This is a genomic window from Mycobacterium sp. 1245805.9 (assembly GCF_001672915.1).
In the GTDB taxonomy this organism is placed as follows: Bacteria; Actinomycetota; Actinomycetes; order Mycobacteriales; family Mycobacteriaceae; genus Mycobacterium.
The window spans coordinates 54545-112215 of the sequence record NZ_LZKR01000013.1; the positions used below are offsets into that span (position 1 = coordinate 54545).

A 57671-nucleotide genomic window follows, 5' to 3' on the forward strand; every position below is an offset into this window, starting at 1 on the left:
CCATTCAACGCTCTGCGCCAGCAGTGAGACCGCGAGCTGACTGTTCCCGAGGACCCCGCGCTCGAGGGAGAGCGCCACAACCATTACCTCCCAAGCCCGATTGGCCTCACCTACCCTCCACTGGTCGGAAACGACCACGTCGTCGAGGAAGACGGCGTTGACGCGTTCGCCGCCCATCATTCGGATCGGATCGATGCGGATTCCTTTCGTGTTCATGGGGATGAGAAACATCGTCATAGCACTGCGCCTAGCATCTACGTCGGGCTCGCCGCCCGATAAGTCGGTCCGTGTCAGGGTGAACATCCACTCCGCATCTTGGGCGAGTGTGGTCCAGATTTTCTGTCCGTTGAGAGTCCACTCGTCGCCGTCGCGGCGGCTGCGGGTGTTGATCCGAGTCAGGTCTGACCCGGCATCGGGCTCGGAGTAACCAAGGCAGATGTTCTTCGTGCCGCTCAGCAACGCGGCGACCACCTGCTGGCGGTGCATGTCCGTGCCGACCGATTGCAGTACCCCGGCAACCAGGAGGTTGACGGCGATGCCTTCGTAAGGCAGGCCGGCCTTTTCCATTTCGCTGAACAGTAGATGCACGAGAACCGGATCGCGGTCGGGGCCGGGCACCGCCTGAAGTAACAGACCTGCCTGCGCCAGCGCGCCGTTGAGCCCATTGTGATGGGCGACCCCGGTCTCGAGTACCGATCGCCGGATCTGTGTCGTATCAACCGCAGCCAGAGTGGCCTGGACCGCCGCGCGAAACGTCTCTTGCTCGGTGGTCAGCGTGAAGTCCACGTCGGCTCCAGGAGGAGGTCGGCAAGCAGACGGCGCTGCGTGTTAATCGGGCCGAGCAGCAAGGGAAGCGAGCGGACCATTCGATAGAAGCTATGGATGCCCGTGTCCGCCGCAGCGCCGATGGCGCCGTGGTAGTGAATTGCGCGATCGACAACCGCGTTGGCGGCATCGACGGCGAACAGGAGGGCCATCGACGCAAGTACGCGGGCATCGTTGATGTCGTTGCGGGCCAGATCGTTTGCCGGCGGCTGATCGGGTTGATCGACTGACCACGCTGCCTTGCCGACGAGTAGCCGGGCCCCACTGAGCATTCCCGGAAGATCAGCCAATCCGTGCTGAACCGCTTGATAGGCGCCAATCGGTCGGCCGAATTGGTGGCGGTCGGCAACATATGCCACTGTGCGCGCCAGGACACAGTCGCCGGCCCCAATCAGGTACGCCGCGGTGAGTACTCGCCAGGTATCCAAGACGGTCTGAAGCTGCGCTGCCGGCGCTAGATATTCAAACTGCTCCTCGTCGACGTCGAGATCGCAGACTCGAAGCGGGCCGAGGGTTGCGCCGATGTCGGATGCCGGGGACAGCCGCTGCACCCCCAGCGCGCCGAGATGAACACCGGCCACCAACGTGGGTGTGGCGCTGGTGAGCACGCTCGTCCAGCGGCCAGAACTGCTCGGTCGCAATGCCAGGGTCGAAATCCTCTCGAGGACAACGCCGCGAGCGGCATCGCAAGTACTTGTACCAAGGAATCGCGTTACCGCCAGGTGCTCAACCAAGCCCGCTGAGTGAAGGTTGGCGCCGGCCTCCTCGGCGACGACGCACAATTGCGCGAGCGTCGCACGACCATCACCGTCGCTGTCGGGAGCGGCCATCGTCAGCGCGCCCATCGCGGCCAGCTGGGACCATAGGGCGACTCTGTCGGGCGCGGAGGTATCAGATTCGGTTTGTTTATGTTTGGCGAAAACTCGGCCGAAGGCCGAGCGCAGCGCTGCTTCGTCCTCGGAATCCGCTAGCAGAATCATGACTCGCTGATAGTAGCGAGGCATCCTCGTTAGTCAATATATGGAGTTATTGCCAGGCCGGGTCGATAAGCCTGGACTGGGTGCCTGCTGCGGGCTACTCTTCGTGAGAAGGTCAACTATACGACTAATCTGGTAGTCAACAGATTCAACTGTGACCACTACTTACACATTTCAGGAGGCTCGATGTCGGATGAGTGCACTTGCGGAGACCTCCGCGCCATCCTCGCGTTGCAGGCGCAGTTCTGCCAGTTGTGCGATCTCGCCAAGTGGGCAGAGATGCGCGAGCTGTTCACCGAAGATGCGGTGCTTCATGTGTTCGGCAAGGACTACGTCGGCAAGGATGCGATCATGCGATTCATCTCGCGCCGTCACCTCGGCAAGCACATGTTGTCGGCGCCGGACATCGAGATCGACGGTGACGAGGCGCGGGTCGTTGTCGATCACACCTTCTACCGATACCCCGACCTGGTGCTGTTCGGGGCCGGTGTGTACAAGGACATCCTTCGTCGCACCGACACCGGCTGGAAGTTCGCCCGGCGCGAGATCGAGGTACATGGCCATCACGTCGAGATGACGGCGGCCGCCAAGCAGCGCACCAAGCCAATCGCCGACACCCTCGAAGAGGTTCCCAGTTAGTCAAGAATTTGAGTTTCTGACGTTGATGCTCTACCGTTGCAACGTAACTGGATGAAGAGAGGGTGACTGGCGTGCAGAAACTCGAGACCGGCGTTGTCGTCCATCCCATTGCCGAGGATTGGGATCGCTACTTCGAGCGGGACCTCGGTCGAGGGAATCCCTACCGAAGTGACGCGGAACTGATCAACGAAGTGGTCTCGTTGGCGCAGACTGCCGAGTCATTCGGGTACGACTTCATTTTCGCTCCCGAACATCACGTCTCACCGTACGGGTTGATGACCAACCCGCTGCAACTCATGACCTTCCTGGCGGGTCGCACACGCAAGATCAACTTCGGCACGTCCATCGTCGTCTTGCCGTGGCACCACCCACTCCGCGTGGCGGAGCAACTGGCACTGCTGAACAACTTTGCGCCCGAGAGGCGGTTGCTCATCGGTGTCGGACGAGGGGTGGCTCCATTCGAATACGAGGCGCTCGGGGTGCCTTACCACGATCGCCGTGAGCGAATGGACGAGTCGGTCGAGATCATTCGGCTGGCACTGTCGCAGGAGTCGTTCAGCTACCAGGGCAAAGTGTTCACGATTCCCGAAGTCACCCTCCGCCCGCGTCCGGTGTCGCCGGATCTGGCCGACTGCCTGCTGGTGGCCGCGACAAGTGATGAGACGCTGATCGAAGGCGGTCGTCGCGGATTGGGAATGATGTACTCCGGCCAGAAGTCGACGGGACTTACCAGGGCCGATGTCCAGCTGCTCAACCGAGAACGGGTTGCTGCAGGCTACGCGCCAAGCCAGCCGGTTTTGCACCCATGGCTCTACTGCGCGCGGTCAGAGCAGGAGGCTCACGAGCGGGTACTTGCGGCCTCGGCCTCGTTATTGCTTGATCTGACTAACAATTACGACCAGGGCAGTTGGGACAAGTTTGACCGGTCTCTCGGCTATGAGCACTTTGTCGCGGAAACGACGGCGGGGCTTTCTCTCGACCGGTACGCCAATATGCAGGTGTGGGGCACCCCGGAAATGTGCATGGAGCGGGTCCGAGCGCTCCAGATGGAAACCGGCGCGCGAAACATCTCGTTCCAGGTCCAGTGGGGCGACATCACCCATGACGAAGCGCTCGGCAGTCTGACGCTATTCGCGCGGGAATGCATGGACGACCTCCACTCGATTTCGGCACCGATGCCTGAGTGGCTGTCCCTCGACGAGCTCACCGCCGTTCCTGCCGTTAGCTGACAAAGGTACTGGCCGCTTTCTGTCCCGTGGCGTCGGCGGCCCGACCGTTGCTTACCGGGAATCGAATTGGGCGCGCAGCTGTCGACGCAGCAGCTTGCCGGTGGAACTCACCGGTAGTTCGTCGACCACGACGATGGCACGCGGCTTCTTCACAGAGGCCAAGTGATCGCGGCACCACGCCATGAGATCGTCGCCCCTCAAATCCGCGCCATCGCGCAGGATTACCGCTGCATGCACCGCCTCGCCGTAGGTGGGATCGCTGACCCCGCAGACACCCGCGGCGGCGACGGCCGGATGCGCCATCAGGACCTGCTCGATCTCCGATGGTGCGATATTGATCCCACCGCTGACGATGAGGTCCTTCTTGCGATCGACGATGTAGACGAAGCCATCCTCGTCGATCCGGGCCACGTCACCGGTGCGGAACCACTCACCGTCGCGCGCTTCCCGATTCGCCGCTTCGTCACCGAGATATCCGGGGCTCACCATCGGACCGCGCAGTTCTAGCTCACCTTCGGCGCCGGCTGCCGACCGTTCACCTCGGTCGTCGACAACGCGCACATCCAACCCCGCCAACGGTCGACCGGCCGAGCGGTGCCGCGGGTTGAGCGTCCCGTCGGCATCAAGGTATTCACGACCGAGCAGCACGGTGCCCGCTCCTAGCTCGGTCATGGACAGCTGGATCGCCACACGCTCACCTAGTGCCTTCGTCAGAGCGCACAGGCGGGACGGGTCGCACAATGATCCGCCCATCGACAAGTAGCGCAATCCGCTGAGCAGGTCGAGGTCGATTCCGGCGTCCATGATCATGTACACCGGCGTTGGGCCTAGGAATCCGTGCGTCGCGCCCGTTTCTCGCACCAGTTCCACCCACCCGCGGGGAGAATACGTCGGCATAATGGTGTGCTTGGCGCCGGCGATGAAGCTCGCTGTCCAACCCGCGTAGGCCGTCGCGAAGTACATCGCTAGCCCGGTGACGAAATGCGAGTCCTCATTGATCTCGAAACGCTCGATCAACGGTCCGTACGCCGACGCTGTGGTGCGCTGAGTGTGTTCGACGGCCTTCGGCTGCCCAGATGTGCCGCTGGTGGCCGAAATCATCGCGAGTTCGTCGACATCGCGCAGCGGATGTTCATTCGGGTCCGCCTTCGCAAGCAGCAGCTCGTAATCGAGCGGTAGTCCGTGGCCGGCTCCGATACCGATGAGGTGATGGATGGACGGGACCAATGTCTGCAGATCCCGGCCCCGAGCGGCGTATTCGGTTGTAACCAAGAGGATTTCCGGGTTGACGCGGCCCAGATACCGATGCTGTTCGGACAAGGTGAATCGGGCGTTGACCGGCACCCCGACAAACCCGGCTTCCGCGGCCGCGAAGTGCAATTCGAAATACCATGGCCCGTTACTTGCCAGGATCGCCACGCGAGTTTGCGGGCGCGCGTCGAGCATCTCGAGTGCCGAGGCGAGTCGCAGCGTCCGGTCGTAGGTCTGCGCGAAGGATTGCATGCGACCAGGAAGCCCCACGGCCGGGTGCGAGGCGAACTTCTCAGCTGAACGACGGAATGCGGCTTGCATAGAACAGCGTGGATCGCCTTCGGTGCCCGCCACAGCTGAAATCTACCCTGACGCCCCGGGAAGGTCAAAAATATGACTATTTGGGACCAATCGGGTAATCGGCGACTTGCGCGGAGGGGTGCTCCCAGTAAGTCCAGATCTTGAGTAATCGACTGCGCTCCCATACGGTGTAGCCGTGACTGAGGCTGGCATGGGGGAACTCCTGGCTGGGAAATCCGCGATCGTGACCGGCGCGGGTCGCGGTCTGGGAAAGGCGATCGCGTTGCGCCTATCGGCCGCCGGCGCGAACGTCGTCGTCAACGACATCGACCCGGACACCGCCGCGCGGACGGCAGAGGAAATCCGCTCACGGGGAGGCGTCGCCCGCGTCGCGGTTGCCGACATCGGAGATGAGGGCGCCGTGGAAACGATGGTGGCCACTGCCACGAATGAGTACGGGAGATTGGACCTAGCCTGCAACAACGCGTTGCCAGAGATTCAACTCTCAGAGCTAAGCGAGCTCGACGTCGAATACTCACGTTCATTGATGTCAGTCGCGCTTCTCGGCACTGCGATCTGTCTCAAACACGAGATCCTCGCGATGCAATCCCACGGCGGCGCGATCGTCAACATTTCCTCTACGGCCAGCGTGCGCGGACAGAAGAAGACCGGTTTCTACGCCGCTTGCAAAGCAGGAATCGAGGCCATGACCCGCGTTGCCGCTAATGAGAATGCCCGTAAAGGGTTGCGCGTCAACGCCATTCAGGCCGGAGGCATGCTGACACCGGCACTCACTGAGATGTTCCTGCAATCCGAGGAGCGTCGTCGGCAAATGAGTGAACGCGTACCCCTGGGGCGACTCGCCGACCCTGAAGACGTGGCGGATGTAGCGCTATTCCTGCTCAGCGACCTCGCTCGGTACGTCACCGGGACCGTGGTGACGGCCGACGGTGGTGGACTTCTCCACACCGATGGCGCGACAGGCTAGGGCGGCGACACGATGGACGCTCGGTTGACGGACGAGCAGCGAAGCGTGCGTGACACTGCAGCGCGCATGGCGCAGAAGAGCGCCACCACGACAGTCGATGGGCTGGGCAAGACGGGGAGCGCCGACCGGCTGGCGCGCGATCTCGTCGCGTCCGGCTTTACCGAGCTACGTGCGTCCGACGCCACGGGCGTCGAAGTCGCGCTCGTCGCCGAACAACTGGCATCGGCCGCGGCCGAAGCGTCGTTCGTGGGACCCACACTCGCCGCGGACCTATGCAGGCGGGCCGGTGTCGGCGCCCCTTCCTCATGCACTATCGCGCTGACGGGCGATCTGGCGCGCCTCGCCACACAACACGAGCTGCCCGCCGCCGTCGCCTTCGATAGCGCAACCGTGTCGCGCGCGCTCTACCTCACGCCGTCCGGCGAGAAGTTCGGCCTGGCATCCGTACCCGTGGGTGCGGGTGCAGGTGCCGTCGATCTGACCCGACCGCTCGCGCAGTTGTCGCAAGAGGACTCAGTCGAACTCGCCGGCGTAGCGTTGAGCGCTGACGACATCGCGGCTTGGCGAGCGTTCGGCCATGCGGTGCTGTCGGCCGATCTGCTGGGCTCGGCGCGGGCGGCGCACCTCGCCACCGTCGCCTATGCGAGCGGGCGCACTCAGTATGGACGCCCGGTCGCCAGCTTCCAGGCCGTTCAACACCTGCTCGCCGAATCGCTCGTGCTGTTAGAAGGTGCGCAAAGCGCCGTCAGTTACGCCTCGTGGGCCGTCGACGCCGAGCCCACCGCCACCGCCGCCGACACCGCTCTCGTGAGCAAGTTGTATTGCACGAGCGCAGCCCGCACGATCAGCGAGATCGCCATCCAGGTGCACGGCGGGATAGGCAACACATGGGAATGCATGGTGCACATTCATTTACGACGCGCCCTCCTGGCGGGCCAAGTCCTAGGAGACGAAGGGGCACTGATGGAAGAACTCATTGAGCACAGGCTGCGAGCGGCGTAGTGGATTACCGAGACGACGCGGCCGAGGCCGATTTCCGTGGACGGTTGCGGACCTGGCTGAGCACCAACGCCCTTAAGGGCGGGCTGCCCTCAACCGACGATGAGTACTGGGCGCACGCTTCCGAATGGCATACAGCCCTGTATAACGCGGGTTGGTTCGGCGTGAGCTTTCCCGCCCGGTACGGCGGACAAGGGCTGTCGCCGGTTTACGAGGCCATCGTCGACGACGAGTTGGCCTGGGCCGGAGCGCCTCCCAAGCCGTCCCTCGGGTACATCGTGCACGGCATGCTGCGCCACGCGTCCGTGGATATCTGCGAACGGTTTCTACCATCGATGATCGCCGGGACCGAGCGATGGTGTCAGGGCTTCAGCGAGCCGGAAGCAGGATCGGACCTGGCTGGGCTGCGGACCTCTGCGGTTCGTGACGGCGACGAGTACATCGTCAACGGGCACAAGGTCTGGACGAGCTATTCGGATGTGGCCGACTGGTGCATCTTGTTGGCTCGCACCGACAGCCAAGCTCCGAAACACAAGGGGCTGACCGCGTTTGCGATGCCGATGCATCAGCCAGGCGTCACGCAGCGGCCCTTGAAGATGATCAACGGTGTGTCCAACGAATTTGGTGAATTGCTGCTCGAGGATGCACGAATACCGGCCGCCAACCGGATAACCGAGCTCGGTGGCGGTTGGGCTATGGCGATGACTGTCCTAAACCACGAACGCAGCCCCGCCGATCTGGGCTATACCGCTCGCTATTCGCGAATCGTGCGGGAACTCGAACGACATGTTGCGGATCAACCTCGCGTCAGCTCGCTGGCTCGCCACGCGTTGGGCAACGCGTACGTTCACTCGGAAGTCCTTCGCATGCACGTGAAACGTCGTCTCTCGGAACGACTGTCCGATCATGAACCGGGTCCCGAGGGAGCGATCGACAAACTCTTGATGACCACGACCGAACAGACCGTGGGCAACGCGGCACGGCAGGGCGGCATTGCGCGTGCGTTCGACGGCAGCGATTCGTCGTGGCTGAACATCTACCTTTACAGCCGTGCAGCCACTGTGATGGGTGGTACGTCGCAGATCCAGAAGAACGTCATCGCGTCCCAGATCCTCAAGTTGCCGAACGGATGAACGCAGCTGCGTGTCGAAACGGTTAGCGCGGCGCCATCCGGATCGCACCGTCTAATCGCACCGTTTCACCGTTGACGTAGGAATTGCCGATCAACTCTAGAGCCATACGCGCGTACTCGGCTGGATCACCGAGTCGCTTGGGATGCGGAATGGTCGCCGCGAGGCTGTCGCGGATCTCCGGCCGCACCCGACCCAGCATCGGGGTGAGGAAAGTGCCCGGTGCGATGGTGTTCACGCGTATACCGACACTCGCCAAATCACGGGCGGCGACCAGCGTCATGGCGTGCACACCCGCCTTGGCGGCGGAATATGACGTCTGACCTATCTGTCCTTCGAAGGCCGCGACCGACGCCGTCAGCACAATCGCACCGCGGTCGCCGTCCCTTTCCTCATTGGCAGCCATACGTTCGGCCGAGAGGCGCAACACGTTGTAGGTGCCGACCAGGTTGACGCGTATCACCTCGGCGAAGTCCTCTACCGGACTGGCGTGGCCCTCCTTGTCCAGGATTCTGCGCCGATCGCCCCCGCGACCAGCGCAGTGCACGACGGCACGCACCGGACCCGCCGCCGTGGCGTTGTCCAACGCGTGGCGGAACTGCGTTTCATCAGTCACATCGGCTGCGACGTAATTCAATCCGAACTCCGCGGCGGTGCTCTCGGCGGTATCGGAGGGCAAGTCGACCGCCACCACGCTGGCGGCACCCGCCTGTCGCAGAGCCTTGGCCGTTGCAAGCCCCAGTCCCGAAATTCCACCGGTCACGAGCGCGGATATGCCCGCGATTTCCAACCCACCGCCCCCTGCCGTGTTCACCGCGGCCGTCGATCGGCGCCGGTCCTTCGCCACCACACCGTACCGGCAGACCGAAGCTAGTCAAAATCTTGAGCAAATGTTCTCATTGCATGATAATCGCGATCTTGACCAGTGGCCGCTCGATCACGCTGAGCTCCGATGAGCGGAAGATTGCGTTGGAACACACCGAATGGAGCGATGTGAAAGTCAACTTCTCGAAGTACACGGCGTTGCAGATCGAGCGTGACGGGCCGGTCTTGCGCGTGTGGTTCGACCGCCCCGACCAACTGAACGCGGTGAGTCGCGACGTCCACGGCGAACTGGAGACGCTGTTCTTCGATATCGACCGGGACGAAGCCACCAGAGTGGCCGTCATCAGCGGGCGCGGGCGGGCTTTCTCTGCCGGCGGCGATTTGGACTGGTTGGTTGAGCTGAATGCCGACCCAGAGGCATCTGCGCGCGCGATCAGGGCCGACCGGATCATCCAGACGGCGTTGCTGAACATGGAGACACCGCTGGTCGCTCGGGTCAACGGGCCTGCGGTCGGGCTCGGTTGTTCGATCGCTCTGTACTGCGACATCGTCGTCGCCCACCCGCGTGCGGTGTTTGCCGATCCGCATGTATCGGTGGGCCTGGTTGCGGGTGACGGGGGAGCGCTCATCTGGCCTCAATTGATCGGATACGCGCAGGCTCGCAGATACCTGCTGACGGGCGATCACATCACCGGTGAGGACGCCGCGCGGCTGGGCTTGATTACCGAGTGTGCCGTCGAAGAAGAGCTCGACAGCGCCGTGATGCATTGGGTGGACAAACTGCTCGCACAGCCTGACCGTGCTTTGCGGTGGACGAAACTGTCTATCAATGGCGGCCTGCGCGCCATCGCATCCTCGGTGCTCGACGCGGCGGCGGGATTCGAGAACCTGAGTCAGATCCTCCCCGAGCACCGCGATGCACTACAGCGAATGCGTGACCGGCGGTGAGCGTGGGTACGACGCCGTGCGGTCGCCTAGAGAAGGTGGCGGACGGCTTCGCCATGGCTGAGGGGCCGCGTTGGCGGGAGGGCGCCGTCGTTCTCACCGATATTCACGCCGATGCGATCAAGCAGATCGACGTACGTGGTGGTGTTGTGACGACTCTTGTTCAGCTCGACTCACCTCCGATTAGTACCGGCTTTTTGAGCGACGGCAGCATGCTGATCTCTTCGCTGACCGCCCAACGGATATGGCGTTACGACGATGGGGCGCTGGACACATACGCCGACCTCAGTGGTATCAGCGAATACGACTGGGGTGACATCGTTGTCGATACCCAAGACCGGGTTTACATCGCAAACCAGGGCATCAGCTATCCGCGAAAGATGCCCGAGCACATCGACTCACGCATCTACCTCCTCTCCGGCGCCGACGGGCCGCGAGAGGTGGCGCGTGGGTTCCTCTATGCGAATGGGCTCGCGATAACTCCGGACGGGAGTCACTTGATCGTCGCCGAGAGCTTCGGCCACCGGCTATGGCGACTGCCGATACATGACAACGGCAGCTTGGGTGCGCGAACGCTAACTGCCGCGTTTACGGACGCTGATCGGCCCGACGGCATCTGCTGCGACGCTGAGGGTGCGGTCTGGTCAGCCAACGCAACGGGGCGCGAAGTCGTGCGCTGTGCGATCGATGGCTCAGTGACCGACCGGATCTCGACCGGTACCGATCTGGCGATCGGGTGCATTCTCGGCGGTGCTGATGGTCGAGACTTGTACCTCACTACCGCCCCAACAGCCGCTCGTGACGCGGCCAGGGAGCTGCTCGGAAGCGCCCTGTGGCGGGTTCGTGTCCAGATTCCTGCTGGGGGCAGGCCGTAGCGCCGGTTTGCGAGTTAGCCTTCGCAAAGCGGTTGTTCGGCTATCGGCAATAGTCTAAAGTTTGAGTAATTGACAAAGTCCGCGACCCAGAATCGAGCAAGCCTTGAGCACTCCGGTGATCGACTCGGATACGCACGTCAGTGAACCGCCCGACCTGTGGAGCAGTCGGATGTCGTCTCAGAAGTGGGGCGAAATGGTCCCGGTTGTCCGTCCCGACCCACAAGCGGGTGGTCACTCCTGGTTCATCGGCGATCAGCGAATCGGCAGTTTCGGCGCTTCGGCGATGGTGAAGACGCCGGGTAGCGACTACCCGACCCGGTGGACTGAGGACTTCCCGCACATGCCTGCGCGGGACGACATTCACACGTCGTCGTGGGACGCCGCGGAGCGCGTGAGAATCATGGACCGTCACGGTATTTCGGTAGCCGCGCTGTTCGGCAACCTTGGTGTCAGCCGCAACTACTTCCGCAATCTCGACGACGAGTCGTTCAAGGTCGAGATCGTTCAGACGTACAACGACTTCTTGATCGACTGGATCGGCGTGGCGCCGGAGCGCTTCATAGCGCTGGCCAACGTCCCGTTTTGGAATCCGGATGCTGCGGCCAAGGAGGCCGAGCGAGCGGCGTCGATCGGCCACAAGGGGATCGTCATCACCGGAATCCCTGAGAAGCACGGTCTCAAGCCGTTTGCGGACAGATCGTGGGACGTTCTGTGGGAAACCTGCACAGAACACCGACTGCCTATCCATTTCCACGCCGGCGGTGGCGATATCAGTCAACACTTCAACCAGGTCCGCCAAGACGTGATGGGCGGTGGTGCGATGCAGACCGCCGGAACAACCAACATCACCCTCGACACCGCGCATTCGGTATCCGACCTTTTGGCTTCCGGTGTGCTGCCCCGTTATCCGGACACGCGGTGGGTGATCGTCGAGAGTGCGGTCGGCTACTTGCCATTCGTTCTGGAGTGCATGGACCACCACTTCGAGTTGTACATGAAGGACAACCCGCAGTACGCGATGTTCGATGCGCTGCCCAGTGCGTACTTCCATCGCCAAATGCTTGGCACCTACTGGTTCGAGAAGCTCGATCAACACCTCATTGACCGTGTCGGTCCGAACAACATCATGTTCGAAACTGACTATCCCCATCCGACGTGCTTGCTCGAAGAAGATATCCGCGGCGCGGCCAACGACGGTCTTGCGGGGATCGACCCGGAGCATCGTCAGCGCATTCTTTGGAAGAATGCGGCCGAGTTGTATCAGCTGACCGACATTCCCGAGGCTGCTAGCTTGGCCGCCTAAAGGTTCACGGGACAAGGGCTTTCTATGGTGCAGTGCGCCTCCGAGATCTCGTGGGATCCTGCTGATACAGACGGACTCTCGGAGGATTGGCTGGATCGACTGCTCGACGCGGTCGACGGAAACACGGTTGTTCGTACGCCCGTTGGGATGCTCTTCGCCGGCGTGAGCCAGATCGAACGACTGCTCGCACATCCGGCCCTCAAAGTCCCGGTGGTCGAGCAGTACGAGTTGATGGGTGTCTCCGAAGCGATTCTCGAACGCGCCCGACGGGTCATCCTCGGCCTCGATGGGGCACCGCACACGCGCCTTAGGCGTCTGGTGAGCCGCGCATTCACCCAGCGTGCTGTTGAAAGACTTGCGGAAACCATGCGCTCCTATCTAGTTCCACGCCTCGATGATGTCGACGGTGAAGTCGACTTCATCGACGAAATCGTGGGCGACTACCCCGCAGCAATCATCGGTGGCCTGCTTGGTCTGCCGGCCGCCGACCTGCCGCATCTGACTTCCATCGCCCAGGTGATCACCAGCTCCCAATTCAGCCTGGATGTCGATAGGGCGCATCAGTACCTAGCCGCCGCAGCCGAATGCGACGCCTACCTCGCCGACCTCGTCACATCAAAGCGGAAGGCCCCCGGTGACGACATCTTGACGCATTTGACCCAGGTTGGGGTCGAAGGTGACTCGCTGAGCGATGCGGAGATCGTGTCGTTGTGCGCCTCGTTGATGAACGCCGGGATCGACACCACGCGCAACCAGATTTCACTAGGAATGACCCTGTTCGCGAGACTCCCAGAACAGTGGAACCGGCTGCGCGACGAATCGGTTCTGGTAGGCAACGCCGTTGAGGAAATCCTTCGTTTCCTACCCGTGACGCCGCTACTGACTCGGCTCAACACCGAAGCCCTGACATTCGACGGTGTCGATGTTCCGGAACGGACGTACATCTCACTCGGCGTCGCGGCGGCCAACCGCGACTCGACACTCAACACCGGCGACGCGTTAACGTTTGATGTTTCGCGGCCTAATCCTCGCCACTTCACCTTCGGGCACGGTGCGCACTTCTGCGTTGGAGCAGCGCTCGCCCGCCTCGAGATGCGCGAACTACTGACGCAAATGGTTTCGCGTTTCGTAAGCGTCGAGGTCGTGGGACAAGCGCCGCGACGATCCGCGATGGGTGTCTACGGCGTGAAAAACCTTACGCTGAGGTTAGACCGGCAGCGCCAGAACGCGTCGTGACACGCTAATGGTCAAAATCTTGATTTTCGATTAGAGTCTGCCGGGGTGGCAGCTGTTTCCACGTCGGCACCGTTTTCTCACAGATGGCCACCGGGTACCGAGACGAAGGGGTCGGAGTGAGCGCATACGACTACGTTGTGGTCGGAGCCGGCTCGGCTGGTTGTGTGCTCGCTGATCGGCTCAGCGCGGACGGGTCGAGCACTGTCGCATTGGTGGAAGCGGGTGGTTCGGATCGGACACCGGCTGTGTCGATGCCCAAAGGATTCGCATTTCTGCTGACCAATCCACGGTACGTGTGGGACTACGACGTTAACCCCTTTGGCCCGTACCGGCAGGACGAGCACTGGGTCCGAGGAAAGGTCCTCGGGGGGTCCAGCGCCGTCAACGGCATGGTGTACAACCGTGGATCTCAGCCCGACTACGACGACATCGTCAACCGCGGCAACCCGGGCTGGGGATGGTCAGACATCCTGCGGATTTTCCGGACGATCGAGAACCATTCACTGGGCGCTTCTGATATGCGCGGAGCCGACGGCCCGTTATCGGTGGGTGTCGATCCCACGGGTGAAGAGGTGTCGGAGGCGTTGCTGGAGTCCGCCGCCGCGCTGGGTATCAAACGCATGGACGATGTCAACGCGTCCGACGACGAGCGCACCGGCTACGCCCCGGCCACGATTCACCGGGGGCGTCGGGTCAGCGCGGCCAAGGCGTTTCTTCACCCGGCCCGCAAACGCCCCAATCTCACTGTGCTGACCCATGTCACGGTCACCCGGGTGTTGTTTGAGGGCGACCGTGCGGTCGGGGTCCAACTCGCGTCGAAGAGCGGTTCTTCCGAGCTGAGGGTGACGCGCGACGTCATTTTGTCGGCCGGCAGTCTGGCTACGCCAAAATTGTTGCAGCTCTCCGGTATCGGTCCACGTGCGGTGCTCTCTGAGGCAGGCGTTGACGTGCGGGTCGATAGCCCACGGGTGGGGCAGCGTCTACGTGAACACCGTTGTCTGCCTCTGCAATATCGACTGTTGGAGAACAAAGGTTACAACAAGCGACTAGGCACGCCGCTGGGCCAGGCGATGACCGCTGCGCGTTACCTGCTGACCCACAAAGGCCCTATCGCAACACCCGCATACGACATGCTCACCTTCGTACGATCCGACCCAACGGCTGAGCGCCCCGATGGGCAGATCCTCATGACGCCTTTCTCGGTGGGCGCCGGGCCGAGCGACGGTAGGGTGGAGACACGCCCCGGGCTTTCATTGCTTGGATTCGTGTTGCGGCCGACCAGCGAGGGCTCGGTGATGATTCGCTCAGCGAACCCTGACGACCCGCCACGCGTCGAAGTGTCCTATTTTGGAACCGAATACGACCGAAAAGTATCGGCGGCCCTATTCCGCCGCATGCGCGATATTGCGGAGCAGGAGCCGATCGCGTCGATGATCTCGGCCGAGACTGTGCCCGGGCGGGCAGTCGAGGACGACGACGCAATACTGCGGGCCGGCTTGCTCTATGGGGGACCGGGCTATCACGCTTCTGGAGCTTGTGCGATGGGGCCCGATCCGTCGGATGCCATCGATGCGCGGCTTCGAGTGCGGGGTGTCGACGGACTGCGGGTAGTCGACGTGTCGATCCTGCCTGCGATGGTGTCGGGCAACCTCAACGGACCGATGATGGCGATGGCCTGGCGGGCAGCCGAAATGATTCTCGAGGACCGGTGAAGGTCCTCGCAAACGCGTGTAGGAGGTATCTGTCGTGACCGCGGTGATGCAGGGTGTTCGCGTCCTGGAGGTAGCTGAGCACACGTTTGTGCCTGCGGCGTCGGCGGTGCTTTCGGATTGGGGAGCCGACGTCATCAAGATTGAGCCGGTCGAGCGCGGAGACGCGATGCGCGGAATCATGTCATCCGGTCTGTCACATCTCGACGGAGGCAATTGGCATCCGCTGCTGCAACATTCCAACCGCGGCAAACGCAGCATCGGACTTGATCTCAGCTCGCCGGAGGGAATCGACATCCTGTACCGGATCGCTGCGACCGCCGATGTGTTCTTGACCAACAAGTTGCCCGCGGTACGCGCCAAGCTGCGCATCGATGTCGAGGACATTCGCAACGTCAACCCCAACATCGTGTATGTGCGCGGGACTGGCTACGGATCGCGTGGGCCCGATGCGGACAGGGGAGGCTACGACACTCTGGGTTACTGGTGCCGTAGTGGTGCAGCCTACGGCGCGAAACCTGTTGAGATAGACGGGATGACAGGCCAGCCTGCCCCGGCGTACGGGGACTCTATTGGAGCGATGACGATTGCAGGCGGCATCTCGGCGGCGTTGTTCCATCGCGAACGTACTGGAGAAGCCGCCCTGGTTGACGTGTCTTTGCTAGCGACGGGGATGTGGGCCATGGGCGCCGGTATCGCGCTTTCACACGAGGTGAACCATCCATGGGGCCAAATGCCGGTCGGCACGAACGTGGGCAATCCGCTGACTCGGTACTTCCGAACGAGCGACGGGCACTGGCTGCAGTTGTCCTGCTTGCAGGGATTTCATTATTGGGCCGAGACCTGCCGCGTGACGGGCCTCGACCACCTCGTCGGTGACGAACGCTTCGCCGACGCAGAATCGTTCTTCGCCAACAGCGATGCGGCGGTTGCCCTCCTCGACGAACGTTTCGCGAGTGAGACGATGGCCGAGTGGAAGGTTCGGCTGGCCGATTTCAAGGGGCAGTGGGCGCCCGTGCAGAACGCCCTCGAGGTGATGGACGATCCGCAGGTTGCCGCGAACGGTTACATCGTGGAGGCGGCGGCCGTCAACGGCGACAAACACCCGCTGGTCGCCACGCCGGTCCAGTTCGACGATGAGCCGTCACCAACACGTCGCGCGCCGGACTTCAACGAACATGGCGACGCCATCCTGACGGGCGATTTGGGCATCGACTGGGACACCGTCATCGACCTGAAGGTGAAAGGGGTCGTCGCGTGAGCAATCGGGACGATCCATTCGTCGAAGCTTTGCGCGTGCGCGCAGTGCTGGAACGCTACTGCGTGCTGCTCGACTCGGGTGCCGTCGACGATCTCCTCGGGCTGTTCGACGACAGTTGTGTATTCACCATGATGGACCGCACTTACGAGGGAAAATCAGAGTTCGCCGGCGTGTGGTCAGGTGCGCAACCCGTGGAGCGCCCAACCACACTTCACGCGCTAGTCAATCCCGATATTCAAGTCGACGGCGCGCGTGCAACGGCTCGGAGCAACTTCGTGCTGGTCAAACGCGGCTCGGACGGGGACACCCAGATCGCATTCGCCGGCTGCTACATCGATGAGTTGCGGCGCGGAAGCGGCGGTGCCTGGCGATTCACCCGGCGACGTGTGGAGACCTTGGCGCGGTCCGCGGCCTGAGTGTTTCAGCAGCTGAGAACACTGTTCTCTAGATTCGCTGATTATGTTCCTCTACAGTGAAACGCCATGGTGGTTCGGAGCCCAGCAACGTGACCGCCCGGCGTCAAGCCTCCGCGCCATCGCGGGCGACGAAGGCGGTGCGGCCGCGATGGCGTTCTCGCACCGCTGAACGCGCGACCCGCGATGTGCGCAAACGAGCCGAATTGCGCAGTGACCGATTCCTGGCGATCGCACTGGAGCTGCTTGGCGAGGGCGGAGCCGACAACTTGTCAGTCCGCAAAGTGGTCGAAATGTCCGGAATGTCCCTGCGTTCGTTCTACCAACTTTTCGGTGGTAAGGACGACCTGTTCCTGGCGATCTACGAAGAGGCGATACTCGGCGGGCTGGACCGGCAGATGGCGGCGGTGGCCGAAGCCGGCCCCGACCCGTTCGATCGGCTCAGAGCTTTCTTCGAGTCCGAGTGGTTTGAGACCGAACAGTCGTCGCCGAAATTGCGTCGCTCGCTGGTGATTTACCATCAACGGCTGATGGAGACCCGGCCCGCAGAGCTCGCCGCGGTGCTCGAACCGCAGCACAAGGCGCTTACCGAACTTGTTGCCGAATGTCGCGCTGCAGGGGCCGGCACGCTCGGTCTAGACGATTCGACGACTGCCGCGATCCTGATGCAGTTGGTCATCACCACGCTGCAAAACCGTGTCCTGGACTTTGGGATTCAGGACCAGAGAGTAGGCGTTGACCAGGTGATGGCCCTCCTCAAGCCGATTTTCGGCGGCGAAGGAGCCTAGGTGCTCCGAGGGCTCCGGACGGGGTCCACGAGGGCCCAGTAGCCGATCGCCCGGCGACAAATATGGTGTTGCCATTTTGTCATGATCTCGACTAACTTTGTGAGAACACCGTTCTTCTCTCATGCATACGGTGAATCAAGAACGCCTCGCGATGCGCCCGGCGAGGCGCCGCAGCACAAGATCGGAGCCACACATGGCCAGCACCGCAGAGCTGCCAAAGATCTCGGCCGACGCGCACGTCGACGAGCCGCACGACCTCTGGTATGAGCGGCTCGATCCAGATCTCCGCGAGTACGCGCCGCGTCGGATTACCGCGTCTGGTGACGGTGGCTGGAGCTTGGTCGTGAATGGCAACCCCATCGGGTGGAGCGAACTGAGTGCCGACGAAGCGGCCGCTCAGGAAGCTGAGCGGGTCGCCGCGGCCGCAGTCGACGTACGACTCGAGATGATGCGTACCGACCACATCAACGGCGAGATCGTCTTTCCGACCATCGGTCTTTATGCGTGGGATATTGCCAACCCTATGGTCGGACAGGCGGTCTGCCGGGTTTACAACGACTGGATCCGCGAGAGGATCGGCGGGCACAGCCGCATCAAGCTCGCGATGATGATTCCCACCTGGGACGCCAACATGGCGATCGCCGAAGTGGAGCGTGTCGCCGGAGACGAGTCGGTCGGCGGCGTGCTGCTTCCGCTCGTGGGCAAACCTGAGTGGAACGCCAGGGAATGGGAGCCCCTGTGGACAGCAATCGCGGGTAGCGGCAAGCCGGCGGTCATGCACCAGGGCAGTGGACATGACATGATCTTTTACCGCGGCTGGGGCAGTGGCACGGCGAATCTTCTTGCCACACAGTCGATGGCGCCGCGGGCGGCGGCACTGTTGAGCTGCAGTGGCATCCTGGAGCGACACCCCGACCTGCACGCGGTGTTTGTGGAGTGCAACGGCGGCTGGATCGCGTGGGCAATGCAAACCCTCGATTACTACTACGAAGCGCACCGTGAAATCGGTTGGACCAAACCAATATTGGAGCACCTGCCTAGTCACTACATTCGCCATCAGATCCACTCGACGTTCCAAGACGACCCGGTCGCAGTCGCCAATATCCCCGAGACGGGAGCGCAATGCCTGTTGTGGGGTAACGACTTCCCGCACCCCGAAAGTACCTACCCCAATTCCGCAAAGATCCTGGACCGGATGTTCGAGGGAGTCGACCTCGACAGTACCCGCGCCATCGTGGGCGGGAACGCCCACCGTCTCTTTGGATTCACCGACGATGTCCTGGAAAGCGCGCCCTGAGGTGAACGCTGTCTGGCAGCTTCGCCGGGAGGATTACACACTTAGCGGCGAGCAGCAGGAGCTGCGCAACTCCTTCCGTGCGTTATTCGAGAAATCCGTTGGCGCTGACCGGGTGCGGGCGGCAGAACCGCTGGGATTCGACTCTGCGTTGTGGCAGGAAACGGGCCCGCAGTTGATTTCTATGGCACTGTCAGAGTCGGCGGGCGGGGACGGTGCCGGGCTGGTCGACCTCGCCCTGGTGGTCGAGGAAGCCGGGCGGGCTGCCGCGCCGGTTCCGACGGTCGAAGCGATAGTCGGCGCGCGGGCTTTGGAGCGAATGGGCGCGACCGGAGAGCTCTTCGACATGGTCAAAGCCGCGAAGACAATCGCGACGATCTCTCCCGCCATCGCCAAATCCGACCGCCGGCTGGTACCGGCGGGGGCTGTCGCGGAGGCGGTCGTCGCCGTGCGAGGCGACGATGTCGTCGTCAAGACCGGGCCGACCGCCGCGCTCGTTCCAAACCTTGGCTGTGCACCGCTGGGATGGTGGGATATCGCAGGCGGCAACATAATCGGATCCAGGAGCGACTTCGACGGCATAGCCGTTGAGTGGCAGATCTTGAACGCGGCGGCACTGGTCGGACTTGGACAGGCCGCGGTTGATATCGGCGTGCGGTACGCCAAGGAGCGGACCGCTTTCGGCAGCCCGATCGGTGCCTTTCAGGCGATCGCGCACCCGTTGGTCGATGCCGCGGCAGCGGTCGAAGGAGCCCGCCGATTGATGTGGCGCGCGGCATGGTTCGTCGACAACGAGCCGGATGCAATGGGTGTCCTAGGTGTTGGCGCATTGGTATCAGCCGCGAGCGCGGCTGAGAAAGCCGGAGCGGTGGCCATCCACACGCAGGGCGGCTTCGGTGTGACGCTGGAATCGGACGCTCAACTCTATTACCGGCGCGCCAAGAGCTGGGCGTTGATGGCGGCTGACCGCCGTGTCTTGCTCCACGATGCGGCAGATGCCGTCTTGGGCCCAACGGAGGGGCTGCGATGAACTTCGGTCTGGTCGACCTCGACGACGACACCCGGCAATTCTGGGCGGATGTCAAAGACTTTCTGGCCGAACATGTTACCGAGGATGTGCTGGCCGTCGAACGGGCCACCGGTAGTGGGTTCAGCGAATCTCTGCACCTGGCGCTCGGTGAGCGCGGTTGGGTCGCGCCTCGCTGGCCGATCGAAGAAGGAGGTGCGGGTCTTGCCGGCATCAGGGCTCGTATCATCGGCGAGGAGCTGTTGCGCAGCGGCGCACCCTATGTTCTTGCATCGACAACGCTATTGCCACCCATCGCCATCCGCATGTTCGGCTCCAAAGAATTGCAGGACGATATCCTGCCCAAGGTCGCGAACGGTACCGTCCGAATTTGCCTGGGATATACCGAACCTGACTGTGGGTCAGATCTTGCGGCTGTGCGCACCCGAGCGGTGAAAGACGGCGACGACTGGGTCATCAACGGGCAGAAGATGTTCACCACGGGCGCTCAACACAGTCAGTATTGCTTTCTGTTGACGCGCACGGACCCGACGGCTGCGACCCACAAGGGTCTCACGGTGTTCCTTCTGCCGCTCGATACACCGGGTGTCGAGATCCGTCCGATCGGCACCCTCGGCGGGGAGCGGACCAACTTCGTCTATCTAGACGATGTCCGTATCGACGACCGCTGGCGGCTCGGTGCGGTCAACAGCGGGTGGTCGGTCGTCGCCGCGCCGCTGACCGCTGAACACTCGATGGGCGGCGGCGACTCCGACGAGCTGACTTCGCCATATCTGATCGCGTGCGAAAACCTGCTGCAGGCCGCCGTCGTGTGGGCAACGGAGACTATCGGCGACGATGGATATCCGATGTCGACGCAGCCGGCGGTGCGAGAAGCAATCGCTGAGGTCGCCATCGCGATCGAACTTGCCAGGTCTACTCCCGGACCAATGGGCCGCATTGTCTGTTCGGACACGTTGAGTAACAGCGCATCCCATCTGTTGGATCTCGTCGGGCCCGTCGGCCAGCTGGCCCGTGGTGCCGACGGGGCTGTCATCGACGGGGCATTCGAGGACGGATTCCGGTTCGCGCCGGGGACTGCAATCTACGGCGGCTCCACGGACATCGCTCGAAACGTTATCGCCGAACGCATTCTTGGCCTTCCCCGAAGCACCCCACGAAGGAGCGCCACATGAGCAATACAGCGAGCAGCGTGGGCGGCGACGCCGACCGGATCATTGACACCCAGGCCGCCGAAACTATGGGCGCCGACCTAGCAGCAGCCCTGGCAGTAGCCGAGCCGCAAGCGGTGTATTCGGCGATCACTGCAAGCCCGATGCTCTCGCTCCCCGGCGGCATGTTCGTGGTCGGAGCGGCTTCGAGTGTCGATGCCTTAACACGTAACCATCACGTGCGCGGGTCGGGCGCAATCGGTAACACGGGGGGTGCCGAACGCCCGCTGATCCCCCTCGACATCGACCGACCGGAACACACCAAGTACCGCAAACTTCTGGATCCGATCTTCGCGGCGAAAGCCATCGCACACCTGGAATCCGATGTACGGGAGTTAGCCGACGAGCTCATCGACACATTCATCGAACGTGGGCATGCTGACATCTACGACGAGTTCTGCGCCATCCTGCCCTCGACCATCTTTTTGCGATTGATGGGAATTCCCGCCAGCGACTTGAACTACTTTCTGGACTTCAAGAACGACCTCCTTCGCGACTTCCCGGGGGAGACCGCCCGGGCGCGCGAGGAACGCATGAAAGCGGCGGCCAAGCGCTGCTACAGCTACTTCGATGCCGTCCTTGATGACCGAGAGGCCAACGGGATCGCACGCGAGGACTTACTCGGAAGATTCCTTAGCGCCGAGGTCGACGGGCACCGCCTCACCCGCGAGAACATCCTGGACATCTGCTACCTGCTGATGATCGCCGGGCTCGACACCGTCGCAGCGTCGCTGTCGTGCATCATCGCGTGGCTGGCTCGCCATCCCGAGGAACGCAGGCGGGTCGTGGCCGATCCAGCGATGTGGCCCGATGCCATCGAGGAGCTTATGCGCTGGGAGACACCGGTTCCGGGAGGGACCCGCACCCCCACCGAAGAAATGCGGATCGGCGGCGAGATCGTGCCGGCAGGCACCCATGTTTCAGTGCTCTGGGCAGCAGCCAATCTCGACCCGGAGAAGTTCAACGATCCATTGACTGTCGACCTGACCCGTCGCCCCAACGCGCATTACTCTTTTGCTGCCGGATTCCACCGTTGTCTCGGAAGCCATTTGGCGCGGATGGAACTGCGGGCAGCACTCGATCAGTTTCACAAGCGGATTCCTGAGTACCGCATCCCGGATGGTATCGAATTGACCTACGAGGCGCTTCCGGTGCGCCTTGCGCGTCCTCTACCACTGATGTGGAGCGTGTGAAGTGAAGCTGACACTCGACAGCGAAGCCTGCATGGGTCACGGGCGCTGCTACAGCATCGCGCCCGAACTGTTTGACGCCGACGACGAAGGCCACAGTGTGCTGTTGTGTCCCGAGGTGCCACCCGGTCAGGAGAAGCAAGCCCGAGATGCCGAACAAAGCTGCCCAGAAAACGCGATCGCACTCGAGGAATGACTTGTCGGAAAATGAGTGAAGCAATGACCCGAGTGGGTTTCATAGGGCTGGGCGACCAGGGCGGAGGCATGGCCGAGCGTCTGATCGCGTGCGGGTTCGACACCACCCTTTGGGCACGCCGGGAAGCTTCGTTGACGCGCTTTCGCGAGATGGCGTCTTCATTCGCTGACACGCCGGCTGAGTTGGGCGCTGCGAGCGATATTGTCGGCGTATGCGTCGTGGACGACGCCGGCGTTCTGGAGGTCCTGCTCGGAGAATCCGGTGTGCTGTCGGGGATGCAGCCGGGCGGCGTCGTTGCGATTCATTCGACGGTCAGCCTGGACGTTTGTCACAAGATTGCTGAGGCAGCGGCTGAACGAGGGGTCGCAGTCATCGATGCGCCAGTCAGCGGTGGCGGATTCGCCGCCGCCGAAGGCAAGCTCACGGTACTGGTCGGCGGTGCCGAAGCGCCGTACACCAAGGCACTTCCCGCATTGCAAACGTTCGGCGGCAATGTCTTTCACCTTGGACCTTTGGGTAGCGGCTTGATCGCGAAGCTGGTCAACAACACTCTGCATGCTGCTCACTACGCGCTGGCCGAGGACGCAATCAAGGCTGGAAGCGCACTGGGGCTTGACGCGGAAGTTCTGGGGCGTGCGCTGGGTGCCAGCAGCGGCAACAGCTATTCCCTGAGCGCCGCGGTAATGGTCGGTGGTTTCGAGGCCATCGCGCCCATGGTGGGACCGCTGCTGCGCAAAGACGTCACCATCTTCGACGGGCTGACCGCAGAGCAAAGCGTGGACGTTGGATCTTTGGTAACCGTCGCCGAGGAGGCGTTGTCCCGGTTCGGGCAGCCGCGCAAACCGTGACTCGAACGGAACCGTTCGGCCTACATGCTGAGGAGCGATTGTGACGACATCTGATGCCACGAAGCAGAATACGAGCGCCACGCTCAATGCACGGGCCGCTGCTCGCGCGGAGGCCCGCATGTTGATCGGCGGGCGGTTGGTCGATGCCGTCGACGGGCAGCGCTTCGACAACGTGAGTCCGGCCACCGGTCAGGTACTTGGCACTACCGCCGCCGGCACGGTAGCGGACATGGATGCTGCGATCTCGGCTGCGCGCACCGCATTTGACGATTCCGCCTGGTCAACTGATGTGGCGCTGCGCGGTCGCTGCCTGCTGCAGCTGCAAGAGGCGTTGGAAGCCGAACGCGAAGACATCCGCGAAGAACTCGTGGCCGAGGCCGGTGCTCCGATGATGACAACAAACATCGCTCAGCTGGACTGGCCGCTCGCCGACGCGTTGCGGTACCCGGTTGAGCTGCTCGACACATTTCAATGGGAACGCGAGCTGGTCGGCGGGGGCGCGGGCGGCGAGAACAACCACCGTGTGGTGTGGAAAGAGGCGATCGGCGTGGTCGCCGCGATCGCTCCCTGGAACTTCCCGTTTGAGATTGTGTTGAACAAATTGGGTCAAGCCTTGGCGACCGGCAACACCGTCGTGCTCAAGCCCGATCCGCACACCCCCTGGACGTCCACGCGTATCGGCCGTCTGATCGCCGAGAACACCGACATTCCAGCAGGAGTGGTCAACGTCGTGCCGACTCCGGACAACACCGTCGCACAATTTCTGGTCGCCGATCCGCGCGTCGACATGATCTCGTTCACCGGCTCGACAGCGGTGGGTAAATCGATTGCCCGGTCCGCAGCCGATTCGCTCAAGCGCGTATTCCTAGAATTGGGCGGCAAATCCGCGACCGTGGTCCTCGACGATGCGGACCTCGGTCAGGTGATCCCGACGATGTTGCAGGTCTGCCTGCACGCTGGGCAGGGCTGCGGGATCAACACTCGCCTCGTTGTACCGCACGCGTGGCTGGACGAAACCGTCGCTAAGGTGACCGAGCTCTTCAGCTTCATCGCGCCTGGGGACCCCGCCTTGCCGGAGACGTTCTTGGGCCCGGTCATCAACGCCCGCCAACAAGACCGCATTCTGGGCTTCATCGAGCGAGCCCGAGCGTCAGGTGCCGACATCACCGTGGGCGGCACCGCGCCATCGGACTTGCCCGAGGAGCTGGCCGGTGGAAGCTATGTGCTCCCTACGGTGGTTGCGGGGGTGGATAATTCAGCCGAAATCGCGCAGAACGAAGTCTTCGGACCCGTACTCGTGATCCTTGGCTACAAGAATGACGAGGACGCACTCCGTATCGCCAACGGTACCCAGTACGGGCTTTCGGGTACGGTGTGCTCTGCGTCGACCGAACGGGCCTTGGCCTTCGCGCGAAAGGTTCGGGCCGGCACGATGACGGTCAACGGCGGGACCTACTACGGACCCGACGCACCGTTCGGCGGGTACAAGAGCAGTGGGTTAGGTCGCCAGAACGGCATCGAGGGTTTCGAGCAGTATCTGGAGACCAAGGCGGTGGGATACGCGTGACCACCCCACGGTCCACGGATGGCGGGGAGCCAGAACTGATCGTCGAGATCGTGCCGCCCCTGCTGATTCTCAAGATCAACCGGAGCTTTGCCCGCAACGCGATGACAAAGGCCGTCGCTGAAGACATCGCGTCAGCCTTGGACACCCTGGACTCCTCGCCCGACCTCGCGGTCGCGGTAATTACCGGTCTCGGCGGGAATTTCTGTGCCGGAATGGATCTCAAGCGCTTCGCAGCCGGAGAGCTACCAAAGGTGCCCGGCCGCGGCTTCGCCGGCTTTGTCGAGGCGCCGCCACGCAAGCCGATAATCGCGGCAGTGGAAGGTTGGGCACTTGGTGGCGGCTTCGAACTGGTTTTGGCTTGCGACTTAGCGGTTGCGGGACGTTCCGCCAAGTTCGGCCTGCCGGAAGTCAAACGCGGGCTCATTGCGCGGGCCGGCGGCGCGGTGCGTCTGCCGCGCAGAATCCCGCGTGCGGCGGCACTGGAGATCCTGATGACGGGTGAGCCGATATCTGCCGATCAGGCCAGTCGATTCGGGTTGCTGAACCGGGTCGTCGATGATGGTCAGGCACTTCAAGCCGCGATGGGTCTGGCGCGAACCATCGCCGCAAACGCGCCGCTGGCGGTACAGGGAGTCAAGCAACTCGTCAATGAATCGGCGTCGTGGCCCGACGGCGAGATCTTCATTCGCCAGGTCCCGATAACAGATTCGGTTTTCAATTCTCAGGATGCCGAGGAGGGTCGAAAAGCATTCGCCGAGAAGCGGTTACCGTTGTGGCAAGGCAGATAGGCAGTCGTGGCGGTGAACTAGATTGTCAAATTGTTGACTTATATCCGGCGAACTGTGAAGATGTTCAGCGAGGACGTGCTTTTCGCTATGGCGTGGGCGGCTAAGCCTACGATGGCCAGCGCCGCTGGGGGCTTGTCCTGCGATGCGCTGGTCTCGCGTCGCGTGGGCCGCTCATCTGCGGAGGTGCAACCACGACCGATCCCCAGAAAGGGCGACACCTGATGGGTGCGAGCATTACCAGTGAGATCTTCTACGATCCGTATGACGTCGAACTCAACGAAGACCCGTACCCGTTGTTTCGGCGCCTCCGGGAGGAAGCCCCGCTGTCATTCAATGAGCAGCACGACTTTTACGCCCTAAGTAGATACGCCGACGCTCAACACGCTCTCCACGATCACCAGAACCTCAGCTCTGCGCGCGGCAACATCCTCGAGTTGATCAAAGCCAACATGCCGGTTCCGCCCGGCATGTTTTTGATGCAGGATCCACCAACCCATGACATCTACCGAAAGGTTCTGTCGCGGATGTTCACGCCGCGCAAGATGCGCGAGATCGAAGACACCGCTCGCGACTTCTGCGCGCGCAGCCTGGATCCGTTGGTCGGCGCCGGCGAATTTGATTTCGTCACGAACCTCGGCGCGGAGATGCCGATGCGAGTCATCTGCGCGTTGCTCGGCATACCCGACGACATGCAGGAGGCGGTGCGCGAGCTGTCCGACAGTCATGTGAACACCGAAGCCGGCGGCACCATGAAGTCCGCCTCGTCAGGGTACGAGACTGGCGAACTGTTTGCCGAATACGTCGATTGGCGAGCCAAGAATCCGTCGACCGACATCGTCACCGAGATGCTCGCAACCGAGATCGTCGACGTGAACGGCGACGTGCGACTGCTCACCAGGGAGGAGGCCCTCGTATGCATCGTGCAAGTGGCTTTCGCGGGCGCCGAGACGACCACTCGCCTGATCGGGTGGGCTGGAAAGGTTTTGGCCGAGCATCCCGAGCAACGCCAAGAGCTCGTCGCCGACCGCAGTCTCATTCCCAACACCGTCGAAGAGCTGATGCGGTTTGAATCGCCCGCCCCCCACATCGCGCGGTATGTGGCCAAGGATGTCGAGTACTGCGGACAAACTATTCCCGCCGGCAACAACCTGCTGTTGATCGTGGGCGCCGCGAATCGCGATCACCGTCAGTTCCCACCTGATGGCGACGTCTTCGACATCCACCGAAAGGCCGTGGCCCACCTAGGCTTCGGGGTTGGTGTGCACTATTGCTTGGGGGCGTCTATGGCGCGCATGGAGGGAAGAGTGGCGATCGACGAGATTTTGAACCGGTTCCCCGAGTGGGACATCGACATGACCCGGGCCCGGATGGTCACGACGTCGACGGTGCGCGGCTGGGATACATTGCCGGCCATCGTGTCCTGAGCATCGTCAGATCTGGACAGGTTGCAGTTTGAACTCGGCGATGATCTCGTCGGCGATCCGGAATTCGGCATCGCCGGCTGCGCGTCTCGGGGGTCGCGTCGTCCCAACCGGTAGGCCGAGTCGAACGAGTATGGCCTTGAGGATGATCAGGCCGCCGGCGCCCAACACGCGTTGGAACAATCGAAGGGTACTGCGATACGTTTGCGCGAGCAGGGGCAGGTCGCCGGCGGCCCACGCGGCCATGAAGGCGGTGTAGAGCTCGGGGGCGATGTTCACGTCCATTGAGCTGGTGAAGCCTTTAGCCCCAAGGGCACAGGAGTCAATGGCGCGCAAGGGAGATCCGGTCCACACCGGGAAACGATCGCCCACCGCTTCCAGCAGCCGCGGGAGATACACGTTGTTCTGCAGATGGGTGGCGGTCAGCCCGACGACCCGGTCGCCGTGGTCGGCGGCAATGGCGGCGAGCGTTTCCGGCGCGATTTCGTATCCAGCGGACACATGCGATGTGAGGATGACTGGGACTTGAGTGGCGGACAAGACGGTGTCGTAGAACGATCGCAATTCGTCTTCCGTCGGCACATAGCTATGTCCAGGTTCCAGGGGCCCCACTTGCACCGCTGTGACGCCGACGTCGGACATCCGCTTGCAGAAATGGATTGCTTGATGAGCAGATCGCGGTTCGGTACCCATCGCGTAAACCGATGCCTGCGAGCCGACTTGGTTTACGGTCAGTTGCGCGAGGCGGTCTACCTCGGCGATGGACAGCACGTTTCCCTCGGCTGTGCCGCTGCTGACGATCCAGAGATCCAGTCCGGCCGCCGCCAACCGACGGACCTGTGCGCTATACACCTCCTCATTGATGTTGTTTCGCTCGTCGAAGGGCGTTAACAGGGACGCGCCGAGCCGGAGCTCACGGTGCGGTTGCGGCAAGCGGGTGTGTGGTAATGCGCTCTTGCCTGCGGTCATCGCCGCACCGTACAGGCCCCAATGGGTAATGATCAAGACTTTGACCGAAGCCGCCGACGCGCGACGACGCGTGTGCTTGACGGCGGTGCGCCTAATAGTCAAAGATATGACTAATGGATGTCCACGCGGTGACTTATGTAACCGGTTGCTCGGGTTGGACTCGTAATGCTGCGGGTTCAAACCACTGACGCGAAGCCGGCCGCACCGCAACGCCGGCCTGATTCGACCGTCGTGCATCCCTGAGAGGAGGCGCCTTGCGGCGCGATCTGTTCACCGACGACCACGAGGCACTTCGCTCGCTCCTGCGCGGCTTCGTCGAGAAGGAAGTGGTGCCAGAGTATCCCGGATGGGAAAAGGCTGGGCGGATGCCCCGCGGGGTGTTCAAAAGGCTAGGGTCCCTCGGCGTGCTGGGGATGGCTATTCCCGAGGAGTATGGCGGCGGTGGAATACCGGACTACCGCTACAACGTGATCATGCAGGAGGAGGCATCGCGGGCATTCGTGACGTTTTCGACGGTGCGAACGCAGCTCGACGTGATCCTGCCGTACTTCTTGAACTGCGCCAACGAGGAACAGCGAGCACGCTGGTTTCCCGGGTTGGCCGACGGCAGCCTACTTACCGCCATCGCGATGACCGAGCCGGGCACTGGTTCAGATCTCGCCGGCATGCGCACGAGCGCCGTACGTGACGGTGACGAGTGGATCATCAACGGCGCCAAGACATTCATCACCGGTGGGATGCAGGCTGACCTGGTGATTGTGGTGGCGCGAACATCGACTGATCCTGGCAACCGTCGCAAGGGTTTGACGCTGTTCGTCGTCGAGGATGGAATGCCCGGATTCACCCGTGGTCGAGAGCTGGAGAAGATGGGATGCAAGGTGCAGGACACCGCGGAGCTGTCATTCGTGGATGTTCGGGTGCCGGCCCAGAACGTGCTGGGCGAGGTAGACGAGGCGTTCGTCTACCTGGGTATGAACTTGCCCCAAGAGCGGCTAACCATCGCGGTCGGAGCGGTCGCACAGGCTCGGTCAGCGATCGCCGCGGCTATCGAGTACACCCAGAGCCGCAAAGTGTTCGGGACGACGGTGGCGTCGTTTCAAAACACCAAATTCGAACTGGCGGCGTGCTCGACTGAGGTAGAAGCAGCGCAGGCAATGGTCGACCGCGCCACCGTACTGCACGTTGAAGATGCGTTGACGCCGGACGACGCTGCACGTGTCAAGCTGTTTTGCACCGAAATGCAACAGCGAGTCGTGGATCGTTGCCTACAGCTGTTCGGCGGTTACGGATACATGATGGAGTATCCAATCGCGCGGCTGTACAACGATGCTCGGGTGACCCGTATCTATGCGGGCACCAGCGAGGTGATGAAGGTGATCATCGCGAAGTCACTAGGCCTCTGAGGCACGTTGACGACGCCACCGGGCGCGGAGCCGCAAGACGGCGTCAACTGCCGTAGTAGCGAGTCTTGATTTACCATCCGCGCGGCGAAGGTCGCCGATCTTTGCCAATATTGGGTTGTGAATGAGAGGGTCTACGTCCTTGGGGCCGGATTCAGTTGCGCTCTCAGTAGCGCCATGCCGAGCATGAAGGACCTATCTGAAGCAGTGCGCAGTGACTTGACAACGCCGGGCCGCCCTGCAATTCCGGGCGACGGTACGCCAGTTGCCAACGACTTCGAGCAATGGCTGAGCTATCTCGTCGAGGCCCCACCGTGGCTATCGGAAGCTGAACGAGCGCGCAATCAGGCGGCATTTTTCGACGTATCTGATGCGGTCGCGAGAGTCCTGATGCGGAAACAACTTGATGCCGTAGCGGCGCCGCCGCCCGACTGGTTGGAGCCGTTACTTATCAACTGGCACAACACCGACGCGACGGTAATCACGTTCAACTATGACCTGTTGGTAGAACTGGCTTGGAAGAGGTTCATCGCAGGTGTTCTAGCTTTCGATAGCTGGGACAGCATACTAAGTTTGTATCCGGCCCCCATTACTCCCATCGGGGCCCGCGCCGGCAACGCTCTCGGCGGGGTACGCCCACCAAAAGGGCTTCAGTTGCTCAAGCTGCATGGATCACTGAATTGGTGGTACTCGGGTCCTCGCGCGACACCTGGTGACACGATCTACGGGATGCCGCTTAAGGGCGAGGAATGGAGCCCGAAAGGTTTTGAGTGGATCCCTGACCAAGCGGAACAGCTCGCGGTTGACCTAAAGCCCATGATCGTCCCGCCGACAGCGGTAAAGAGCCCGTACTACATCAACCGGACCCTGCAATCTCTATGGCAGTCTGCCGCAGACGCGATCCGCGAAGCTGAGGAACTGATCGTGGTCGGCTTCAGTTTTCCGCCGACTGACCTTCTGGTCAGTTCCCTGCTCAGCACTAATCTGCCGTCTACGAGTCGCATTACGCCGATAAACCGCACTGACCAGGCGGTTTCGCGGATACGAAGGGTATTCGGCAAGGACGAGAACGATCCCAGCGTGAATGTCAACGACGAGTTCGCTGGCAAGCATACGGACCCGATCGGGGCTTGGGTGGATGCGCTCGCATAGCAAACCGCGTTATTGGCCGTCTGACCGAGACAGGGCACTTCGACCCTGTGCGCAGAGGCGGTAATCTTTGCAGCGCAGCGCATCCTGGCCTAGGAGCCGATCGCGCAGACAGTGCTGGGGCCCCCAGGGCCCGCATCATGGTGCCCGTGGGATCCGGCCAGGCGGCGTGGTGGTGCGCTCGTTCTTCAAGGCCGACGTGGTCTACGAGATCCACAGCGACGACACGGTTTACGTCCACCCCGAGGCGACCGACGCATATCGGCAATAGAGCGCCGTCGAGACCAGGGTTGAACAGGCGTGCGGTGTCAATTCGTGGATTGATGTGGACGCGCAGTGACCCGAAATGCGAGTCCTGGGCCGCTGGCGGAGACGCGCGGTGTCCACTCTCCCCTCCTAGTTCGGTCCGCGAAACGAGCTAGCTGAGGCATGAGTTCGATTGGCGCGGAGATCCACTCAACATCGCTGTTGTCATCGCATACGGCAAGCTTGATCCAGTAAACCTCCTGTGGGTTAAGAATTTGCCCAGGGGCGGAGGGAAAACTGGTCACTTCCAGAGCGTTTCGCGGAGCCGTCAACTGCGCTGTCCATTTCTCTACGACATCTTCAGGGTCGTCCGACGGAACCTCGAATCCCCCCTTGATTAAGCTGATCTCAGCCCGACCCGATCCCGATCGCCGCGCCAGCCGAAGGTCAACCCGGTCAAGTACGACGGGCTCGCTCACGAAGAATGACTCAGCGATATCGTAGTCAGCACTGGGATCTCTATACCCTGTTCTGGCGGACAGGGAACTGCCCTCATGGCAGCTATCGTTCGGCCCAAAATTATCCTTGAGGACTGACAATCCCACCGCTCGGAAAGCATCATGCTCAGACAACTTTGCGAGTGCCCAATCGATGAAGTCGAGCAGCTCGGACGCGCTCCAGCGAGCAGCCGGATATTCGCAAACCGTGTGCTCTATGATGACTGAAAAGTATTGGCGGGCAAACCTATCTGCGAAAACAAACGCCTCTTCTTCGAAGGTCTCACGACCCATCTTTCCTCGGCCAGTCGCCATCCAATGAAGGACCTTGCCAAGGCTGTAGATATCGCTCGGAGGGCCGATGGCCTCTGGATTACCGGCGTCGCATTCCGGCGCAGCGAAGTACCGATTGCCGAACCCTTCCCAGGTGTCGGTCAATCCAACCTCATCGTCGTACATGCAGATGCCGAAGTCGACTAAACATGGTGTGCCGTCATCGCGTACGGTCGCATTATTGGGCTTGATATCCCGGTGCACGACTTCTCTGTCGTTTGCGAACTTCGCAGCTTCGACAAGGCCGCGAAACCGTTGGAGAATCTGTTGCGGCTCAGCCAGATCCGGCAGATTCTCGAGGTTATAACCTGCGAACGGTGTCACGAAGAACGACTCCGCCTCGCTGACGTGCCGCGCGACCAGCGATGGAATGTTCGGTGACAGGTCAAGGCGATCCAGCGCATCAATCTCCCGCTCAAAACGGGCAAGGCGCTTCCGCCGCCTTTCGGGCGGCTCTCCAGCCCGACCGCCTCGAAGGACCTTCAACACGTACTCCGCGTCAGCATCCGTTGCGTTCAAATCACGAACCAGATAGGCGGTACCCTGTGCACCGCCGCCGAGCTGCCGGATGACTTCCCAGCGATCTCCGAATACACGGGCTTTCTCCCGGCGACGTCGGCGGCGGTGTCCGCGTGGACCTTTTCCAGCCATGATCACCAGACTATCGAGCCGACCGCACCGCAAGTAGCACAGCGCACCGAATGCGCCTCTGACGTGCGCCGACCCCCCGCCAGGGAAGGCCCCTCCCACCATCCAGCTCGCACCGGCCAGGACAGCGGATTTTGGTCCGTACGGGTCTGGAGATTTAATTCGGCGTGCGGCGCATCGTAGCGTTCCCAGAAGTACTCCGAGCGCTAGGTCCGCTCTGTTCGTATTTCCAGTGAAAAGTGCTCGCGTCGGCGGAATCTCGCGTCACCGTCAGTAAAAAGTTCTGATCCTCAGGGCGCACTTTCGCAAGCTCAATCGTGGATCCGATAGGATACCCGCCGATTGAATACTGCACGCTGATCGCTTGTTTGGGGCTTGGCCGCTCTACGATCAAGCGCACTATCGGGTTAAGCCGTTGATGCTGAGGGCTCTTCGTGGCAGCATCCGCGTCGCCGTCGATGGTCGCTAGCGCCTGTTGGAGAGCGTCTTCGGCAACGATTCCGGCGCAGTGAATCAGATACTCTCGTCCGACCCCAAAAACCGCATTAGCGCATCCGAGAAATCCGCCCGCAATTGCAACCCCCTGCGATGCCGTCCGACGTTTCGCAGACCACCGCGTAACCCCCGCTGGGGTGATCCTCGACCACCGCAATACACACGCCCTGGCTGACGGGCTGGCGGGGTGGGTCGGAGTCCTGGCTGCTCTGAAATTGTGATTCTCAGCAGGCAATGACGGCCGTTGTCGGTGTGCTGAGCTAGTTTGTCGTGTCATGGCCGGGAACGAAAACGCGCTACTAACGTTGTCAGGATTCTTTCGAGATCACCTTGTCTGGATTCTGGGTTTGATCCCATTCGCGTTCGTCGCGCTTAAACTGTTGTGGGTTTCTCATGGCGACCTTGAGATTATAGCGTTCTTACTGAAAGACTTAGATATCGTCTCGCTAGTCTTAAGCACGATTACACCCTTATTACCCATTGCTGCGGTATGGGCATATCTCTATTGGCTGGACTGGTACGGATTTCTTTCCGTCAATGAACGCGATAACCTACCGAATTGGGCAAGGCCAGATCAGAACGGTCCAGGTGCGAACATACTAGGTGTCGCTCTGCTTATGCCAATATCCCTCATAAGCCTGGCTGTTATCGTGATATTTTACACATGGCACCTTCGTAGCCGTCGCAGAACGTATCGCAAGCGGATGCTGCGATTTGGTGCTGATATACCGGGTCTAGGCGCACCAATACGGTTATCACCGCTGACTTACATATTGAACGTTTTACTATCATCGGTTATGTATGTCGGCGTAAATTGGCTTCCGGCCGAGATCATCACAATTGACAATGCGAAACCGGCCGTTGCGACGGTTTTGTCTTCCGATCGGGACTGGACAACCTATATGCAACCAAATCGCCAACTGAAAATCGTATCTACCAAGGATGTGAAATCACGTCAGCCATGTTCCGGCAAGGCGTCGGTATGGACAGCACCAATATTCTTTGTCATCACACGATCACTCGATGATCCCAACCCGCCGTGCGCCCAGTGACGATTTCATCTAGCGGAAGCTACTTGCTGGCGCGCTACATCGCCGATATTGACCTCCACAACAGTCGGCAGTTCGTTGACTTTCTGCTCAGGACGCTGCGCATTGAGACGCAAAAGTTCTAGAGCCGCTTCTAGTTTCATGCGCGAATCGTCCACCCGGAAAGGGTTGTATAGGTGATCGGCAATGTTAACAGGCCTGCTACGGTACTCGGCGAGCAGTTGCCTGGCCGCATCTTCGTATGTGGAATAACCCAAGACGCGAACGAATGTCGTGGCGCGTGAAAGTTTTTCCTGAACCTCAAATACTTTGACTTTGATCTTCTCTGTAGGGACATACCCGAGTAACTCATCGCTTTCGGGGTCTCTTATTTCCTTACCCTGCGGATCCTCAATTGCAAAGATCATCCCAGATTTAACCCCATGATTGGAGCCACGGTTGATTACTAGATTGAAATTATTCTCGATTGCGGCCACTTTACCGACAATTGGCTCCGTCATGTCGTCTTTCCACCACTTCTTGTGTTGGTCGAAGCATTGCTGTCAGTGGGTTCACCGTCTTCGGCCTGCTGCGGGAGGGTCTCGTTGGGCTTTCCCTGAACGAGTTGCTGCCGAATACCGAAGTCTTTGTCGTCCAAGCTGAACTTTTCCTTTCCACGCTGAACTGCCTCAGCCGAGAAGAGTTCCAAGTTCACAAACGCCATAGATGCCACGCGAATAGTTTGTCTCGCAGCGGTTGCGGCACTCGCTAGGTCTGCGGTTGCAGTCAAGTTGACTTTATATTCGTCCGACTGGGCAACCAAATCATCTGCCTTATCTTTTGCCGCATTAACATGCCGCAAAATCGTTTCAACGCCGTCGATGAGTAACCCTATTGTGTATGTTGAAACCGAGACATCGCGAAAGCGCTTCTCGTACGCATCTTTTCGATAATAAAAATCGGCGATCCAGATTCCCAACCCGGCCGACGCGATAGGAAAGCCGAGTACCTGGGAAAAATGCCCAAATGAGCTGTTGTTGTACCACCAAGTGGCGACACCCGTTACCGTGAATGCTGAAACCGCGATAATTCCAAGGAGACCGCGAGGCCCGAATAGATTCCGCGCAATCGACCCTATCGCCGTCCCGAAATGTGTCAATCGACTCGGGCTTGGCGGGGGTGTTGCCATGAGGGCGAAGTCTAGTCGAGCGTGCTTCGCCCACGCTGCTCAGCGTTGCGCGCACTCGGTCCAGCGCGCCAGGCCACTACGGCGGGGTCATTGGGGTCGTAGCCCTCTGCACAGCGAACGGATTTGGCCGGTGACAGCGGCGAGTTAATACGTAGCGGATAGGTAGGTGTTGCGATTATTCTGCGTTTGTGCTGGTCAGGGCGGTGCCCCCGGCAGGATTCGAACCTGCGGCCTTCTGCTCCGGAGGCAGACGCTCTATCCCCTGAGCTACGGGGGCGCAAAACGATGCTGCGCCATCGGGCCCAGCCAGAGTAACGCATCGACACGACGGTCGTGACCCCGCCAGGGCTCAAGAGGCCCTCGCCTGGGCGCTCGGGCGCAGCGCGCCGGGCGATCGCCCGGTGTGTTTCTTCACCAGCCGGTGCAGGGTCGCCGGGTCGGCCAGCCCCACGGCCGCGGCGATCTCCTCGAGCGGCCTGCGGGTGGTGCGCAGCAGATGCAGCGAGCGCTCGAGGCGAACCCGCTGCACCAGCTGCAACGGGCTGAGTCCCACGGCGTTTCGCGTCCGGCGCGCCAGCGTTCGGGTGCTGAGGCCGCAGAAACGGGCCAGCGAGTCGAGCGTGTGCGCTTCGTCCAACCGCGACCGGACGAAGCGCTCCAGCGTCGCGACCGTCTCGTCGCGCGCCGCCAGGTGCGAGGGAATGAGGAAGCCCGCCTGCGACGTGCGCTGATCGGCCACAAGGCGATTCGCGAGCTCGTCGGTCAGCGCCGCGCCGCCGAGATGACGCATCAGCGCGAGCATCAGGTCAATGTGCGCGAAAGCGCTGCCGGCCGTCCAGATCGGCCCGTCGCGAACCACCATCTCATCGATGACGACCCGGGCCGCCGCGGCGATCGCGGCGAGGTCGGCCCCGAGCCACCACGTCGTGACGCAGCGCCGTTGATCGAGCAGTCCGGCCGCGGCCAGGACGAACACCGCCGTGCACGACGCCGCGATCTGTGTACCACCGGCATTAGCACCCGCCAACCACTCGGCGGCCACACCGACGTCGGCGCCACCGAGCCGCTCGGCGATCTCCTCGGGCTGGGCGGCCCCCAGCCCCGGCACCACGACGACGTCTCGCGCCCCGGCCTGCGCCAGGGGTTGCGCGGCGACGGCCAGGCCGCCGCGCAGGGCGACCTGGCTCTCCGGGGAGACGAACCGCAGGTCGAACGCGGGTTTGCCGAGGATGCGATTCGCCGCGGAGACCACGTCGATCGTCACACCCACCGCGCTGGCGCTGGCCCCGTCGAGCACCAGGACATCGATACCGATCATGTGGCGAATTATGCAAGAAAGCTGTCTGTCCTGCCACTGGATTCTGCGGCGCGGCCGGAGGAGATTACGAGGGCAGGAACCCCTGAAAGGACATGTCATGCCGCTGATGCGCGTAACACTGACGCCGGGCGCCTTCGACGAGGCGGGCAAGGAGCGCCTGGTGACGGGCCTGACCGAGGCGGCGTGCCGCGCCGAATCGGTGCCCGACCAGCCCCAGCACCGGATGCGGGCCCTGGTCCTGCTGCACGAGCTCTCGCCCGGGTGCTTTTACTCCGCCGGCGCCTCGACGGACGCCGCGGTCGCCGGGGTGTTCATCGATTGGCAGGTCAGCACCGGGGTTCTCGACGGCGCCCGCAAGGCGCGCTTCGCGACCGAGATTCAGGAGGTCGCCGAATCGGCGGCTCAAACCAACGGCGACAGGATGGTCGTCACGTCGTGCGTCATCCACGAAGTGCCCGAAGGCCAGTGGGCTCAGAACGGCGCGATCCGCCGGCTCCCGGACATCGTCCCGATTGCGGGGTTCGAGCACCTGACCTCCGTCGCGTCCTGATGCCGATGCGCCCGGCGGAAGCGTTGGCGCAAGCCATGATTGGCGAGCCGAACTCTCGCTTCCGCCTGCCGACCCCGGCTTTGATCCTGGACGAGGCGGCGCTGGAGGCCAACATCGGCCGGATGGCCGATCGCACCCGCGGCAAGGTCGCGCTGCGCCCGCACGCCAAGACGCACAAATGCGCCTGGATTGCCAATAAGCAAATCGCCGCCGGCGCGGTGGGGATCTGCTGCGCCAAAATCGGTGAGGCCGAAGCGCTTTCGGCCGCCGGCGTGCGCGGCATCCTCCTGACGTCACCGGTGGCCGATCCGCTGATGCCGAAGCGGCTGTGCGACGTGGCGGCGCTCGACCCGGGGTTTGCCTGCGTGGTGGATCATCCCGATCCGGTGACCGCGCTCAGCGCGCAAGCGTGTCGCCGCGGCATGCGCGTCGAGGTCCTCGTCGTCGTCGACGTGGGGCTCGGCCGCACCGGGGTCTCAGGTACGGAACAAGCGGTGGCGCTCGCCGACCATATCGATCGGTCCCCGGGGCTGACGCTGGCCGGCGTTCAGGGCTACGGCGGTCATTGGCAGCACATCCCCGGCTTCCAAAACCGTTGCGACGCAGTAAAAATAGGAATGGAAATGCTTTCGGCGGCGGCCGACGCGCTGCGCGCCGCCGGTCACCCGGTCGGCATCGTCACCGGCGGCGGCACCGGAACCGTCGCGGCCGATCTGGACCTGGGCGTCCTCAACGAATTGCAGCCCGGCTCGTACGTCTTCATGGACGCCGAATATTCCGACGCACTGGGCGGCGACGACGACGGGGCCTTCCAAACCAGCCTCTGGGTCTCGAGCCAAGTCGTGAGCGCCAACGCCGACGCGATCGTCACCGTCGACGTCGGCCTGAAGGCGTTCGCGACGGACGGCCCCATGCCCCGCCCGGCCGGCGCGCGGTTCGGCGGCTCGACGTACGCCTTCGTCGGCGAGGAGCACGGGGCACTCACCCGGCCCGCCGGCGCCCCCGTCCGCCTCGGGGAACGCGTGGAGTTCGCCACCCCGCACTGCGACCCCACCGTCGATAGATATGACGCCTATCACGTCGTCCGCGGCGACCGGCTGGTGGACATCGTGCCGATCGAGGCCGCGCGCGCCAGCCGGTAGCGGCCCAGGCCCCGGTGCGGCCGCGCTGCCCCTTCTAATAGATTCGGGGCAGGGGGACCCTAGCCAATAGGATGGACGCTCGTGACCCCCGCCGACCTGGCCGAGCTGCTCAAAGTCACCGCCGCCGCGGTGCTTGCCGAGCGCGGGCTGGACGCTGCCGCGTTGCCGGCGACGGTCACGGTGGAGCGGCCGCGTAATCCCGATCACGGTGACTACGCCAGCAACCTGGCGCTGCAGCTGGGCAAGAAGGTCGGCGCCAACCCGCGTGAGCTGGCCGGATGGCTCGCCGAAAAGTTGGCCGACGCCGACGGCATCGCGGCGGCGGAGGTCGCCGGTCCGGGCTTCATCAACATGCGCCTCGAGGCCTCGGCGCAGGCCGTGGTCGTCACGAACGTCATCGACGCCGGCGACGAGTTCGGTCATTCGGACGCGCTCCAAGGGCAGAAGATCAACCTGGAGTTCGTCTCGGCCAACCCGACCGGGCCGATCCACATCGGCGGCACCCGCTGGGCCGCGGTCGGCGACGCCCTCGGCCGCCTGCTCACGACACAGGGCGCCGACGTGGTGCGCGAATACTATTTCAACGACCACGGCGCCCAGATCGACCGGTTCGCGAACTCGTTGATCGCGGCCGCGAAGGGCGAGCCGACGCCGCAAGACGGCTACGCGGGCGCCTACATCAACGACATCGCCGCGCAGGTGCTGCAGAAGGCGCCGGACGCGCTGAGCCTGCCCGACGCCGAAATGCACGAAACCTTCCGCGAAATCGGCGTCGACCTGATGTTCACCCACATCAAGGAGTCGCTGCACGAGTTCGGCACCGACTTCGACGTCTACACCCACGAAGACTCGATGCACACCAGCGGCCGCGTCGACCAGGCGATCGCACGCCTCCGCGGGACCGGCAACGTCTACGAGAAGGACGGCGCAACCTGGTTGCGCACCAGCGCTTTTGGTGACGACAAGGACCGCGTCGTGATCAAGAGCGACGGCAAGCCGGCCTACATCGCCGGCGACATCGCCTACTACCTGGACAAGCGGCAACGCGGCTTCGACCTGTGCATCTACATGCTCGGCGCCGATCACCACGGCTACATCGCCCGCCTCAAGGCCGTGGCCGCCGCGTTCGGCGAGGACCCGGCCACCGCCGAGGTGCTCATCGGGCAGATGGTCAACCTGGTCCGCGACGGCCAACCGGTCCGGATGAGCAAGCGGGCCGGAACGGTGCTCACGCTGGACGACCTGGTCGAGGCGATCGGTGTCGACGCCGCGCGCTACAGCCTGATCCGCTCGTCGGTGGACACCGCGATCGACATCGATCTGGCGCTGTGGTCCTCGGCATCCAACGAAAACCCGGTCTACTACGTGCAATACGCGCACGCGCGGCTCTCCGCGCTGGCCCGCAACGCCGCGGAGCTCGGCCTAATCCCGGACACTAACCACCTGGAGCTGCTCGGCCACGACAAGGAGGGCACGCTGCTGCGCTCCATCGGCGAATTCCCCCGGGTGCTGAAAACCGCCGCCGCGCTGCGCGAACCGCACCGGGTGTGCCGCTACCTGGAGGACCTCGCGGGCGACTACCACCGGTTCTACGACTCCTGCCGCGTATTGCCGCAGGGCGACGAGCAGCCCACCGACCTGCACACCGCGCGTCTGGCGCTGTGCCAGGCCGCCCGCCAGGTCATCGCCAACGGCCTGACGATCCTCGGCGTCACCGCACCGGAGCGAATGTGAACGTCCACCCCGCCGGTCCCCGGCACGCCGACGAGACGCGTCACACCGAAAGTCCGCCCCGGCCGCAATCCCCCGAGGAGCTGCTGCGGCTGGCGCCGAACGTGTGGCCGCGCAGCACAACTCGCGACGACGACGGCGCCGCCGTCATCGGGGGAGTGCCGGTGACCCAGCTCGCCCAGGAGTACGGGACCCCGTTGTTCGTCGTCGACGAGGACGACTTTCGCTCCCGCTGCCGCGACATGGCGGCGGCGTTCGGCGGCGGCCACAACGTGCACTACGCCGCCAAGGCGTTCCTGTGCACCGAAATAGCGCGCTGGATCAACGAAGAGGGCCTGTCGCTGGACGTGTGCACCGGCGGCGAGTTGGCCGTCGCGCTGCACGCGGACTTCCCGCCGGAGCGGATCACCCTGCACGGCAACAACAAGTCCGTCGCCGAACTGACCGCCGCGGTGAAGGCCGGGGTGGGCCACGTGGTCCTGGACTCGATGATCGAGATCGAGCGCCTCGACGCCATCGCCGGCGAGGCGGGCATCGTCCAGGACGTGCTGGTGCGCCTCACCGTCGGGGTCGAGGCGCACACCCACGAGTTCATCTCCACCGCGCACGAGGACCAGAAGTTCGGGCTGTCGGTGGCCAGCGGCGCGGCGATGGCGGCGGTGCGCCGGGTGTTCGCCACCGACCACCTGCGGCTGGTCGGGTTGCACAGCCACATCGGCTCGCAGATCTTCGACGTCGCCGGCTTCGAGCTCGCCGCGCACCGCGTCATCGGCCTGCTGCACGACATCGTCGCCGAGTTCGGCGTCGACAAGACGGCCCAGCTCTCGACGGTCGATCTCGGTGGCGGCTTTGGCATCTCGTACCTGGCGCCCGACGACCCCCCGCCAATAGCTGAACTCGCCAGCAGCCTGAACGCCATCGTGCGCAGCGAGTCGGCGGCCGTCGGGCTGCCCACCCCCCGGCTGGTGGTCGAGCCGGGTCGCGCCATCGTCGGACCCGGCACCATCACGCTCTACGAGGTCGGTACCGTCAAGGACGTCGACGTAAGTACGACGGCGCACCGGCGCTACGTCAGCGTCGACGGCGGCATGAGCGACAACATCCGCACCGCGCTCTACGACGCGCAGTACGACGCCCGGTTGGTCTCGCGGGAAAGCGACGCGCCGGCGGAGTTGGCCCGCATCGTCGGAAAGCATTGCGAGACGGGCGATATCGTCGTCCGTGATACCTGGGTCCCGGGGGACCTGCAGCCGGGCGACCTGCTCGGGGTCGCCGCCACCGGCGCCTACTGCTATTCGCTGTCGAGCCGCTACAACATGATCGGCCGCCCCGCGGTCGTAGCCGTGCGCGGCGGGCGTGCCCGCCTGGTGCTGCGCCGGGAGACGGTCGACGATCTCTTGAGTCTGGAAGTGAGGTGACCCGTGCCCGGTGACGAAAAGCCAGTGGGCGTGGCAGTACTCGGGTTGGGCAACGTCGGCAGCGAGGTCGTGCGCATCATCGAGGACAGCGCCGCGGACCTGGCGGCCCGCGTCGGTGCCCCGCTGGTGCTGCGCGGCATCGGGGTGCGCCGCGGCGCCGCCGACCGCGGCGTCCCGGTCGGACTGCTGACCGACAACATCGAAGAGCTCGTGTCCCGCGCGGACGTCGACATCGTCGTCGAGTTGATGGGACCCGTCGAACCCGCCCGCAAGGCGATCCTGTCCGCGCTCGAGCACGGCAAGTCCGTGGTCACGGCCAACAAGGCCCTGCTGTCCATCTCCACCGGTGAATTGGCGCAGGCGGCCGAAAACGCCCACGTCGACCTGTATTTCGAGGCGGCGGTCGCGGGCGCGATCCCCGTCATCCGCCCGCTGACCCAATCGCTGGCCGGCGACACGGTGCTGCGGGTGGCCGGGATCGTCAACGGCACCACGAACTACATCCTGTCCGAGATGGACAGCACCGGCGCCGACTACGAAAGCGCTCTGGCCGACGCCAGCGCGCTGGGCTACGCCGAGGCCGATCCCACCGCCGACGTCGAGGGCTATGACGCCGCGGCCAAGGCGGCGATCCTGGCGTCCATCGCCTTTCACACCCGGGTGCACGCCGACGACGTCTATCGCGAGGGCATCACCAAGATCACCCCGGCCGACTTCGCGTCCGCCCGGTCGCTCGGCTGCACCATCAAGCTGCTGTCCATCTGCGAGCGGGTCACCGGAGACGACGGCCAGCAACGGGTTTCGGCGCGCGTCTATCCCGCGCTGGTGCCGCTGTCACATCCGCTGGCCACGGTCAGCGGGGCTTTCAACGCGGTGGTGGTCGAGGCCGCGGCCTCGGGGCGGCTGATGTTCTACGGCCAGGGGGCCGGCGGCGCCCCCACCGCGTCGGCGGTCACCGGTGACCTGGTGATGGCCGCCCGCAACCGGGTGCTGGGCAGCCGCGGCCCGAAGGAGTCCCGCTACGCCCAACTTCCCATCGCCCCCATGGGTCTCATCCCGACCCGCTACTACGTCAGCATCAACGTCGCCGACGAGCCGGGCGTATTGGCCTCGGTGGCAACGGAATTCGCCAAGCGTGAGGTGAGCATCGCCGAGGTCCGCCAGGAAGGCGTGGTCGACGAGGGCGGCCGGCGGGTGGGGGCCCGCGTCGTGGTGGTCACCCACACCGCTACCGACGCCGCGCTTTCCGAAACCGTCGGTGCCCTGGCCGATTTGAGCGTCGTGCAGAACGTGACCAGCGTGCTGCGACTGGAAGGAAACGGCCTGTGAGCATCCCCAGAACGGCCACGCATCAACCCTGGCCGGGCGTGATCGCGGCCTACCGCGACCGGCTGCCCGTCGGCGACGACTGGACCCCGGTCACCCTCCTCGAGGGCGGCACCCCGCTGATCGCCGCGACCCGGCTTTCGGAAAAGACCGGCTGCACCGTGCATCTCAAGGTCGAGGGCCTCAATCCCACCGGCTCCTTCAAGGACCGGGGCATGACGATGGCGGTCACCGACGCCCTGGCCCGCGGCCAGCGGGCCGTGCTGTGCGCGTCGACCGGCAACACCTCGGCCTCGGCGGCCGCCTACGCCGCGCGCGCCGGCATCACCTGCGCGGTGCTCATCCCGCAGGGCAAGATCGCGATGGGCAAGCTGGCGCAGGCGGTCATGCACGGCGCCAAGATCATCCAGATCGACGGCAACTTCGACGACTGCCTGGAACTGGCCCGCAAGATGGCCGCCGACTTCCCGACGATCTCGCTGGTGAACTCGGTGAACCCGGTGCGCATCGAGGGTCAGAAGACCGCCGCGTTCGAGATCGTCGACGCCCTGGGCGCCGCCCCCGACGTGCACGCGCTTCCGGTCGGCAACGCCGGCAACATCACCGCGTACTGGAAGGGCTACACCGAGTATCACCACGAGGGCGTGATCGACCGCCTGCCCCGGATGCTCGGCGCCCAGGCCGCCGGCGCCGCGCCCCTGGTGCACGGCGAACCGGTCCGCAACCCGGAGACCATCGCCACCGCGATCCGCATCGGTGCCCCGGCGTCGTGGACGGCCGCCGTCGCGGCGCAGCAACAGTCCAACGGCCGCTTCCTCGCGGTCACCGACGAGGAGATCCTCGCGGCGTACCACCTCGTGGCCGCGTCCGAGGGCGTGTTCGTCGAGCCCGCGTCCGCCGCCAGCATCGCGGGGCTGCTCAAGGCCGTCGACGACGGCTGGGTGGCGCGCGGGTCGACCGTGGTCTGCACGGTGACCGGCAACGGCCTCAAGGACCCCGACACCGCGCTGAAGGACATGCCGACAGTGTCCCCGCTGCCGGTCGATCCGGTGCTCGTCGTCGAACAATTGGGTCTCGCGTAAGACATGAACGCCCAGATGCTGCCCGCCGGGCTGGTGGCCAGCGCCGTGGTGTCGGCGTCTAGCGCCAACCTCGGCCCCGGCTTCGACAGCATCGGCCTGGCGCTGGACCTACGCGACGACATCGTCGTGGAGACAAGGGATTCCGGCCTGGAGGTGGTGGTCGAGGGCGAGGGCGCCGACCAGGTGCCCCTCGACGCCGACCATCTGGTCGTGCGCGCCGTCCGGCGCGGGCTGGACGCCGTCGGCGTCGGCGCGCCCGGCCTGGTGGTGCGCTGCCGCAACGCCATCCCGCACTCCCGCGGCCTGGGGTCCTCGGCGGCGGCCGTCGTCGGGGGCCTGGCGGCCGTGAACGGGCTTGTGGCGCAAACCGATTCGGCCCCGATGAGCGTCGATCGGCTGATCCAACTGTGCTCGGAATTCGAGGGCCATCCGGACAACGCCGCGGCCGCGGTGCTGGGCGGCGCGGTGGTCTCCTGGACCGACCGCACCGGTGAGCGCCCCCGGTACTCCGCCGTGTCGCTCCGGCTGCACCCGGACATCCACCTGTTCTGCGCGATTCCCGAGGAACGCTCGCTGACCGCCGAGACCCGAGTGCTGCTGCCCAGCCGGGTCGGCCACGACGAGGCCAGCTTCAACGTCAGCCGCGCCGCGTTGCTGGTGGTCGCGCTGACCGAGCGCCCCGACCTGCTGATGCCGGCCACCGAAGACCTGCTCCACCAACCCCAACGCGCCCCCGCGATGCCGGGCTCGGCGGAATATTTGCGGCTGTTGCGGCGTCATAAGATCGCAGCGACGCTTTCTGGGGCTGGTCCCTCGCTGATCGCACTGAGCACAGAGCCGGAGTTACCCACGGAAGCGCTGGAGTACGGGGCCGCACACGGATTTACCGTCATCAAGATGACCGCTGGCGAAGGAGTTCGCTGGAGCCCGGGCGTCACGGTAGCCGGTTGATCCACGGCGTGGCCGGAGGGTTTGCTTGCTTCCGATCCGGATGCAGGTTATCCTCGGAGCCGTCCAGCAATCGCAGCATCTGCATCTGCAACTGCCGCTAGGACAACACCAATTCTTCTCGTGAACGAGGTTCGCCGTCTTCTCCGCCGATCCGGGCGATCACCGTTGCAGAGTCGAAGATTGGGCGCACTCGGCAAATTGGCTGAATGCAACGAACCCCCGTATGACCTGATCAGCGGGGGAAGAAAGGAACTCCGTGACAGATACGGACCTATTCACGGCTGGGGAAAGCACCGATAGCAATCACGCTTCGGAGGCCGTGACCACAGACACTCCCGACGCCAAGGCCAACGCCTCGGCCGGCTCCCTGGCCGCCATGGTGCTGCCCGAGCTGCGTGCGCTGGCCAGCCAGGCCGGCGTCAAGGGCACGTCCGGGATGCGCAAGAACGAACTGATCGCCGCGATAAAGGAAATCAGGGGACAGGCCAACGGCACTTCGGCCGCCGCCGCCCCGGACACCGCCCCGGCGGACAGCGGCAAATCCGACCAATCCGACTCGGCCACCGCCGAGGCGCCGGCCGAAACGCCGGCCGCCCAAGGGGAACAGAACGGTTCCACCGGCGAGGCGCCGCGCCGCGAACGACGCGGTGCCAGCCGCGAAGCGGGGTCACCGTCCGAGGACGCGGACGCCCAAAAGGGCGGCGCCGCTCGCGAAGCCGACAAGCGCCAGGACCGCCAGCAGGACACCAAGACCGACGAGCGCGGCGGCGACCAGGGTGGCGATCAGCAGGCCCAGGGCGGCCAGCAGAATCGCGGCGGCTCGAACCAACAGGACGACGACGGCGAGGGCCGTCAGGGCCGGCGGGGACGCCGGTTCCGCGACCGCGACCGCCGCCGCCGCGGCGAACGGTCGGGCGACGGGGCCGACACCGAGCTCCGTGAGGACGACGTCGTCCAGCCCGTCGCCGGAATCCTTGACGTGCTCGACAATTACGCGTTCGTGCGCACCTCCGGCTACCTGGCCGGCCCGCACGACGTCTACGTCTCGATGAACATGGTGCGCAAGAACGGCCTGCGCCGCGGCGACGCGGTGACCGGCGCGGTTCGGGTGCCCCGCGACGGCGAGCAGCCCAACCAGCGCCAGAAGTTCAACCCGCTGGTGCGCCTGGACAGCGTCAACGGCGGCTCGGTCGAAGAGGCCAAGAAGCGGCCCGATTTCTCCAAGCTGACGCCGTTGTACCCCAACCAGCGGCTGCGCCTGGAAACCACGCCGGACCGGCTGACCACGCGGGTCATCGACCTGATCATGCCGATCGGCAAGGGCCAGCGCGCGCTGATCGTGTCGCCGCCCAAGGCGGGTAAGACGACGATCCTGCAGGACATCGCCAACGCGATAACCAAGAACAACCCGGAATGCCACCTCATGGTCGTCCTCGTCGACGAGCGGCCCGAGGAGGTCACCGACATGACGCGCTCGGTCAAGGGCGAGGTCATCGCCTCCACGTTCGACCGGCCGCCGTCGGACCACACCTCGGTCGCGGAGCTGGCCATCGAGCGCGCCAAGCGGCTCGTCGAGCAGGGCAAGGACGTCGTGGTGCTGCTCGACTCGATCACCCGCCTGGGCCGCGCCTACAACAACGCGTCGCCCGCGTCCGGCCGGATCCTGTCCGGTGGTGTCGACTCCACCGCGCTGTACCCGCCCAAGCGCTTCCTCGGCGCGGCGCGCAACATCGAGGAAGGCGGGTCGCTGACCATCATCGCCACCGCGATGGTCGAGACCGGGTCCACCGGTGACACGGTCATCTTCGAGGAGTTCAAGGGCACCGGTAACGCCGAGCTCAAGCTGGACCGCAAGATCTCCGAACGCCGGGTCTTCCCCGCGGTCGACGTGAACCCGTCGGGCACCCGCAAGGACGAGCTGCTGCTCTCGCCGGACGAGTTCGCCATCGTGCACAAGCTGCGCCGCGTGCTGTCGGGCCTGGACCCGCACCAGGCCATCGACCTGCTGATGTCGCAGCTGCGCAAGACCAAGAACAACTACGAGTTCCTGGTGCAGGTGTCCAAGACGACCCCCGGGTCGATGGATAACGACTAACTCAGCCGCGCCGTGGCGGAGACGCTGCAGCAACTGCTTCGCGAGCGCCTGGACCAGGACACGCCGGCGCTGAAGTACGGCGACCGCGTCTGGACGTGGCGCGAGCACCTGGCCGACGCGGCCACCATGGCGGCCGCCGTCATCGGCGTCGCCGACCCCGCCCGCCCGCTGCACGTGGGTGCGTTGCTGGGCAACACCCCCGAGATGCTGACGGCCATGGCGTCGGCGGCGCTCGGCGGCTACGTGCTGTGCGGCATCAACGACACCCGCCGCGGCGCCGCGCCGGCCCGCGACATCGCCCGCGCCGACTGCCAGATCCTGCTCACCGATCCGGCGCACCAGGGGCTGCTGGACGGCCTCGACCTGCCCGGTGTCCGGGTCTTCGACGTGTCCGCCGAGCCGTGGCGCGCACTGCTGGGCGGCGCCGGACCCCTGACGCCGTATCGCGAGGTCGCGCCGACCGACACCTTCATGATGCTGTTCACCTCGGGCACCAGCGGTGACCCGAAGGCCGTGCGGGTCACCCACCTCGTCGTCCTCTTCGCCGGCGCAACGCTGGTCGGGCGGTTCGGGCTCGACGCGTCCGACGTCTGCTACCTGTCCATGCCGCTGTTCCACGCCAACGCCCTGTATGCCGGCTGGAGCGTGGCGGTGTCCACCGGCGCCGCCATGGCCCCCGCGACGTTCTCGGCATCCGGGCTGCTGGCAGACCTGCGCCGATACGGGGCCACCTTCATGAACTACGTCGGCAAGCCGCTGGCCTTCGTGCTGGCCACGCCGGAGCGGCCCGACGACCACGACAACCCGCTGCGGGTCGCGGTCGGCAACGAGGCGAGCGATCGAGACATCGCCGAGTTCAGCTGGCGATTCGACTGCACGGTGTGGGACGGCTTCGGCTCCACCGAGGGCGCGATCGTCATCACCCGCGAGGACGGCTGCCCGCCGGGGTCGCTGGGCCGCGGCTTCCCCGGGGTCGCCGTCTACAACCCCGACACGTTGGCCGAGTGCCCGCCCGCCACCTTCCGCGACGGCGCCCTGACCAACCCCGACGAGGCGATCGGGGAGCTGGTCAACACCACCGGCGCGGGTCTGTTCGCCGGCTATTACAACGACTCCGAGGCCACCAACGCGCGGATGCGACACGGCATGTTCTGGTCCGGCGACCTCGCCTATCGAGACGCCGACGGCTGGCTCTACTTCGCCGGGCGCAGCGGCGACTGGTTGCGCGTCGACGGGGAAAACATGACCACGGCGCCCATCGAGCGCATCATGCAGCGGTTGGCACCGGTCAGCCACGTCGCGGTGTACGCGGTGCCCGACGAACACTCCGGTGACCAGGTGATGGCGGCGATCGTGCTGGCCGACGGCGCGGAGCTGACGCCCGAGGAATTCGGCCGGTTCCTGGCCGATCAGCCCGACCTGTCGCCCAAGGCGTGGCCCCGCTACGTCTGGCTCACCGACCGGTTGCCGATCACCGCGACCAACAAGATCCTCAAACGCGAGCTCAGCGCGCTGGGGCCGGCACCCGGCGGCGGGGTGGTGTGGACCCGCGAGGCGAAAAGCCGCGTCTACCGCGCCGCGTCTCGGCCCTGAGCAGCCGGGAATGCGGGCGACCAGCTCGCTGTTTGGGCTGATGTAGGTTGACCTGGCATAATCGAGGGTCGACTAACCCAGGACCAGATCAGGTTCCCGGAGTTCGCGCCCGGTCCGGGCGGCAAACGATCGAAGAGGACATCATGAAAGCTGACATTCATCCCGCGTACGGCGAGACCACCGTGCACTGCGGGTGCGGGAACACCTTCACCACCCGCAGCACCAAGCCCGGGGGCAACATCGTCGTCGAGGTCTGCTCGCAGTGCCACCCCTTCTACACCGGCAAGCAGAAGATCCTCGACAGCGGCGGCCGGGTGGCCCGCTTCGAGAAGCGCTACGGCAAGCGCAAGGCCGCGGCCGACTCGGCCGAGTCGACCGACAAATAGCTGGCTTACCGACGCCCGAACTGTGCGACCCTGCACAGGCCGGGCGTCGGTTCGCGTTCGGGGCCAGAGTTCAGGGCAGGGAGGTGTGAGATGACCAAGCCGGTACAGACGATCGACGTGCTGCTTGCCGAACACGCCGAGCTCGAGAAGCGGTTGGCGGACCCCGAACTGCACAGCAATCCCGACGAGGCGCGCAAAGCCGGACGGCGATTCGCCCGACTGGCCCCCATCGTCGGCACCTACCGCAAGCTGGAGGCCGCGCGCGGCGACCTGGAGACCGCCCGCGAGCTGGCCGCCGACGACGAATCCTTCGCCGACGAGGTGACCGAACTCGAGGCCAAGGTGGCCGAACTGGACACCCAGCTCACCGACATGCTGGCGCCGCGCGACCCGCACGACGCCGACGACATCGTGCTCGAGGTGAAATCCGGTGAGGGCGGCGAGGAATCGGCGCTGTTCGCCGCCGACCTGGCCCGCATGTACATCCGCTACGCCGAGCGGCACGGCTGGAACGTCACGGTGCTCGACGAAACCACCTCGGATCTGGGCGGTTACAAGGACGCGACGCTGAGCATCACCAGCAAGGGGGACTCGGCCGACGGCGTGTGGTCGCGAATGAAATTCGAGGGCGGGGTCCACCGGGTGCAGCGCGTCCCCGTGACGGAATCCCAAGGGCGGGTTCATACTTCGGCCGCGGGCGTGCTGGTCTACCCCGAGCCTGAGGAGGTCGGCGAGGTGCAGATCGACGAGTCCGACCTGCGCATCGACGTGTACCGCTCGTCGGGAAAGGGCGGCCAGGGCGTCAACACCACGGACTCCGCCGTGCGGATCACGCACCTGCCCACCGGCATCGTCGTTACCTGTCAAAACGAACGGTCGCAGCTGCAGAACAAGGCCCGCGCCATGCAGGTGCTGGCCGCCCGGCTGCAGGCCCTCGCGGAGGAAAAGGCGCTGGCCGACGCGTCGGCCGACCGCGCCAGCCAGGTCCGCACCGTGGACCGCAGCGAACGGATCCGCACCTACAACTTCCCCGAGAACCGGATCACCGACCACCGGATCGGTTTCAAGGCGCACAACCTCGATCAGGTGCTCGACGGTGACCTCGACGCGCTGTTCGACGCGCTGAGCGCGGCCGATAAGAAATCGAGGCTGCAACAGGCATGACGCTACGGCGCGCGATCGACTCGGCAGCGGCGCAGCTCGCCGCGGCCGGGATCGATTCCGCGCGCTACGACGCCGAGGAGCTGGCCGCCCACCTCGTGGGCACCGAACGCGGACGGCTGACCCTGCTCGAGTCCCCGGGCGACGACTTCTTCGGGCGTTACCGCGAGATCGTGGCCGCGCGCTCTCAGCGGGTGCCGCTGCAGCATCTCACCGGGGCGGCGGCCTTCGGTCCGGTGACGCTGCGCGTCGGCCCCGGCGTGTTCATCCCGCGCCCGGAGACCGAGGCCATGCTGGAATGGGCCACCGCGCAACCGCTTCCGGCGCGGCCCGTGATCGTCGACCTGTGCACCGGATCCGGCGCCCTGGCCGTCGCCCTGGCCCACCACCGGCCCGCGGCGCGGGTGATCGGCATCGACGACTCCGAGGCGGCCCTGAGCTACGCGCGCGGCAACGCCGCGGGCACCGCCGTGGAGCTCGTTCGCGCCGACGTGACCGCATCGGGTCTGCTGCCCGAGCTGGACGGGCTCGTCGACCTGGTGGTGGCCAACCCGCCCTACGTTCCCGACGATCACGCGGTGGAAGCCGAAGTGGCCCAGCACGATCCGCCGCACGCGGTGTTCGGCGGGCCGGACGGGATGGCGGTCATCGCCGCCGTCGTCCGACTCCCCGGGCGCTGGCTGCGCCCGGGGGGACTGTTCGCCGTCGAGCACGACGACACCACGTCAGCGCGCACCGTCGAATTGATCGAGGACACAAAGCTTTTCGGGGACATCGAATCCCGCCGGGACCTGGCTGGGCGGCCGAGGTTCGTGACGGCGCGAAGGGGCCCCCGTTGACCACCGTGTTCGACTGCGGCGATCCCGACCAGCGTTCGGTTGGCATCGCCTCGGCGGCGGGTGCGGTCAAGAACGGCCGGCTCGTCGTGTTGCCGACCGACACCGTGTACGGCATCGGCGCCGACGCCTTCGACAGCACCGCGGTGGCCGCGCTGCTGGCGGCGAAAGGGCGGGGCCGGGACATGCCGGTGGGCGTGCTGGTCGGCTCCTGGCACACCATCGAGGGCCTGGTCTACACGATGCCCGACGGAGCGCGCGACCTGATCCGCGCCTTCTGGCCCGGCGCGCTGAGCCTGGTGGTCACGCAGGCGCCGTCGCTGCACTGGGACCTCGGCGACGCCCGCGGCACCGTGATGCTGCGGATGCCGCTGCACCCGGTGGCCATCGAGTTGCTGCGGGAGGTGGGGCCCATGGCGGTATCCAGCGCCAACGTCTCCGGCCGCCCACCGGCGGTGCACGCCGATGAGGCGCGCGAACAGCTCGGCGATCTGGTGGACGTCTACCTCGACGCCGGCCCGTCGCAGCAGCAGGCCGCCTCCACGATCCTCGACCTGACCGGGGAGACCCCGCGCATCCTGCGAGCGGGCCCGGTGAGCGCCGAGCGGATCGCGGAGGTGCTCGGCACGGACCCGGCAAGCCTGATCGCCTAGCCGGATTGCTCGGTTTCTCCTCACGCCGCTGCGCGCGCATCGTCGTCGAGCTAGCAAGGCGCGGCCAACCCCATCTCAGCTCGGTGCACTACGGTTTCGTTGATGTCCAGCCTTGCCGGTGGTCTGCTCGCCCTGTCCGATCGCGGCGCCGGCGTCCCCCTGCGCGAGCTGGCGGTGGTCGGGCTGACCGCCGCGATCGTCACGTACTTCGCGACCGGACCGGTGCGCGTGCTGGCCACCCGGCTCGGCGCGGTCGCCTACCCGCGCGAACGCGACGTGCACGTCACCCCAACCCCCCGCATGGGCGGGCTGGCGATGTTCCTCGGCGTGATCTCGGCCGTCTTCCTGGCCTGGCAGCTTCCGGCGCTCACCCGCGGCTTCGTCTACTCCACCGGCATGCCCGCCGTCCTGGTGGCCGCCGCGGTGATCGTGGGCATCGGCCTGATCGACGACCGCTGGGGCCTGGACGCCCTGACCAAGTTCGCCGGCCAGATCACCGCCGCCAGCGTGCTCGTCACCATGGGCGTCGCCTGGAGCGTGCTGTACATCCCGATCGGCGGCGTCGGCACGATCGTGTTGGACCAGGCGTCGTCGATCCTGCTCACCCTGGCGCTGACGGTGTCGGTCGTCAACGCGATGAACTTCGTCGACGGGCTCGACGGGCTGGCCGCCGGGCTCGGGCTCATCATGGCGATGGCGATCTGCCTCTTCTCGGTCGGCCTGCTGCGCGACCACGGCGGCGACGTCCTGTTCTATCCGCCCGCGGTCATCTCGGTGGTGCTGGCGGGCGCCTGCCTGGGCTTCCTGCCGCACAACTTCCACCGGGCCAAGATCTTCATGGGCGATTCCGGCTCGATGCTGATCGGCCTGATGATCTCCGCGGCCGCGACGACCGCGGCCGGCCCCGTTTCGCAGAACGCCTACGGGGCCCGCGACGTGTTTGCTCTGCTGTCGCCGTTCCTGCTGGTGGCGGCCGTGATTTTCGTGCCGATGCTCGACCTTTTACTGGCGATCGTGCGCCGCACCCGCGCGGGCCGCAGCGCATTCAGCCCGGACAAGATGCACCTGCATCACCGGTTGCTGCAGATCGGCCATTCGCATCGCCGGGTGGTCCTGCTCATCTATTTATGGGTGGGCATTGTCGCGTTCGGCGCCGCCAGCACAATCTTTTTCAACCCGCGCGACACCGGCGCGGTGATGCTGGGGGCGATCGTGGTCGCCGGAGTGGCGACGGCGATCCCGCTCCTGCGCCGTCGCGAAGACTACTCGGACGTGGACTAGACGAGGACTACGACACCTGGTAGTAGTGGTGCCCGTCGTATGGTACGGTGCAGGTAGAACCCCAAAAAGAGACCTTGAGGGTTGCCGGCCAGCCGGCCCTTCGGACGCTTCTCCGACCGCGCCGACTCACGACCGACAAAGGGAGCTACCCCTTGGGTGATTCCAGCGTGACGTGCGATACGCTCGGCGGGCCACCGATCGGTCGGTCGAGGGTTCCCCGCTTTACTACCTGGGATTGAGGTGCTGCAGTGACGACACCAGCGCAGGACGCGCCGTTGGTGTTCCCCTCTGTTGCTTTCCGTCCGGTTCGGCTGTTGGCGATCAGCGTCGCGGTTACCGCGCTCGCGATGCTCGCCGCCGGATTGTCGGATCGCCTCATGCTCGGCGTGTTCTTCGGTGTCGGCTTGCTGCTGGGTTTGCTCAACGCATTGTTGGTGCGGCGTTCGGTCGCGTCGATCACCGCGAAAGAGCATCCACTGAAAAGCTCGATGGCACTCAATTCGGCGACCCGGCTGGCGATTATCACCGTCATCGCGCTGATCATTGCCTACGTTTTCCGGCCGAACGGCTTGGGCGCGATGTTCGGCCTGGCGCTCTTCCAGGTGCTGCTGGTCGTGTCGACCGCGGTGCCGGTCTACAAGAAGCTGCGCGCGGGCGAGCCGGCCGCAGCCCTGGGCCCGGAAGGGTCGGACGGAAGGAACACCAGCGATGACTGAAACGATCCTGGCCGGTTCCCAAATCGAGGTCGGCGAGCACACCACCGCGACGTGGCTGGGTCTGACCGTCAACACCGACACCGTGCTGTCCACCGCGATAGCCGGCGTCATCGTGATCGCCCTGGCCTTCTTCCTGCGCGCCAAGATCACCTCGAGCGGCGTTCCCAATGGGGTTCAACTCTTTTGGGAGGCGCTCACCATACAGATGCGCAACCAGATCGAGAGCGCCATCGGGATGCGGATCGCCCCGTTCGTGCTGCCGCTGGCCGTGACGATCTTCATCTTCATCCTGATCTCCAACTGGCTCTCGGTGCTGCCGCTGCAATACACCGATAAATCCGGTCACACCACCGAGTTGCTCAAGTCGGCCGCGGCGGACATCAATTACGTTCTGGCGCTGGCCCTGTTCGTGTTCGTCTGTTACCACGTGGCCGGCATCTGGCGCCGCGGCATCATCGGGCACCCGCTCAAGGTGCTCAAGGGTCACGTGGCGTTCCTGGCGCCGATCAACCTGGTCGAAGAATTGGCGAAGCCGATCTCGTTGTCGCTCCGACTCTTTGGCAACATCTTCGCCGGGGGCATCCTGGTGGCGCTGATCGCGATGTTCCCGCCTTACATCATGTGGGCGCCCAACGCGATCTGGAAATCGTTCGACCTGTTCGTCGGGGCGATCCAGGCCTTCATCTTCTCGATCCTGACGATCTTGTACTTCAGCCAGGCCATGGAGCTGGAGGACCACCATGACTAGCCCAGCCAGATAAGCCAACAGATAAAGCTGGATATAAGGAGGAAAGTATGGACCCCACTATCGCTGCCGGTGCCCTCATCGGCGGTGGAATCATCATGGGTGGCGGCGCAATCGGTGCCGGTATCGGTGACGGTATCGCCGGTAACGCGCTGGTGTCGGGTATCGCCCGGCAGCCCGAGGCGCAGGGCCGGCTGTTCACGCCGTTCTTCATCACCGTCGGTCTGGTTGAGGCGGCCTACTTCATCAACCTGGCGTTCATGGCGTTGTTCGTATTCGCCACGCCCGTCACGTAGTTCGCTGTGATGGGTGACCCGAACCCCGTGGTGCTCGCCGCCGGCCAGGTGGTAGCCGAGGGAGGCAAGGGGGGGAGTAACTTCCTCGTCCCCAACGGCACATTTTTCTTCGTGCTGGCCATCTTCCTCATCGTGCTCGCCATCATCGGCACCTTCGTGGTGCCGCCGATCATGAAGGTGTTGCGCGAGCGCGACGCCATGGTCGCCAAGACCGCCGCCGACAACAAGAAGTCGGCCGAGCAATTCGAGGCGGCCCGGGCCGATTACGAAGAAGCCATGAAGGAGGCCCGCATGCAGGCGTCGTCCTTCCGCGACAACGCCCGCGCCGAAGGCCGTAAGGCCGTCGAAGACGCGCGCGCCGGTGCCGAGCAAGAGGTGACGTCGACGCTGCAGATGGCCGCCGAGCAATTGAAACGGGAGCGGGACGCCGTGGAACTGGATCTGCGGGCCAACGTCGGAACCATGTCGGCGACCCTGGCCAGTCGGATCCTCGGCGTCGACGTCACGACCTCCGCCGCGACAAGGTAAAGAGATGTCGACTTTTTTGGGGCAGTTGGGCGGGTTCGCCCTCATCGTGTTCATCGTCTGGCGCTACGCCGTGCCGCCGGTGCGCAAGATGATGACCGCGCGGCAGGAGCTGGTGCGCCAGCAGCTGGCCGATTCGGCCGCGGCCGCCGACCGGCTGACCGAGTCGAAGACCGCGCACGAAAACGCCGTGGATGCCGCCAAAGAAGAAGCGGAGCAAATCGTCGAAGAGGCTCGGGCGGACTCGGAACGCATCGCCGAGCAGATGCGGGCCCAGGCCGAAGTCGAGGCCGAGCGCGTCAAAGCGCAGGGCACGCGCCAGGCCGAGTTGCTGCGGACCCAGCTGACCCGCCAGCTTCGCCTGGAACTCGGACACGAATCCGTGCGCCAGGCAGAGGAATTGGTGCGCAGCTACGTCGCCGACCCCGAGCAGCGGTCGTCGACCGTGGATCGGTTCCTGGATGACCTCGAGGCCATGGCGCCCGCGCCCGCCGAGGTCGCCTACCCCCTGCTGACCAAGATGCGGTCGGCCAGCCGGCACGCGATAGGAAACCTCTCGGACCGGTTCGGCACCATCGCCAAAAACCTGGACAACAAAGCGCTTTCCACCCTCTCCAGCGAGCTGGTGGCGGTCGCCAAGATGCTGGACGGCGAAATCGTCGTCACTCGGTACCTCACCGTGCCCGCCGAGGACTCGGCGCCGCGGGTCCGGCTGATCGAGCGCCTGGTGTCCGACAAGGTGGGCGACGCGACGCTCGACGTGCTGCGGGCGGCGGTTTCCGAGCGCTGGTCGGCCAACTCCGACTTGGTCGACGCCATCGAACACATCTCGCGTCAAGCGTTGCTCGAAGTCGCCGAACGCGAAGACAAGGTCGACGAGGTCGAGGACCAATTGTTCCGGTTCTCTCGCGTTCTCGACGCGCAACCGCGGCTCGCCATCCTGTTGGGCGACTTTGGGACTCCCGCCGAGGGCCGGATCGGCTTGCTGCGCAAGGTGCTCCAGAACGCGAGCGGCCGGGTCAACCCGATCGCGTTGGCACTGCTGAGCCAGACCGTCGAGCTGCTGAGGGGCGAGCCGGCCGAGGTGGCCGTGAAGTTCCTGGCGAAAGTGGCGGTGGCGCGCCGCGGCGAGATCGTCGCGCAGGTCAGCGCCGCGGCCGAACTCAGCGACGGCCAGCGGACCCGCTTGACCGAGGTCCTCAGCCGCATCTACAACCATCCGGTGAGCCTGCAGCTGCAGACCAACCCGGAATTGTTGGGCGGGCTGCTGATCGCGGTGGCCGACGAGGTGATCGACGGGACGCTCTCCGCTCGCCTGGCCGCCGCCCAAGCCCAGCTGCCCGACTGACACACCATCTTTAGCCGACGCGAACGAAGATCAAGTAGGAAGACGAAAAGCCATGGCAGAGTTGACAATCTCCGCTGACGACATCCAGAGCGCGATCGAGGAGTACGTAGGCTCCTTCACGTCCGACACCTCCCGCGAGGAAGTCGGCACCGTCATCGGGGCCGGGGACGGCATCGCGCACGTCGAAGGCCTGCCCTCCGTGATGACCCAGGAACTGCTCGAGTTCCCGGGCGGGGTCCTCGGCGTCGCGCTCAACCTCGATGAGCACGACATCGGCGCGGTCATCCTGGGCGATTTCGAGAAAATCGAAGAAGGCCAACAGGTTAAGCGCACCGGCGAGGTGTTGTCAGTGCCCGTCGGCGACGCGTTCCTGGGCCGGGTCGTCAACCCGCTGGGCGAGCCGATCGACGGCGGCGGAGACATCGAGACCGACGTCCGGCGCGCACTGGAAATCCAGGCGCCGTCGGTGGTGCAGCGCCAGGGCGTGAGCGAGCCGCTGCAGACCGGGATCAAGGCCATCGACGCCATGACCCCGATCGGCCGCGGTCAGCGGCAGCTGATCATCGGCGACCGCAAGACCGGCAAGACCGCGGTCTGCGTCGACACGATCCTCAACCAGCGGAAGAACTGGGAATCCGGCGACGAACGCAAGCAGGTGCGCTGCGTCTATGTGGCCATCGGGCAGAAGGGCACCACGATCGCCGCCGTGCGCCAGGCCCTCGACGAGGGCGGCGCGATGGACTACACCACCATCGTCGCGGCGCCGGCATCCGACTCCGCCGGCTTCAAATGGCTTGCGCCGTACACCGGTTCGGCGATCGCCCAGCACTGGATGTATGACGGCAAGCACGTGCTGATCGTCTTCGACGACCTCAGCAAGCAAGCCGAGGCCTACCGCGCGATCTCGTTGCTGCTGCGCCGCCCGCCGGGCCGCGAGGCGTACCCCGGCGACGTTTTCTACCTGCACTCGCGGCTGTTGGAGCGCTGTGCCAAGCTCTCCGACGACCTGGGCGGCGGCTCGCTGACCGGCCTGCCGATCATCGAGACCAAGGCCAACGACATCTCGGCCTACATCCCCACCAACGTCATCTCCATCACCGACGGGCAGTGCTTCCTGGAATCCGACCTGTTCAACCAGGGTGTCCGCCCGGCCATCAACGTGGGTGTCTCGGTGTCCCGCGTGGGTGGCGCGGCACAGATCAAGGCGATGAAGGAAGTGGCGGGATCGCTGCGTCTGGACCTGTCGCAATACCGCGAACTGGAATCGTTCGCTGCGTTCGCCTCTGACCTAGACGCCACCTCCAAGGCGCAGCTGGAGCGCGGTGAGCG

The 57671-nt window shown here is 64.3% G+C and carries 54 protein-coding genes and 1 tRNA gene (2 of these 55 running past the window's edge); 45 read left to right on the forward strand and 10 right to left on the reverse strand.

Annotated features, from left to right (window positions below; translation table 11 throughout):
* Positions 1 to 786 carry the 5' portion of an acyl-CoA dehydrogenase family protein gene (locus tag A9X00_RS02275; RefSeq protein ID WP_067148618.1) on the reverse strand. Its footprint begins 384 nt before the window's first position, so the window shows 786 of its 1170 coding nt (coding positions 1-786); it begins with the start codon at positions 784 to 786; the stop codon falls past the left edge of the window.
* A complete protein-coding gene (locus A9X00_RS02280; RefSeq protein WP_067148620.1) occupies positions 771 to 1805 on the reverse strand; it encodes an acyl-CoA dehydrogenase family protein in 1035 nt (344 codons plus the stop codon). Before A9X00_RS02280 ends, A9X00_RS02275 begins: the two co-directional genes overlap by 16 nt.
* Positions 1806 to 1988: 183 nt before the next feature.
* On the opposite strand from A9X00_RS02280, the gene A9X00_RS02285 reads away from it, so the two are divergent.
* Both A9X00_RS02285 and A9X00_RS02290 read left to right on the forward strand, forming a co-directional pair.
* Positions 1989 to 2441 (forward strand): nuclear transport factor 2 family protein, encoded by a 453-nt coding sequence (locus A9X00_RS02285; protein ID WP_067148623.1) that lies wholly within the window; start codon positions 1989 to 1991, stop codon positions 2439 to 2441.
* A 71-nt stretch (positions 2442 to 2512) separates the two neighbouring features.
* A complete protein-coding gene (locus A9X00_RS02290) occupies positions 2513 to 3670 on the forward strand; it encodes an LLM class flavin-dependent oxidoreductase (protein WP_067148626.1) in 1158 nt (385 codons plus the stop codon).
* A gap of 51 nt (positions 3671 to 3721) precedes the next feature.
* Here the strand turns inward: A9X00_RS02290 and A9X00_RS02295 are convergent, their stop codons facing one another.
* Positions 3722 to 5275, reverse strand: a complete 1554-nt coding sequence (locus A9X00_RS02295; RefSeq protein WP_156771895.1) for a class I adenylate-forming enzyme family protein — start codon at positions 5273 to 5275, stop codon at positions 3722 to 3724.
* Positions 5276 to 5417: 142 nt separating this feature from the next.
* On the opposite strand from A9X00_RS02295, the gene A9X00_RS02300 reads away from it, so the two are divergent.
* Genes A9X00_RS02300 through A9X00_RS02310 form a run of 3 tightly spaced genes read left to right on the forward strand, consistent with a single transcriptional unit; the run spans position 5418 to position 8341 of the window.
* Entirely contained in the window at positions 5418 to 6209 is a 792-nt protein-coding gene (locus tag A9X00_RS02300) for an SDR family NAD(P)-dependent oxidoreductase (protein WP_082974645.1), read from the forward strand.
* Between the two features lie 24 nt (positions 6210 to 6233).
* Entirely contained in the window at positions 6234 to 7211 is a 978-nt protein-coding gene (locus A9X00_RS02305) for an acyl-CoA dehydrogenase family protein (protein ID WP_197515019.1), read from the forward strand.
* Entirely contained in the window at positions 7211 to 8341 is a 1131-nt protein-coding gene (locus A9X00_RS02310) for an acyl-CoA dehydrogenase family protein (RefSeq protein ID WP_067148635.1), read from the forward strand. The genes A9X00_RS02305 and A9X00_RS02310 overlap by 1 nt, the downstream gene beginning before the upstream one ends.
* A 22-nt stretch (positions 8342 to 8363) precedes the next feature.
* Here A9X00_RS02310 and A9X00_RS02315 read toward each other — a convergent pair whose 3' ends face one another.
* Positions 8364 to 9128, reverse strand: a complete 765-nt coding sequence (locus A9X00_RS02315; RefSeq protein ID WP_067148802.1) for an SDR family NAD(P)-dependent oxidoreductase — start codon at positions 9126 to 9128, stop codon at positions 8364 to 8366.
* 128 nt (positions 9129 to 9256) lie between these two features.
* On the opposite strand from A9X00_RS02315, the gene A9X00_RS02320 reads away from it, so the two are divergent.
* The 17 genes from A9X00_RS02320 to A9X00_RS02400 all read left to right on the forward strand — a co-directional run bounded on the left by A9X00_RS02320 (position 9257) and on the right by A9X00_RS02400 (position 27238).
* Positions 9257 to 10111: an enoyl-CoA hydratase/isomerase family protein gene (locus tag A9X00_RS02320; protein WP_197515020.1), complete on the forward strand. Its 855-nt coding sequence runs from the start codon at positions 9257 to 9259 to the stop codon at positions 10109 to 10111.
* A 53-nt stretch (positions 10112 to 10164) separates the two neighbouring features.
* Positions 10165 to 10983 (forward strand): SMP-30/gluconolactonase/LRE family protein, encoded by an 819-nt coding sequence (locus A9X00_RS02325; RefSeq protein ID WP_067148808.1) that lies wholly within the window; start codon positions 10165 to 10167, stop codon positions 10981 to 10983.
* Positions 10984 to 11086: 103 nt separating this feature from the next.
* Positions 11087 to 12286, forward strand: coding sequence for an amidohydrolase family protein (locus A9X00_RS02330; RefSeq protein ID WP_197515021.1), 1200 nt, complete (start codon positions 11087 to 11089; stop codon positions 12284 to 12286).
* Positions 12287 to 12310: 24 nt separating this feature from the next.
* Positions 12311 to 13522 carry a cytochrome P450 gene (locus A9X00_RS02335; protein WP_067148641.1) on the forward strand — a complete coding sequence of 404 codons (1212 nt, stop codon included), beginning with the start codon at positions 12311 to 12313 and terminating at the stop codon, positions 13520 to 13522.
* A gap of 116 nt (positions 13523 to 13638) precedes the next feature.
* Entirely contained in the window at positions 13639 to 15234 is a 1596-nt protein-coding gene (locus tag A9X00_RS02340; protein ID WP_067148812.1) for a GMC family oxidoreductase, read from the forward strand.
* 34 nt (positions 15235 to 15268) lie between these two features.
* Positions 15269 to 16492, forward strand: a complete 1224-nt coding sequence (locus A9X00_RS02345; protein WP_067148644.1) for a CaiB/BaiF CoA-transferase family protein — start codon at positions 15269 to 15271, stop codon at positions 16490 to 16492.
* Positions 16489 to 16908 (forward strand): nuclear transport factor 2 family protein, encoded by a 420-nt coding sequence (locus A9X00_RS02350; protein WP_067148647.1) that lies wholly within the window; start codon positions 16489 to 16491, stop codon positions 16906 to 16908. The genes A9X00_RS02345 and A9X00_RS02350 overlap by 4 nt, the downstream gene beginning before the upstream one ends.
* A 56-nt stretch (positions 16909 to 16964) precedes the next feature.
* Entirely contained in the window at positions 16965 to 17693 is a 729-nt protein-coding gene (locus tag A9X00_RS02355) for a TetR/AcrR family transcriptional regulator (RefSeq protein WP_082974650.1), read from the forward strand.
* 193 nt (positions 17694 to 17886) lie between these two features.
* Complete coding sequence (locus A9X00_RS02360; protein ID WP_067148652.1) at positions 17887 to 18990, forward strand: amidohydrolase family protein; 1104 nt, start codon at positions 17887 to 17889, stop codon at positions 18988 to 18990.
* Complete coding sequence (locus A9X00_RS02365) at positions 18968 to 20017, forward strand: acyl-CoA dehydrogenase (RefSeq protein WP_067148655.1); 1050 nt, start codon at positions 18968 to 18970, stop codon at positions 20015 to 20017. The genes A9X00_RS02360 and A9X00_RS02365 overlap by 23 nt, the downstream gene beginning before the upstream one ends.
* Positions 20014 to 21189, forward strand: a complete 1176-nt coding sequence (locus A9X00_RS02370; protein ID WP_067148657.1) for an acyl-CoA dehydrogenase family protein — start codon at positions 20014 to 20016, stop codon at positions 21187 to 21189. The genes A9X00_RS02365 and A9X00_RS02370 overlap by 4 nt, the downstream gene beginning before the upstream one ends.
* Complete coding sequence (locus A9X00_RS02375) at positions 21186 to 22418, forward strand: cytochrome P450 (protein WP_082974652.1); 1233 nt, start codon at positions 21186 to 21188, stop codon at positions 22416 to 22418. The genes A9X00_RS02370 and A9X00_RS02375 overlap by 4 nt, the downstream gene beginning before the upstream one ends.
* Position 22419: 1 nt before the next feature.
* Positions 22420 to 22611 carry a ferredoxin gene (locus tag A9X00_RS02380; RefSeq protein ID WP_067148660.1) on the forward strand — a complete coding sequence of 64 codons (192 nt, stop codon included), beginning with the start codon at positions 22420 to 22422 and terminating at the stop codon, positions 22609 to 22611.
* A gap of 23 nt (positions 22612 to 22634) precedes the next feature.
* Positions 22635 to 23459 (forward strand): NAD(P)-dependent oxidoreductase, encoded by an 825-nt coding sequence (locus A9X00_RS02385; protein ID WP_067148663.1) that lies wholly within the window; start codon positions 22635 to 22637, stop codon positions 23457 to 23459.
* Between the two features lie 118 nt (positions 23460 to 23577).
* On the forward strand, positions 23578 to 25026 hold the full coding sequence (locus A9X00_RS02390; RefSeq protein WP_082974653.1) for an aldehyde dehydrogenase family protein: 1449 nt from the start codon (positions 23578 to 23580) through the stop codon (positions 25024 to 25026).
* Positions 25023 to 25814 (forward strand): crotonase/enoyl-CoA hydratase family protein, encoded by a 792-nt coding sequence (locus A9X00_RS02395; protein WP_067148669.1) that lies wholly within the window; start codon positions 25023 to 25025, stop codon positions 25812 to 25814. The genes A9X00_RS02390 and A9X00_RS02395 overlap by 4 nt, the downstream gene beginning before the upstream one ends.
* A gap of 221 nt (positions 25815 to 26035) precedes the next feature.
* Positions 26036 to 27238 carry a cytochrome P450 gene (locus A9X00_RS02400; RefSeq protein ID WP_067148672.1) on the forward strand — a complete coding sequence of 401 codons (1203 nt, stop codon included), beginning with the start codon at positions 26036 to 26038 and terminating at the stop codon, positions 27236 to 27238.
* A 6-nt stretch (positions 27239 to 27244) separates the two neighbouring features.
* Here the strand turns inward: A9X00_RS02400 and A9X00_RS02405 are convergent, their stop codons facing one another.
* Complete coding sequence (locus A9X00_RS02405; protein ID WP_197515023.1) at positions 27245 to 28204, reverse strand: dihydrodipicolinate synthase family protein; 960 nt, start codon at positions 28202 to 28204, stop codon at positions 27245 to 27247.
* A 254-nt stretch (positions 28205 to 28458) separates the two neighbouring features.
* Here A9X00_RS02405 and A9X00_RS02410 point away from each other — a divergent pair, with 254 nt between their 5' ends.
* Positions 28459 to 29607, forward strand: coding sequence for an acyl-CoA dehydrogenase family protein (locus A9X00_RS02410; RefSeq protein ID WP_067148677.1), 1149 nt, complete (start codon positions 28459 to 28461; stop codon positions 29605 to 29607).
* A gap of 174 nt (positions 29608 to 29781) precedes the next feature.
* Entirely contained in the window at positions 29782 to 30756 is a 975-nt protein-coding gene (locus tag A9X00_RS02415; protein WP_156771897.1) for a hypothetical protein, read from the forward strand.
* A 305-nt stretch (positions 30757 to 31061) separates the two neighbouring features.
* Here A9X00_RS02415 and A9X00_RS29515 read toward each other — a convergent pair whose 3' ends face one another.
* A complete protein-coding gene (locus A9X00_RS29515) occupies positions 31062 to 32480 on the reverse strand; it encodes a protein kinase (RefSeq protein ID WP_197515024.1) in 1419 nt (472 codons plus the stop codon).
* Between the two features lie 767 nt (positions 32481 to 33247).
* Here A9X00_RS29515 and A9X00_RS30460 point away from each other — a divergent pair.
* Positions 33248 to 34024, forward strand: a complete 777-nt coding sequence (locus tag A9X00_RS30460) for a hypothetical protein (protein ID WP_156771898.1) — start codon at positions 33248 to 33250, stop codon at positions 34022 to 34024.
* 5 nt (positions 34025 to 34029) lie between these two features.
* Here A9X00_RS30460 and A9X00_RS30465 read toward each other — a convergent pair whose 3' ends face one another.
* The 4 genes from A9X00_RS30465 to A9X00_RS02425 all read right to left on the reverse strand — a co-directional run bounded on the left by A9X00_RS30465 (position 34030) and on the right by A9X00_RS02425 (position 36507).
* Positions 34030 to 34521, reverse strand: coding sequence for a hypothetical protein (locus tag A9X00_RS30465; RefSeq protein ID WP_156771899.1), 492 nt, complete (start codon positions 34519 to 34521; stop codon positions 34030 to 34032).
* Complete coding sequence (locus tag A9X00_RS30470; RefSeq protein ID WP_156771900.1) at positions 34518 to 35189, reverse strand: hypothetical protein; 672 nt, start codon at positions 35187 to 35189, stop codon at positions 34518 to 34520. The genes A9X00_RS30465 and A9X00_RS30470 overlap by 4 nt, the downstream gene beginning before the upstream one ends.
* Positions 35190 to 35393: 204 nt before the next feature.
* Positions 35394 to 35466 (reverse strand) — tRNA-Arg (locus A9X00_RS02420).
* Positions 35467 to 35538: 72 nt separating this feature from the next.
* Positions 35539 to 36507 (reverse strand): GlxA family transcriptional regulator, encoded by a 969-nt coding sequence (locus A9X00_RS02425; protein ID WP_067148682.1) that lies wholly within the window; start codon positions 36505 to 36507, stop codon positions 35539 to 35541.
* A 106-nt stretch (positions 36508 to 36613) separates the two neighbouring features.
* On the opposite strand from A9X00_RS02425, the gene A9X00_RS02430 reads away from it, so the two are divergent.
* From A9X00_RS02430 to atpA, 20 genes are all read left to right on the forward strand, one after another.
* Positions 36614 to 37057 carry a hypothetical protein gene (locus A9X00_RS02430; protein ID WP_156771901.1) on the forward strand — a complete coding sequence of 148 codons (444 nt, stop codon included), beginning with the start codon at positions 36614 to 36616 and terminating at the stop codon, positions 37055 to 37057.
* A 35-nt stretch (positions 37058 to 37092) separates the two neighbouring features.
* Positions 37093 to 38199, forward strand: coding sequence for an alanine racemase (locus A9X00_RS02435; RefSeq protein ID WP_197515025.1), 1107 nt, complete (start codon positions 37093 to 37095; stop codon positions 38197 to 38199).
* Between the two features lie 81 nt (positions 38200 to 38280).
* Positions 38281 to 39933 carry an arginine--tRNA ligase gene (gene argS, locus A9X00_RS02440; protein WP_067148688.1) on the forward strand — a complete coding sequence of 551 codons (1653 nt, stop codon included), beginning with the start codon at positions 38281 to 38283 and terminating at the stop codon, positions 39931 to 39933.
* Complete coding sequence (gene lysA, locus A9X00_RS02445) at positions 39930 to 41348, forward strand: diaminopimelate decarboxylase (protein WP_067148691.1); 1419 nt, start codon at positions 39930 to 39932, stop codon at positions 41346 to 41348. The genes argS and lysA overlap by 4 nt, the downstream gene beginning before the upstream one ends.
* A 3-nt stretch (positions 41349 to 41351) precedes the next feature.
* The gene (locus A9X00_RS02450) at positions 41352 to 42677 is read left to right on the forward strand and encodes a homoserine dehydrogenase (protein WP_067148694.1); all 1326 of its coding nucleotides are present in this window, start codon (positions 41352 to 41354) and stop codon (positions 42675 to 42677) included.
* Positions 42674 to 43756 (forward strand): threonine synthase, encoded by a 1083-nt coding sequence (gene thrC, locus A9X00_RS02455; RefSeq protein WP_067148697.1) that lies wholly within the window; start codon positions 42674 to 42676, stop codon positions 43754 to 43756. The genes A9X00_RS02450 and thrC overlap by 4 nt, the downstream gene beginning before the upstream one ends.
* A gap of 3 nt (positions 43757 to 43759) precedes the next feature.
* Positions 43760 to 44707 (forward strand): homoserine kinase, encoded by a 948-nt coding sequence (gene thrB, locus A9X00_RS02460; protein ID WP_156771902.1) that lies wholly within the window; start codon positions 43760 to 43762, stop codon positions 44705 to 44707.
* Positions 44708 to 44963: 256 nt separating this feature from the next.
* On the forward strand, positions 44964 to 46802 hold the full coding sequence (gene rho / locus A9X00_RS02465) for a transcription termination factor Rho (RefSeq protein WP_067148700.1): 1839 nt from the start codon (positions 44964 to 44966) through the stop codon (positions 46800 to 46802).
* Positions 46803 to 46814: 12 nt separating this feature from the next.
* Entirely contained in the window at positions 46815 to 48395 is a 1581-nt protein-coding gene (gene fadD1, locus A9X00_RS02470; RefSeq protein WP_067148703.1) for a fatty-acid--CoA ligase FadD1, read from the forward strand.
* 143 nt (positions 48396 to 48538) lie between these two features.
* Positions 48539 to 48781: a 50S ribosomal protein L31 gene (rpmE, locus tag A9X00_RS02475; RefSeq protein WP_067148709.1), complete on the forward strand. Its 243-nt coding sequence runs from the start codon at positions 48539 to 48541 to the stop codon at positions 48779 to 48781.
* Between the two features lie 90 nt (positions 48782 to 48871).
* Complete coding sequence (gene prfA, locus A9X00_RS02480) at positions 48872 to 49945, forward strand: peptide chain release factor 1 (RefSeq protein ID WP_067148712.1); 1074 nt, start codon at positions 48872 to 48874, stop codon at positions 49943 to 49945.
* On the forward strand, positions 49942 to 50781 hold the full coding sequence (gene prmC / locus A9X00_RS02485) for a peptide chain release factor N(5)-glutamine methyltransferase (RefSeq protein WP_067148715.1): 840 nt from the start codon (positions 49942 to 49944) through the stop codon (positions 50779 to 50781). Before prfA ends, prmC begins: the two co-directional genes overlap by 4 nt.
* Entirely contained in the window at positions 50778 to 51431 is a 654-nt protein-coding gene (locus A9X00_RS02490) for an L-threonylcarbamoyladenylate synthase (RefSeq protein ID WP_067148718.1), read from the forward strand. The genes prmC and A9X00_RS02490 overlap by 4 nt, the downstream gene beginning before the upstream one ends.
* Positions 51432 to 51533: 102 nt before the next feature.
* A complete protein-coding gene (locus A9X00_RS02495) occupies positions 51534 to 52712 on the forward strand; it encodes a glycosyltransferase family 4 protein (protein ID WP_067148720.1) in 1179 nt (392 codons plus the stop codon).
* A 248-nt stretch (positions 52713 to 52960) separates the two neighbouring features.
* On the forward strand, positions 52961 to 53428 hold the full coding sequence (locus tag A9X00_RS02500) for an ATP synthase subunit I (RefSeq protein WP_067148723.1): 468 nt from the start codon (positions 52961 to 52963) through the stop codon (positions 53426 to 53428).
* The gene (gene atpB / locus A9X00_RS02505) at positions 53421 to 54176 is read left to right on the forward strand and encodes a F0F1 ATP synthase subunit A (RefSeq protein WP_067148726.1); all 756 of its coding nucleotides are present in this window, start codon (positions 53421 to 53423) and stop codon (positions 54174 to 54176) included. Before A9X00_RS02500 ends, atpB begins: the two co-directional genes overlap by 8 nt.
* Before the next feature lie 47 nt (positions 54177 to 54223).
* The gene (locus A9X00_RS02510; protein WP_066928722.1) at positions 54224 to 54469 is read left to right on the forward strand and encodes a F0F1 ATP synthase subunit C; all 246 of its coding nucleotides are present in this window, start codon (positions 54224 to 54226) and stop codon (positions 54467 to 54469) included.
* Positions 54470 to 54478: 9 nt separating this feature from the next.
* Positions 54479 to 54997, forward strand: a complete 519-nt coding sequence (locus tag A9X00_RS02515; RefSeq protein ID WP_067148729.1) for a F0F1 ATP synthase subunit B — start codon at positions 54479 to 54481, stop codon at positions 54995 to 54997.
* Between the two features lie 4 nt (positions 54998 to 55001).
* The gene (locus A9X00_RS02520; RefSeq protein ID WP_067148732.1) at positions 55002 to 56342 is read left to right on the forward strand and encodes a F0F1 ATP synthase subunit B/delta; all 1341 of its coding nucleotides are present in this window, start codon (positions 55002 to 55004) and stop codon (positions 56340 to 56342) included.
* A gap of 52 nt (positions 56343 to 56394) precedes the next feature.
* Positions 56395 to 57671, forward strand: the 5' portion of a protein-coding gene (gene atpA / locus A9X00_RS02525; protein WP_067148735.1) for a F0F1 ATP synthase subunit alpha. 427 nt of this gene lie beyond the right edge of the window; only the first 1277 of its 1704 coding nucleotides appear in the window; the start codon lies at positions 56395 to 56397; its stop codon lies beyond the right edge, outside the window.

Excerpts from the sequence above, each read along its gene's own strand:
- A9X00_RS30465 (WP_156771899.1), bottom strand. The coding sequence starts at position 34,521 with ATGACGGAGCCAATTGTCGGTAAAGTGGCCGCAATCGAGAATAATTTC.
- A9X00_RS02415 (WP_156771897.1), top strand. The coding sequence starts at position 29,782 with ATGCCGAGCATGAAGGACCTATCTGAAGCAGTGCGCAGTGACTTGACA.
- A9X00_RS02400 (WP_067148672.1), top strand. The coding sequence starts at position 26,036 with ATGGGTGCGAGCATTACCAGTGAGATCTTCTACGATCCGTATGACGTC.
- A9X00_RS29515 (WP_197515024.1), bottom strand. The coding sequence starts at position 32,480 with ATGGCTGGAAAAGGTCCACGCGGACACCGCCGCCGACGTCGCCGGGAG.
- A9X00_RS02515 (WP_067148729.1), top strand. The coding sequence starts at position 54,479 with ATGGGTGACCCGAACCCCGTGGTGCTCGCCGCCGGCCAGGTGGTAGCC.
- A9X00_RS02435 (WP_197515025.1), top strand. The coding sequence starts at position 37,093 with ATGATTGGCGAGCCGAACTCTCGCTTCCGCCTGCCGACCCCGGCTTTG.
- A9X00_RS02510 (WP_066928722.1), top strand. The coding sequence starts at position 54,224 with ATGGACCCCACTATCGCTGCCGGTGCCCTCATCGGCGGTGGAATCATC.
- A9X00_RS02280 (WP_067148620.1), bottom strand. The coding sequence starts at position 1,805 with ATGATTCTGCTAGCGGATTCCGAGGACGAAGCAGCGCTGCGCTCGGCC.
- A9X00_RS02425 (WP_067148682.1), bottom strand. The coding sequence starts at position 36,507 with ATGATCGGTATCGATGTCCTGGTGCTCGACGGGGCCAGCGCCAGCGCG.
- A9X00_RS02495 (WP_067148720.1), top strand. The coding sequence starts at position 51,534 with ATGTCCAGCCTTGCCGGTGGTCTGCTCGCCCTGTCCGATCGCGGCGCC.
- A9X00_RS02365 (WP_067148655.1), top strand. The coding sequence starts at position 18,968 with ATGTCCTGGAAAGCGCGCCCTGAGGTGAACGCTGTCTGGCAGCTTCGC.
- atpB (WP_067148726.1), top strand. The coding sequence starts at position 53,421 with ATGACTGAAACGATCCTGGCCGGTTCCCAAATCGAGGTCGGCGAGCAC.
- thrB (WP_156771902.1), top strand. The coding sequence starts at position 43,760 with ATGAACGCCCAGATGCTGCCCGCCGGGCTGGTGGCCAGCGCCGTGGTG.
- prfA (WP_067148712.1), top strand. The coding sequence starts at position 48,872 with ATGACCAAGCCGGTACAGACGATCGACGTGCTGCTTGCCGAACACGCC.
- A9X00_RS02390 (WP_082974653.1), top strand. The coding sequence starts at position 23,578 with ATGTTGATCGGCGGGCGGTTGGTCGATGCCGTCGACGGGCAGCGCTTC.
- A9X00_RS02520 (WP_067148732.1), top strand. The coding sequence starts at position 55,002 with ATGTCGACTTTTTTGGGGCAGTTGGGCGGGTTCGCCCTCATCGTGTTC.
- A9X00_RS02335 (WP_067148641.1), top strand. The coding sequence starts at position 12,311 with ATGGTGCAGTGCGCCTCCGAGATCTCGTGGGATCCTGCTGATACAGAC.
- A9X00_RS02360 (WP_067148652.1), top strand. The coding sequence starts at position 17,887 with ATGGCCAGCACCGCAGAGCTGCCAAAGATCTCGGCCGACGCGCACGTC.
- A9X00_RS02370 (WP_067148657.1), top strand. The coding sequence starts at position 20,014 with ATGAACTTCGGTCTGGTCGACCTCGACGACGACACCCGGCAATTCTGG.
- A9X00_RS02285 (WP_067148623.1), top strand. The coding sequence starts at position 1,989 with ATGTCGGATGAGTGCACTTGCGGAGACCTCCGCGCCATCCTCGCGTTG.
- A9X00_RS02405 (WP_197515023.1), bottom strand. The coding sequence starts at position 28,204 with ATGACCGCAGGCAAGAGCGCATTACCACACACCCGCTTGCCGCAACCG.
- A9X00_RS30470 (WP_156771900.1), bottom strand. The coding sequence starts at position 35,189 with ATGGCAACACCCCCGCCAAGCCCGAGTCGATTGACACATTTCGGGACG.
- prmC (WP_067148715.1), top strand. The coding sequence starts at position 49,942 with ATGACGCTACGGCGCGCGATCGACTCGGCAGCGGCGCAGCTCGCCGCG.
- A9X00_RS02375 (WP_082974652.1), top strand. The coding sequence starts at position 21,186 with ATGAGCAATACAGCGAGCAGCGTGGGCGGCGACGCCGACCGGATCATT.
- A9X00_RS30460 (WP_156771898.1), top strand. The coding sequence starts at position 33,248 with ATGGCCGGGAACGAAAACGCGCTACTAACGTTGTCAGGATTCTTTCGA.
- A9X00_RS02325 (WP_067148808.1), top strand. The coding sequence starts at position 10,165 with ATGGCTGAGGGGCCGCGTTGGCGGGAGGGCGCCGTCGTTCTCACCGAT.
- A9X00_RS02385 (WP_067148663.1), top strand. The coding sequence starts at position 22,635 with ATGACCCGAGTGGGTTTCATAGGGCTGGGCGACCAGGGCGGAGGCATG.
- rpmE (WP_067148709.1), top strand. The coding sequence starts at position 48,539 with ATGAAAGCTGACATTCATCCCGCGTACGGCGAGACCACCGTGCACTGC.
- A9X00_RS02430 (WP_156771901.1), top strand. The coding sequence starts at position 36,614 with ATGCGCGTAACACTGACGCCGGGCGCCTTCGACGAGGCGGGCAAGGAG.